Source organism: Anaeromassilibacillus sp. An172 (assembly GCF_002160515.1).
GTDB classification, from domain to species: Bacteria; Bacillota; Clostridia; order Oscillospirales; family Acutalibacteraceae; genus Limousia; species Limousia pullorum.
On the sequence record NZ_NFKS01000022.1, the window covers coordinates 1 to 52,501 of the forward strand.

Below are 52,501 nucleotides of genomic sequence, written 5' to 3' on the forward strand. Positions count from 1 at the left end.
TTGTATATAGAAAACCACTCGCTAGGCGAGTGGTTCAAAAGAAGGCGACAGCCGGTGATGTAGAAAATAAAACTCCTTTTGTTGTAAAATAAGCTTGCGGTCTGGCAGCTGCAAGGACAACAAAAGGAGGACATTCAAATGAATGACATGAACATTTTATCACATACGAAATGGAATTGCAAATATCATATAGTGTTTGCGCCGAAGTATAGAAGAAAAGTGTTCTATAAAGAAAAAAGAATAGAAGTAGGAAAAATATTAAGGCAATTATGTGAGTGGAAAAAAATAAAAATAATAGAAGCAGAAGTATGCCCAGATCATGTACATATGTTGGTAGAGATACCGCCGAAAGTATCAATATCAAGTTTTATGGGATACTTAAAGGGAAAAAGTAGTTTAATGATATACGAAAAGTTTCCGGAATTAAAGTACAAATACAGAAATAGAGAATTTTGGTGTAGAGGATATTATGTAGATACAGCTGGAAAAAATGCAAAGAAAATAGAGGAATATATAAAGCATCAGTTAGAAGAAGATAAGGCAGGAGAACAACTGACGATGCCTAATTTCTAAAACTCGTTTACGAGTAGCAAGTAACAAAATATGCAAATGTCAGATCGTACCAACGTGACGTGACACGTGGCTGGGAACAAAGGGTTATACCCGTCTATGAAATACCCCCGGCTTTGCCGGGGGATCATTATTTTATTAAATGTTTTGATAAGGTTTTCTTAACTCTGCGTTCTCTTTCTCCCAGCGGTTTACTATATCCATAAGCGGTTTATCAAGATAGGAGAGAGCTTTCTCTTTAATCCAATCCGGAATACCGTATGCGGCTTCTGCTATGCTTCCGGTTATAGCGGCAACTGTGTCGCTGTCGCCGCCTATAGATATGGCGTTTCTTATGGCGTCCTCAAAGTCACTGCTCTCCAGAAAAGCTATTATTGCCTGAGGAACGGAACCCTGACAGGTAACGTCAAAGTCGTAGCCCGGTCGGATTTCGTCGAGGGTCTGAGAAAGATTGTAGCCGTATTTTTTCTCGATATGCTCTTTGACAGCCTTTTTGCAGTCATCAATGGTATTTGCATCTTTCTTTCGGTAGTAACGGCAAAGGAAAATTGCGTCTGCGGTTGCCATTGCTCCCTTTATGCCCTCAGGATGATTGTGTGTCACTTCGGAGGAAAGCTTTGCAATATCTTCAACCTCCTCCGGAATTTTTCCGGTTTTATCATAATAATCACAGTCCGTTATCCAGCCGCAGGGTGAAACACGCATTGCGGAACCGTTGCCGAAGCTGTTGTAAGGCTCACGTGTATCGGAAATAAGCCATGAAGTGAATTTTCCGCCGTAGCCTGCGCCGGGATACATTCTGCCGTATTTTTTCATAGCGTCGATAAAGTTATCACGCTTGCCGCCCTCCATGATTGCCTCAGCCACAGCGCAGGTCATAACCGTATCGTCTGTGAAAAAGCAGTCATCCTGAAAAAGCGGAAAATCCTTTGTTTTGATATTGTCCCACTCATAGATTGAACCTACAATATCTCCAACGATTGCTCCTATCATCTGCCTTTACCTCTCTTTCTCATGTCTTTTCTTATTCTGTCTAAGTGGCTCTGGGAAACAACACCGCATACACGGTACTCTGATACGGTATTTGATATTGTCTCGTAATTAAGCCTTGTGCCCTGTTTGTCGGGAACATAGTCCACCGCACGGTCTGCGCTTATACCGAATCTTCCTGCTGTTTCCACTGCGTCGATGTTAGCTCCCAGGAATATAAACTCCCAGCCGTATTTCTCTTTTTGAAGATTTACCATCTCTTTAACCTGTGAGACGTTATAAAAACGGCTGGCGTTTTCCATACCGTCTGTGATAATCACAAACATAACCTTTTCCGCACGGTAATCCTCGGCTGTGTTTTTCTGTACAGCTGTGATTTTCTCAATGGTTTTTCCCATAGCGTCCAGCAATGCGGTACAGCCGCCCACTGTATATTCTTTTTCAGTGATTGGGCTTACTGCACGTATGTCTATGCGGTCGTGGAGAAGCTGGTAATATGTGTCGAAAAGCACTGTTGTGATAACACAGCTTCCGTCAATCTCTTTCTGCTTTTCCAGCATAGAGTTGAAACCGCCTATTGTATCGTTCTCAAGTCCGTGCATAGATCCGCTTTTATCAAGTATAAATACAAGTTCTGTCAAATTCTTTTTCATATTGAAGTCCCCCTTTGTTTTCTGTGTCTATATAATACAGGATAGGGACTTCCTTTTGGTCGCTTTCAAAGCGACATCATTTAGTTTCCGCCCAGAAGGGGCTGGTCGTATGTAAACAGAACCTGGTTTATCTCAAATATATCATATATTTTGTTGATAATAAAATATTCCACAATTACATCGAATTTCTGACTGTGGGAAAGGGCATAGCCGGCTCTCTCCAGCAGGTCGTCGGTTTCTCTCAGTGAAAGCTCCAAGGCTATAGCCAAAGCTAAAATTGTGCGCTTGCTGGGCATATATCCGTTTCCTGTGCGAATTTTTGAAAAGAGCTTGCGGGAAATATTGGCTTTTTTGTAGACCTCAGCGTCGGTCTTTCCTTTTTTGTCAATAAGACTTAGCAAAGTGATATTGAAAGGTACGTCCATTTCCATAAGCATATCGTCCAGTCTTTTTGGGGCGGCAGCAGGCATAAGAGCGGAAAATGTCGGTGGGTTTTGCTCTCTGTATATAGCTTTGCTCTCTGTATCCAGCAGTCTTCTTCGCTCTTGATGATGTGCATCAGCATATTTTTGGTCGATATAGCTTTTAACATCACCTAAAAGCTTTTTGCTCACATTGAAGGATGATTTGTCGAATACGGCAAGATAAACATCCATGTCGTGGTCATTGAGAAAATCTTTAATAGCCGATACAGCCACCTTTAAAGCCTCGTCCTTTGGATATCCGTAAATACCGCTTGAGATAAGGGGAAAGGCGATACTTTCACAGTTGTTTTCCAAAGCGAGTTTTAATGACTCAGTGTAAGCCGAACGGAGAAGCTCTTCGCTTTTCTTCTTGTGCCAGCGGCTGTATACAGGCCCTGCAGCGTGGATTATAAACTTGGCAGGAAGATTAAAACCGGGAGTGACAGCGGCTTTTCCTGTTTCTATAGGGGAAAGCTTATTACATGCCGCCTGAAGCTGAGCTGCACCGGCAGCATTAAAAATAGCTCCGCAAACTCCTCCGCCCATTAAAAGCTCTGTATTTGCGGCGTTGACAATAGCGTCAACCTGCATATGTGTTATATCCTGTCTGACAATAGTAAACGGCATACTTTAACCTCCCATAAATAATTGTAATTATTATACTTTATAGGTAATTTTAATTCTGCTTTAAATTTCCGGTAACGGATATAATGTTCATATATCTTCCGCTGTCAGCCTTTATCATATCTCTTTTTAAAGGAATGTCATTTGTTAACTCATCTAAAATTTTAAGAGAATTAGGACCCATCATGTTTTCAGAAATAAAGTTTTTGTCGTATTTGTTTGTTTTAATATATTCGTTCATTTTTATCACCATATAACTAAAAAACCTCAAAAGTGCTGCTTTTATTTTACACCACTTTTGAGTTTTATACAACTATTGAGTTTGAATTATGTGCCTGTAAAAATTATCGTATACAATCAGTTTAAAAATAGCTGTCGTCTTCCATGGGCATTATAGAAACGTATTCGCCGGTGTAGATATACGGATCTAAACCCCACTCCATCTTTAAAGACGGTGCCGCATCCAAAATAAAACCAATATCCTTTTTAATCAGCTTGACCTGTTTTCCTGAAACATCTACAACCAATCCGTCCGCCACAGCATAGCCTGTACCCTCGAAAATTATTGAAAGTTCTTGGTCGGACATATTTCTGAAAGTCTCCAGGCGTACTTTTACAGATTCGCTGTCATTTGCTTCAATGGTTATAATTCCGGCGTTCCAGTCATTTCCGTTGATATACTGACCTATATATTCTTCAGAATTTCCGGAGCTTTCTGTATCCCACTTTGTATCAATAGGTTTCCAGTCAAAGTCCTCAACTGCTTCCTGATTGTTTGACTTTTCCGCAAGAGCAGAATCTAAGTCGAAGGCTCCTTCGTATGTTTCTGACTCTACAGACAATGATACGCCGTCCTCTTTAATTTTATAAGTGTCAATTATATTAAGCTCGGCTCCTCCTGAACCAAATAGGAGCATGGTTCCGTCAGGGTAAATATATAACTGTGAGCGCTCGCCTAAGGAATATTCATCAATAAGCTTTTGTGGCTTGTTGTCTTTTGTGCCGTACACATCTACAACGTCTTTAAATTTAGAGCCGTAACCTATCAATAATTCGTCTGTTCCGTTTCCGTCTATATCGTAGTAATCGTAATAAAATCCTGTGAAATATGTTCCGTCATAACCGCCGTATTGATAATAATAATTCATCATAACATAGTTTATATTTGGAAATTCTGCGGTTTCATCATTAGGGTCAGCGCCCATTGCAAGGCTGTACTCATCAAGTATTGGTTTGTAAACCTCTTCCGGAGATAATTTTATTTCGTTTTCCGTTACTTCCTGAGTTTCCTGTGTAATCTGCTGAGTCTCCTGTGTGATTTGCTGTGTTTCCTGTTGTGGCTCTTCTTTCTGATTAAGCGCCACAATTCCTACAGTGGTTCCAATTATGACAGCGGTTGTAATACCGGCAATAATCTTTGCGGCGATACCTTTAGCGGCTGTTCCTCCCGCTGTTTTTACTGCGGGCTTGGTTGATGCTTTTAATACATTTTCTGTATTAGTTCCGCCGGCTCCTGAAACAGCAGTACACTCCTGCTGGATAGACTGCAAAACAGCAGTATTTGGGATTTCCATGGCTTGTGCATCCATATTTTTGAAGAGCAGCAGCAAGAATGGAAGCGGTGCAAGGCTGTAAAGTTTTGTACCTTTCTTTTCCAGCTCTTTTACCTGCATTTCTATTTTCTTTCTTCCGTAAGAAAGTCTGGATTTTACAGTGTTTTCGCTGATACAGAGTGTCTGAGCTATTTCCTTTACACTCATTTGTTCATAATAGAACATGCCGACTACAAGTCTCTGTTCATCGCTTAAAGAGTCGAGAATTTCTTTTACAAGTCTTGTTGTTTCTTTTTGGTCGATTACTACCTCAGGCAGATTTTCTGTTCTGTCATCTTCAAATTCTATAAAAGCGTCATCCTCTGTAGACATTGTTGAGAACATCACAGGTTTAGTTTTTCTGAGATAATCGACTGCACTGTTATGAGCTATTCGTTTTATCCAGGCTCTGAACTTGTCCGGGTCCTGTAATTGAGAAAGATTTTTAAAGCCCTTTACATAGGAATCCTGAACAATATCCAAAATAGTATCTTCCGATTTTATCAATGCTTTTACGGTGAAATAAACATTGTTATATGTACGGTTATATAATTCCGTAATGGCGTTCTGATTTCCATTTTTAGCATTTTCAATCAAATTCAATGAAAAGCCCTGTGGTTCTCCGCACTTTGGACAGAGTTTTGAATCTGCCTCAAGTTTGGCACCGCATTTAAAGCATTTCATATTTTCCCCTCCTGAATTTAATGATTAAGGATATTATACACCATAATCAGCGTTTATGTCAGCTTCCATTTTCGATTTATCCTCATAAATTCCGCCGACCTCAAAGTATACACTATTATCTACTAAATTACTGTTGGAATCGATTGTCAAATACTTTGCAACAATAAATCCGCTGGCACCTGTAAAAGTTTTTTCTGTTTGATTTTCAAAATATTCACGGCCCAACCAGTAATAAGAGCCTGTTGTGTCAACTGTAAAAGGAATGATTGTAAATTCTTTATTTGCGCTTTCATAAGTATCTTCTGATAAGGTGAAATTTGAAAAGGTTGTGCTGTCTGTGCTCATATCAAGCTCTGTTCCCTGACTGTCATGAAATCTTACACGTCTTTCTGTTTCTGCTGAAAATGCTTTTTCAAGTTTACTGATAAGCTCTGTTCTGTCCTCTTCATTGATTTGAGAAAGATTATCCACATAAGAGTTCAAACCTTCTACGGTAATTGTTTTCTCTGTTTCTTTTAAAATATAGCCCTCATCTGCTGCTTCTTTGGGAAGCTCTGCGATAATTTTAATCTGATCTCCGTTTTTTATATCGAACTCTTTGTCCGCACGGTAGGTTATCAATGAATAGGGTTCGCCGGTGCATTTGTTTTGTATTTTCAATGCTGCATATGGGGAAGTGCCGGAATACTCTAAAATAACGCCGTTTTTGGTGTTAAAAATATCTTCAGAAAAAGCATCCACTTCAATGGGTTCCTTTAAACCATCTACTTTGAATGTTTTCTGACTTTCGGATACTGTTACTTTATTTTCTTTTGCAAATTCTTCGTCACAGGTTACACTTACAGTAACCTCATCGCCGTTTGAAAGACAGGTTTCCTTGTCGAGCTGATAAGATATAGTTGTTTCAAACTGTGATATCCATCCTATTTTTTCAAATTCGTCCATTGAAATTTGTCCGTCCGTATCTCCGGCTAAATCCTGTTCAAGCTTTACAGTATCAACATTGTATACAGCCTTTCCCTGTCCGTCTACACCTGAAAATACAACTGTCACATAATCCATCAAATCAATTTTAGTGTTTCCGCATCCTGCCAATCCTAAAATCATAATAACTGCTGCTGTTAAAAATAATATTTTTGTCTTTTTCATTTTCTGTTCCTCCTGATTATTTAAAATAAGATTAAAATTTGCCGGCAATATTAAAAAGGTGTTTGTTAAATTTACAGCAACTGAAATCACGCTGTGTTAATGCTTACCGGACGTATTATTTTTTTCTTTTTTGGGCTTTTGATTTTCAGAATTCGTAAATAATATACTTAAAATTCTTTCCAAAAGCCATTTAGCCGTTATCGGGTCAAGCTGTTTTTCTTCTATAAAACCTTCAAATAGTCTGTAAAAATCATCTGTACCCACCTTTCATCACCTCTTTTTACTTCATAGACGTAAAAAATGTGGGTTAGGTTTTAAAAAATAAAAAAATTTAAAAAAGACAGATATATCAATTAGTTAATATAACTGATATATCTGTCTTAAAATGTTTTTTCTTTTATTGTTAATCTGATTAGCTCTGTTAACCAATATCCTTTGATTTTTCTTCCTCTTGCTTCATAATTGCGGAATAGCGCAAAAGCTGTTTCAGGGAATGTACGCCAAGCTTTGTGTAAATATTTCTGTTGTGAAAACGAACCGTGGATTCCTTTAGTCCTAACAAATCCACAATTTCCTTTACGGTTTTTCCGGAAATATAAAGATTTAATATCTCTTTTTCTCTTTCTGTAAGGAATTTAAGACCGTTCTTGAAATCCTCGTAATCGTACGGATCGACTTCGTTCTTTCTGGAATACGCCAGCCTCTCCACCTGCTGAACGGTTTCATTGTGTGCGTTCTGAATTTTTTCAAGAGAAGTCAGCATATCCGCCTTTTCTCTTTTTATTTCGTCAAGTGCAGCTTCATTGATACGATCCTGTTCGGCAAGAAAAGCGAACAGGTCATCTATTTCCAAAATGCCTGAATGTCTGTCGTATTCTTTTTGCTTGAGCTGTTCCAGACTCTTTTTAATAGGTGACAGGTACCTGCGTGTAAAGAAATAACTGCATCCAATCGTTGCTGAAAGAATAAGCAGAACAAGCAGTAAAATACGCAGGGTATCATCAAAAACCCATCTGTCAAAGTCTTGTTTGGGGATAAGAGTCGTCAGAAAAAAGCTGTCGCTGTTCCTGCATAGATTAACTTGCTTTATAACACCGATATAAGATGAAGTATCTCCCCGAAATAAAGTCAGCCCACTTCCGAAAGGAGAGGGAATGTATACTCCGTCAGGCGGTAAATAATATCCATCCGTTATACCGCAGCTGAAACTGTCTGCATAATTTATAATGCTTTCTCTGCCTTTGTTAATCGTAAATACAGCGTGATCCAGCTTGGATGGCTGACTGAATGTGTGCTTGAAATAACTCTCGCTGATCTCAAACCCGCACAGTCCGTATACTGTTTTGTCTTTGCCTGTAATCGGGATTGTCATTAACATAACTCTTTCCGATGTTCCCGTAAGAGTAAATATATCGGAGATGCGATATGCGCTGGTCAGGGGAAGTTGGGCACTGTCCGTCAGCTCGTTGTAGTTTGGAAATAAATCAGTATTAAACTCCAACCGCCATTTTCTGTGAGGCATAACGCCGTGTTCTTTTCCGAGCTGTGTGAGTCCCCGATAAAGCAAAATACCGGTATCCGAGTAATCTAAAGAACTGCGCTGCAAATACAAACCCGTGTGAGAGTTTTCGGCATTATCCGCATCCGCATTTACCGTTGCATTCAGAACAATAAAGGCTCCTGAACAGTTGGCTTCAAGAAGCTTTTGCCTGAGTATATCGAAAGTTGCTTCCTGAACAGCGGCAATGTTTTCCTCTGAATCATTGATATCTGAAAAATCAATATGATTTTCTGAAAGGTAATTTTCAATAGCATCGGCAGTATCGACAGACAATTGAATGCTCATAACAGCCAATCCTTCAAAATGTGATTCAATTTGTCTGTGAAAAACATCAGCTTGGAAATCCAAAGTTTCAAAAGTTGTTTGCTCTGCGCCTGTAAATTGTCCTAATAACAGCAGTCCGGAAAACAGCAATGTCAGGACAAGCGCCGCAAGAATAAACATATAGGCTAAGAGCTTTCGCTTCATGGACTGCTTTTTACCTGTAAAACCGGACAACAATTTCATTCCGCCACCGCCTTACTCTATCGAGCGAAACAATTCCCATGTTTCATCAGCCAGCTTTGCGGCGTCTTCGCCGTTTGCAAATCTTTCAGTAAGCTGTGGCTGCATCTCCCGAAGCTTGTCATACAAAGCGTAGACTCTTTCGTAATATCCGGCAAAGGAAGGTTCTCTGACAGCGGTTGCCGTTTCGTTCACCTCTAAAAGCGTTGTATAAAGGTTTTCATATGCTTTGCTTTCGAAATCGTAATCTTTGATTTTTTCAAAGGAACCTTTGTTGACAGGCATGTATCCCGTTGATGCTACAAATTCAAGATTCCGTTCTTCCTCCGTGATATAGCGTGCAAATTCAGCAGCAGCCTCTGCTTTCTGCTCGGTAGTCTTGTACGAACAAAGTCCCACGCCGGCAAGTGTTACAAGCAGATCTGAGCCTTTTGTTTTCGGAAGCGGTACAACCTGCAAATTCATCGGTTCAGTTGTGTTATCGGGATATGTAATGACATCGTTGTAATAAAGAATGGACGCACTCGAACCGATACCGGCAATAACCTCGCCCGTCATCACCATGGTATTGGAATAAAGGTCGGAAACAACAATGTGTCCTTTGGAGATTGCCTCGGCAAATTCCAGCCACGACTCTTTGAGGATAGGATTATCGAAGTCATACCAACCTTCCTCGGTGTAGAAGTTTTCAGCGCCTTTTGAAAGCGCATTCAGTTCAACACAGCGAATTGGATAATCCAATGCACAGAAAGGTTTGCCTCCCGACCATTCATAGTACTTTTCTGCAACGGCAAAGAAACCGTCCCAAGTGGATAGATCGTCATAGGATACGCTCATGTCCTTTGCAAAACAATCAAATTGTGTACCTGTAACATACAAAACATGGGTGGACTTAGAAACAGGAAATACCGCAAGGGTATCTCCTATTTTTCCGTCTTCCAAAAAGTCCGGCACATAATTGTTTAATTCTTCCTCGGTAAATATGTCATTCCAATTCAGTAAATTAGAAACGCCAAGTTCCTCTGCATTACTGCTGTGGCAGAAAAATAAATCCGGCATGGACGGAACACCCGGAACTTCGTTTTGAGCGTCCAGCAGCTTCTGTCCGATCTGAGAAGCGTTGGACATCATTGTGACATTTATGATTATGCCTTTATCCGCTCCCACTGTTTTGTTGAATTCTTCAATCAGCCGGTTCATGGGGGAGTCGGACTGTTCGCCGTAGACGTGCCACATGGTCAGCGTGACCGGATTATCGGGATCAAGTTTTGATTTTGAACTGCAGCCTGTCATGTTTAAACAAAAACCGGTAATGCTGAAAATCAGGAGCAGCCCTGCCAAAAAGAAAGATAGTGTTTTTTTCATGATTTCCTCCTCGTTGTAGATACTACAACAGACTTCCTATCTGGTTTCCTATCAAAATTACCTAAAATAAGTAAAAAACCAATATTTTTTTCAACTTAACCTATCAATTTTGAGGTTTTTGACGGGGTAAAAATAAGAATTCTTCTGTATAATTTATTTGCAAGAGTACTTAAGGAGGGTATACGGTCTTGCCGTTTTGTACGAAGATAAACTGGGGTACCCTTTTCTGAGATGATTTTTTCTCAGAAAGAACTCTGTCTGCGTGCCAACGAAGTGTAGAGTTCCGCCCTGACTATCATGTGATTTATTTATATTATTATATATTATATCATATAATATTGGCTCAATCAACGGTAAAACGTGATTTCTTTTTAGTGAACTGTAGCTCATATTTTTACTTAAAAAGGAGGGATAAAATGAGATGGAAGAAAGAAAAACGGCTACATATGAAATCACTTCAGAGGCTGGCGGAAACCGCTATCGTTTTTACTGTGATGTTTCAGGCGCACTGGTATGCATAACAAAGCCTTATCATGCGGATACACCTAAAGAGGAATTGATCCTGGCGTGGGAAAAGGAAGGTAGACAGCATTTTAACAAATGCCGAAAATGCGGCAAATGGATTATCGATGCGGTGTATAATCCGGTGGTTTTTGAGTGCACCGACTGCGCTCCCTTTGAGTATGAAACAAGGTACTGCAAGTCCTGCGGCGCAAAAATCAATGTTGATGCAGGTGAAAGGTTTTGCCCCGTGTGCAAAAAGAAATTACATTATGAAGGAGGTTGACACTCGTGGCAGAGAAAGAGGAATTAAACTGGCTGGAGGAATGTGGATTCGGCCCGAAAGTAATGAAGAGCATGAAAGTGTGTCCTCACTGCGGGACTGTGGTAGACAACGAGCACAGAGTATGTCCGGATTGCGGTATGAGACTGCTTACAAAAACATTGTACGACCGTTACCGTGAAAGACATCTCTGCTGCGACAAATGCGGCACGGTGCTCGCCGATGATTCGAGATACTGTCCCCATTGCGGAAATTCTTTGTATCTGAAAGTGTCAGGCGGTTAAGCTGTTCGGTGGTTGTTCATTGTCAGCACAAAGAGAAATTTAAACATAAAATAGTCATACTTCTTTCTATTTGGGTTATGCATTTAAGGGTGCGAAAGCAGTAACAGCCGACGCACCCTGTACCCGAAAAGATTTGTATACCGTGCATTCCGATATGAATATTAAAATAAACACAAGGAGGAAAACCGTATGAAAAGAATTCTTTTCCTGTTTTGTACAGCGATACTGGTTATCTTTTTATTGAGTGGATGTGTGGTATTGCCGGGCATCAACATGCCTGATTCCGGCGAAAAAGAAACCATAGACGGTAATTCTGTGACTGAGCCGGAAAATACTGAAACTGAGAACGACGATTTGAAATCACTGCAAGAGGAAATCCGTCAAAGGGGATGTACAGTCGGTGTGGCTTTTATTGGATATGTAGACAGCGAAATTAACGAAGCCGATTTGTCTGCTTATATTGAACTCAGTGAAGCCGGTCAAACATATCCCTTCCTCCTTTATGAATCGCTTTTTATGACCGAGGGACAGGAGCTGTATGCCATAATTCCGGCTAATGAAAAAGGCAGAATAACTCTGTACCCGTCTGCTATGACGGAATACGGCGAATATGCAGATGACAAAAGCAATCCTCTTTATGAGGGAAAGCCCGGAGAGATTATTCTTCTTAGGTGTAATCTAAGCGAGATTTATTCAAATGTGCTTATCACCGCCGACGACGGCGTAAATTCTGTTGAATTTCGTCCTGAGCTCTCCATGGAAAACGGCAGGTTGGCAAAAATCTCCGGAGTGTACGATTTTTCGGTATACGAGGAATTTCCCGACGACAATTCGATACACGCTGCAATGGAAATTCTAATGGAAACCGACGAGGTAAAGTCTTACATGGAGCAGGGAATGTACCTTATGTATACCGGAGATATGCAGGTGATAAATGACCGTGCCTGTCTGCTTTTTACTCTGGGAACGGATAATGAAGAACAATTTGTCGGAGAGCACTATTACGGCGTATGTGACAATTTTATATATGTCTATGATGAAATGGACGGTACATGGACGACTATGGGAGCCGGATAAACCGAAAGGATGATATAAATGCGCAATACAAAACGAAGCGGCGGTTTTTTCCTCTGTTTGATTCTCAATATGTTGATAAGTATTTTGGGAATTATTCCGGCGGCTGTTTTGCTGGTTCTGCATTTTTGGCTGAAAATATCGCTGTGGTGGTCGGCAATAGCATTTGCCATATGGGTTTTGTGTGTTGTTCTGTGGACAGCCGTTATGTACCTTGCAAACAGATACGGAGCGGTAGAGGATGTCCCAAAGGAAAATAAAAATCCGTATTCTGTGGGAAATGAAAAAAATAAGCTGTAATTAAAAAGTACATGCCAAAATGCAGTTAAATCATTTTTATAAAATTAGAAAGGAGTAAATATAATGGGACTTATTAAAGCGGGGCTTGGTGCAATAGGAGGTACGCTTGCTGACCAATGGAAGGAATTTTTCTACTGCGAGTCTATGCCGAAGGATGTGCTTGTCACAAAGGGACAAAAGTGCATCACAGGCCGTTCCTCCAACACAAAAGGAAACGACAACATTATTTCCAACGGTTCCGGCATTGCCGTAGCCGACGGTCAATGTATGATTATAGTAGAACAGGGCAAGGTTGTGGAGGTATGTGCAGAGCCCGGTGAGTTTACATACGATACATCCACCGAGCCGTCAATCTTTGCCGGAAGTCTTGGAGAAAGCATAAAGCAAACCTTTAAAATCGTGGGAAAACGCTTTGCCTACGGCGGAGACACGGGCAAGGACCAGCGTATTTACTATTTCAACACAAAGGAGCTTATCGACAACAAATTCGGTACTCCTAATCCCATACCTTTCCGTGTGGTTGACTCAAAAATCGGACTGGATTTGGATGTGTCTTTGCGCTGTTCCGGCGTATATTCCTATAAAATTGCAGACCCGCTGTTGTTTTACACCAATGTATGCGGAAATGTGGAGAGGGAATATTCCCGTGATGAGCTGGACGGCCAGCTTAAAGCGGAGTTTATCAGCGCTTTGCAGCCGGCATTTGGCAGATTGTCAGACCTGGAGCTTCGTCCAAATCAGATAGTCACCCACAATACCGACCTTGAAAATGCTATGAACACGGCGCTGTCCGAAAAATGGGGTGCACTTCGTGGTCTTAAGGTTGTAAGCATTGCCCTTGGTTCTGTCACCCTGCCGGAGGAAGACGCCGAGATGATTAAGCAGGCTCAGCGTACAGCGATTATGCGTGACCCTACAATGGCGGCGGCTACTCTTGTTGGCGCTCAGGCAGACGCAATGAAAACAGCGGCAGGCAACACTGCCGGAGCTATGACAGGCTTTATGGGTATGGGCATGGCGATGAACTCAGGCGGCGGAATGAATGCGCAGAACCTGTACGCCATGGGACAACAGCAGGAACAGGCCAAAGCTTCTCAGCAGATTCCACAGGAGAGTGGAACGGAAACCTGGAAATGCTCCTGCGGTACATTGGCAGGCGGAAGATTTTGCCCCAACTGCGGCTCTAAAAAGCCTGAGCCTCAGCCTGCGGCAGGCTCATGGAAATGCAAGTGCGGCAACACGGCTACCGGTAAATTCTGCCCGGAGTGCGGTTCTCCAAAGCCTGCGGACACAGAGGGCTGGACCTGCGTATGCGGTACTGTAAATAAAGGAAATTTCTGCCGCAACTGCGGTACAAAGAGACCGGTAGGTACACCGGTTTACCGATGTGACAAGTGCGGCTGGGAGCCGGAAGACCCAAAGAATCCACCGAAGTTCTGCCCGGAATGCGGTGACATTTTTAACGATAATGACAGGCAATAACGATTCAATTGCTGATATCCGCAATTGAATAAATATACGGCAAAAAGAAGGAGGGTCATAGCATGGGACTGTTTGATAAAAAATACTGTGATGTCTGCGGAGAAAAGATAGGTTTTTTAGGCAACCGTAAGCTGGAAAACGGAAATTTGTGCAAGGACTGTGCCAAAAAGCTTTCTCCGTTTTTTAGCGGCCGCCGCCGTTCTACGGTGGAGGATATAAAGCGCCAGCTTGCCTACCGTGAGGAAAATAAGACAAAGCTTCAGAATTTTAAGAGTGACTATACTTTCGGAGCCGGAAAAAAGATTTGTTTTGATTTTGACAACAAGCAGTTTATTGTTACCGGGCTTTCAGATTGGCGCAGCGGCAATCCGGATATCATATCACTTTCTCAGGTAACCAATGTTATTACCGACGTCAGAGAAAATAAGGAAGAAATTTTTTATGAGGATTCCGAGGGGAATGAGAGGAGCTATACTCCTCCCCGCTACGAATATGATTACGAATTCAATATGACAATTATGGTGGATTCACCTTGGTTCGACGAGATAGAATTTGAGATGAGCGAAGGACACCGCCCCGACAGCCCCGGTTCTAAGCTTTACAGGATATATAAAGACGATATGGAGTATATAACGGATTTGCTGATGCAGCGAATTGAAGGGAAAAATATTATAATTACGGACGATACCTGTGTTCGGGCGGTATGTCCGGATAATCCTGAAATCGCAGCACCCGCTGCTGCCGAAACAAGCCTATGGATATGCTCGTCCTGCGGAACACAGAACAGCGGAAAATTCTGCGAAAACTGCGGAGAACAAAAGCCTGTTTCAAATACAATCGGCTGTGCCTCCTGCGGAAGAACTGTGGAATACCAGAGTAAACCTCCGAAGTTTTGTCCGGAGTGCGGCAGCCTCATTAAATGAAAAGCTTTTATATTTCAGTACGCTTGAGTTTTGACGAAGATATTTCGCATTGTAAAAATATCAGTTTATTATCAGAAAGGATGAGGTGTTTTTCATGAAAACCTTGCAGGAATACAAATGTCCCTGCTGCGGCGGCGCCATAGCCTTTGACAGTACGCTTAAGAAGATGAAGTGTCCGTACTGTGACACCGAGTTCGAAATGGACTCGCTGAAAGGATATGACGATGCGCTGCAGGGAGAACAATCGGACAGAATGGAATGGGAAACATCAGCCGGCGGAAGCTGGCAGGAGGGAGAGACTGACGGTCTGCGCTCCTATGTGTGCAAATCCTGCGGCGGTGAAATTGTAGGCGACGCCAACATGGCAGCCACATCCTGTCCTTTCTGCGGCAACCCCGTGGTGATGATGGGTCAGTTTTCAGGGGATTTAAAGCCCGATCTTGTGATACCGTTTAAGCTTGACAAAAAGGCGGCAAAGGCAGGGCTTATGAATCACCTGGCAGGCAAGCGTTTCCTGCCGAAGATTTTCAAGAGTCAAAACCACATTGATGAAATCAAGGGAATATATGTGCCTTTCTGGCTGTTTGATACTGATGTTGACGCACGAATACGCTACCGTGCCACCAAAGTCCGTAAATGGAGCGACAGCGACTATAACTACACCGAAACAAGCTACTTTATGGTTCACAGAGCCGGCAGCGTCGGCTTTGAGCATGTTCCCGTTGACGGCTCATCCAAAATGGCAGACGATTTGATGGAATCCATCGAGCCTTTTAAATTTTCTGAGGCAGTGGATTTTCAGACGGCTTATCTTGCCGGATATCTGGCGGACAAATATGATGTGACAGCTGAGGAAAGCATTGACCGTGCTAATCAGCGTATCAAGCGTTCAGCGGAGGAGGCTTTTGCCAAAACGGTTAAGGGATATACAAGTGTTATACCGGAAAACACCAGTGTGCAGCTTCACGGCGGAAAAGCACGCTATGCTCTTTATCCTGTTTGGCTTCTCAATACCACATGGAAAGGCAATAAATACACCTTTGCTATGAACGGACAGACCGGAAAGTTCGTTGGAGATTTGCCTGTTGATAAGGGCGCTGTAACCAGATGGACGATTATGTTGGCGTCAATTTTTTCGGCGGCAGTCTACGGCGGCGCATGGCTGTTATACTTAATCGGACTGCTGTAAGGAGGGAAAGGAAATGAAAAAGAAAATACTTGTTATTATGATTTCCTTTGTTCTCTGCCTTTGCGGTACGGTTTCTGCTTTTGCCGAAGACGAGGGGTTTGCGGATGAATACGAGCGTGTTCAGGATTTGGCAGAGCTTCTTTCCGACAGCGAGGAAGAAGCGCTTATCGACAAGCTTGATGAAATAAGCGAGCGTCAGAAAATGGATATCATTGTACTGACCACAGATACGCTGGAGGGGTCTACACCCCGTGACTTTGCCGACGATATATACGATTACGCAAATTTCGGATACGGTGCAAACAGAGACGGACTGCTCCTTTTAATAAGCACGGAGGACAATGACTGGTACATATCCACCTGCGGTTATGGAATTACGGCGTTTACCGACGCAGGAATCGAATATATCGGAGAACAAATGAAAGAGGATTTATCAGGCGGTAATTTTGCAGAAGCCTTTAACACCTATGCACAGCTTTGCGATGATTTTATAACCCAGGCAAGAACCGGTGCACCCTATGATATCGGTAATCTGCCACGTGAGCCTCTTCCGCTGATTTGGATTCCCATTTCCCTGGCAATCGGCATATGTCTGTCCTTTCTCATAATCGGAACAATGAAAGCAAAGCTCAAAACGGTGCGCTTTCAAGCGGCAGCAAGAAATTATATAAAGAACGGAAGTCTGAATATTACGGAAAGCCGTGACCTGTTCCTGTACAACACCGTCACCCGAACTGAAAGACCGAAAAATAACAGCTCCGGAGGAAGCAGTACCCATACATCTTCCTCAGGCTCGACACACGGCGGCGGAGGAGGTAAATTCTAAGGGTACGAAAATTATACAGCTATAAAATTTATATCAGAGGAGGTTGAAACTATGGGTATATTTGACAAACTTAAAAACACAGCCATGCATACGGTAAACACCGCTGCTCAGTCCATCGGAAACAAGAGGGAAACGTTTACGTTTTCTTCCCTGCCGGAGAGTCTTGCAGAAATGCAGGCGCTTCCGGAGGCAAGCCTCGATACACCTTTTAAAACGGCGGCACTCACTGTCCTTGCTCTCTGTGCCTACGCTGCGGACAAAAACATAGGTGCGGAAATGCTGAACTGGCTTAGAGGCCCACGTCCTCTGAACGGACAGGATATTTCTTTTCTCAACGACCGCTTTCGTGACGGCAAAACCTATCTGCCCTTTACCTATTTTGCAGGCTCAAAGCCCGACAACAACTACACTCCGTCAATACCGTATACTATCGTTATAGAAAGTAATCACGTATCCGGTGAGGAACAGGGATATATGAAGCTGTTTATACCCTGCGGAGGAGCAGACTCACCTCGCCCTATCAAAATGCGCCAGCGTGGGTCTGACGGTAAGTGGTTTTTATGGGAGCAGTATCTGCTGACAGGAGTGAGAACACCGAAAGCTGCCGACCCATGGGCTTAAGTTAAAATGGATTAAAGCGGTAACTTGTCCGCTTTAGATAAAAATTATTTAGGAGGATTTAATAATGGAAAAAACAAAAGGATCAGGTTTTTTGAAAGTGACAGGTATTTTGATGATCATAGGCGGAGGAATTTCTATCATTCTTAGTATTATTGCAGTACTTGGAGTTGCCGCCCTTGTTTATATCAGTGACGGAGAAGCTTCTTCAGCAATGCTTTATGCATCCGTTGCATTGATGGTTGTCAGTGCAGTTGCACAGCTGGTTGCCGGAATTATCGGCGTAGTAAACTGTAAGAAACCGGAAAAAGCCGGAGTATGTATGGCGTGGGGCATTATTGTAGCAGTGCTTTGTATTGCAGGAACAATACTGAACTCAGCAGGCGGAGGTTCCTTCAGCATACTTTCTTTGGTGTTAGGTCTTGTTCTTCCGATTCTTTACATAATCGGCGCTGTGTTCAACAAGAAATAAGTACATTGTATAATCATCCATACCCCGGAAAAAGGCTTGTTACGGCAAGCCTTTTCCAAAATAAACCTAATTTTAATGAGGAGAAAACAATATGGATATCCGTGGAATTTGGAAAATAAAAGAACTTCGTATGCCGACACCGGAAGGTGAGAAGGTTTTTACGCCGGACAATATACCTGATAAGGAAGAATTTGATGATATTGCTCGAATGATGCAGTGTACTACTGAATTTGCCGAGGACGGCGTGCTGAACACACTCCTATTTGTTCCGGAGGAAATGAGAGAACAAGCAAAAGCTCAGGGAGCTGTTATCCGTGATGACGGTTATGCCGTTGTTGACAGCACAAAGTGGAAAGAAGAAAATGGAAAGTTCTATTACGATACAAAGACAGAGGGAGAAGTTTTCGGAGAAAAAATAGATCCGTTTGCGGAGATTTCAGTGACAACGGATGGATACCTTGTTTACGGTTACGGAACAATTCTTCTGGAAAGAGCCTGAATCTGTTTATGTGTATATACAGAGTAAACAGCGTTATTTAAAGGAAGCTTGTCTCTTATTCGGCTGTAAAAAGATAACAGACAACGAAACAATTGAGAGGAGAATAGGTATGAAAAAAATCATTTCCGTTTTTATTCTTGTAGTGACTCTTGCTTGTTTTTCTGTCGTCGCAGTCTGTGCAGCAGGCGTGGAAAAGCCGGTGATAGAGACAGAAATGCCGGATTGCTACATGGAAATTGGCGGTGGAAGTATTGTTCTGTATGCCAACGCAACTGTGCCTGACGGAGGTACACTGAGGTATCAGTGGTACGTTGCCGATACGGAAAATATGGCAATGCTCCGTGCTGTTTTTGGTGCGGAAGGTGACAGCTATCAGGTGCCGGAGGAAATCGGCGTTAAATGGTACTGTTATGCTGCGTGGAATGTATCAGGAGGAGCCGAAAGCGAACCGGTATACAGCCGCCTTATCCGTGTAGAATATTACGAAAGGGTCACTGTCCATACCCACAGCTTCGGTGATTGGATGGTAATAACGGAGCCAACCTGCACAGAGATTGGAATAAAGGCACGGGAGTGTGACTGCGGTGTTACGGAACGTGCGGAAGTTTCTGCTACAGGACATAATTGGGATTCAGGAAAAATAATCCAAAAACCTACTGTACAATCGGATGGGGAAAAAGTCTACACCTGCCTTAACTGTAAAGCAACCAGGACTGAACCGGTAAAATACAGCCCGGAGTTTCAGGAGAGTACAACTGCCCATACCCATAATTTCGGAGAGTGGGAGGTAATAACCGAACCAACCTGCACAGAGAGTGGCATAACGGTACGGGAATGTGACTGCGGTGTTACGGAACGTGCGGAAGTCCCTTCTGCAGGACATAATTGGGACTCAGGGAAAATAACCAAAAAACCTACTGCACAAGCTGACGGCGAAAAGGTTTATACCTGCCTTAACTGTAAAGCAATAAAGGTAAAGAACATAAAATATAACGGCATTACCCAGGAAAGCGATACAACAAATAATACCGCTGAACAGGATAATAACAGCGAAAGCATTATGAAGCCGACTCATCTCGGCAATGATGAGAAAACAGATTTCCCGTGGTGGCTCGCAGCCGTTATTGCTGTTCCGGTAATAGGATGCATTGCCGTAGTAGTTATTTTACTTGTGATAAAAAAGCGAAAAAATGTTAGATAATAACAGTAAGATAAAACGGTAACGGCGGTATTGTCTGCTGTATGACTATGAAATGGTTCTTTTGAAAAAATATGATCCTTTGACAAAACACGGGATTTTACCTATTGGAAAGTAAGAATTGAGCAAAACAAATAGTAACGAAATAGGAGGAATTACTATGAAGAAAAATATTGTATTTATACTTGTAGCTGCAATATTAACAGCGTTTTTTGCCGGTTGTTCCGGTGACCCTGCTGTAAAGGAACCTGCGGAAATTAAAGGTGAAACCTTTGACGGCGGAAATATCAGTGCGCTTGTTCCTGAAGGCTGGATGGGTTTTCACGGCACGGATTACTTTGATGAGTATGAAGAAGGCTATGATCCTAATGTGATTCAAATTGCTAAAGGTGCGGAAAGTGATTGGGATCTTTTCACAACACCTTATGTTATGATAAGCTATTTTGGATCTGATAATCCTATGATGGAGCCTATGAAAGAGCTGTATGAAGAAACCGCCGACATTGAGCCTGTTACTATCGGTGACTATACCTGGAAAGGATTCACAGGAAAGAGTATAGGTACACCTATCGCAGTCCTTTGGACAGGAGAAGAAGAATCAGATCAGATACAGGTTACGATATGCCTTGAAAACGGGGATAAGATAAGCCTTGAAGACGCAGATGTTCAGGCTATAATAGCCAGCATTAAAATATCCAAATAAATGAAATAGTCTGTGCTTGCATACTGATTATGAAAAATTGATTAAGAAACCGCTTCATGCTCCGTTGATATTGCATAAGTGAGTGTGGTTTGGATTACATTGCAAATAAAAGCACCGTTATCATCTCTTTTGAACAACACCCCATTTGTTAGACAGTTACTATCTAACAGGTGGGGTGCTTCATTGTCCGCAGAATAGGCATGACAAAACCGCCGTTTCAACTGGCGGTGGATAATAAAATTCTTATAGAGCTGATTCATAAGGCGAACAATAAGAAAAACTTCTATTTGGTTGCCGATGAAATTTCACGGCTTAGGGAACTGAAACAGTAAACCGCTATGGACACCTGGGGCAAGCAATTCACTGTCTACGATGACCATTTCATAGTGGAACTTAAGTCGGGACTCAATGTTAAAATTGAAAGATAAAGTCTCATAAACGCACGAACCCCCTCTCAACCGTGATGGTTAAGAGGGGGGTTAATCTTATTCAACTGCTCGAAACCCCGAGTAATCGGGATAGGAAGTTACAATTAACTAAAGAGCTCAACAATAATATAATAAAAGATAAAACCGTTAAGATATTACTAATCATAGACATCCCTCCTCTAAAGAATACTACATTCTTTAATCTTGCATTTTTGAAGGATGTTCTTTGCATAGTGAGTCAAAGTGAAAAATATAGGTTTTCCCATCTTTGCTCTAATAGAGTTTTTGGTAAACATATGCTTTATCATTCTTGCTACTCTTTTTTTCTTTGCACGCCCCAAAGGTATTCCCTACTTTCTCAACATCTATCACATTGCCCAGACACCACTCTGACCGTCGAGTGGACTAAACTGCTGTTAAGGCAAAACATCTAATCCACTCATTGGTGGGTCGTGACAGGGATTTAGATAACATAAGCTTTCCTTTGATATATTCCCCTCAACAGAAATAGTCAGGTGAGGGGGATTGCTGTCGGTTCTGTAATGTGCCGGAAAACGTTGTAAATCAGGCTTTATTTTTCGGTTTTTGACATCAAAACTACCGTCTCCACATGGCACGAGAGGCTCTGATTGATGTCGTGGATTTACGGTTTCGGCAATCATTTTCAGGACGTTCTTGGAAACATATCTAAACCGAAATAAATCTATTATCTATTTTACTGCATAAATCTCTCTTGTCAATGGGAACAAGTCAATATCGCAAGGCGACTATTATATAATGTCAACACACGGTGCTCAAAAAAATATCGATTGTTTTGACCTTAATTCATCTTTTATGTGAATTGCTCAACCTTGACTTATCTCCAGACAAAACTCCATGCACTCAAGGTAAAGAATTATGTACCGAAAAGCCACCAGTGCTATATGCACTATCTATGTTCCTGCCGTATTGGATACAAAGAAAAAGCCCTTCTCCAGCACAGAAATACCGAAAAATGGCATAAAACAAGGGCTTTCGAGGTCAATCTCTGACGTCGGAAGCCCTTATTTGCTTTATGAAATTGTAATCTATTGGTCGGTTGCACGATGCAATATCAGGCTTGCGGTGTATAAGTAGAGGTAATCGTTAAAAAGTGCAGAAAAATTAAAAGGTGCATCGGCACGATATGGTCTTTATTCAGGTTGATTTTAGACTAAATTTGTGCTACAATTAGGGCAAATAAAGGAGGGCGCATTATGTCTGGTTCAGAAATTTACCTTGACACCTATGTATTGCAGCAGGATATGCGCATAAGAATGCCCAAGTCTGTGCTATCCAATTTGAACATAGAAAAAGGAAAAACAAAGTTTGATATATACTTGGATTCAGAGTGCAAAGCGTTAGTTCTTCGAATCCATGAAGAATGTGAGGAGAACTAATTATGCCGCAAAGATATACTGCTGTTTCACTATTTACCGGAGCCGGCGGAATGGATATAGGATTTGAAAACGCCGGAATTAGAGCTGTTTTTGCCAATGAGCTTGTTAAAGAAGCCGCAGAGACTTATAACGCTAACCATCCGGCAGGAGTAATGGTCAATGCAGATATAAATTCTATCATGGATACTCTTGGCCAGTTTGAAGGTGTAGACTTTGTGTTTGGAGGGCCCCCATGTCAAGGATTCTCTGTCGCAGGAAAGATGGACCCAGATGATGAGCGAAGCAAGTTAATTTTCACTTTCCTTGATGTTGTAGAAAAAGTGCAGCCCAAGGTTTTTGTTATGGAGAATGTGAAAGCCCTGGGTGCGTTGGAAAAATGGGAGCCTGTGCGCAAAAAATATCTGGAAAGAGCATCACAGCTGGGGTATACTTGTTCTCCTTTTATACTCAACGCAACAGAATATGGAGTCCCTCAAAAAAGAGAAAGAGTATTTTTTATTGGAATAAAAGATTGCCACGATCCTTTCTTTGAGTATCACATGACAGATTTGCTTGAGCAAGAGAAAAGTCCTGCACCTTTTATTAGAGATCTTCTTAAAGATTTAGGTCGTGCTGGAACCAAGCATAATCCTAATACCTGTACAGCAAAAATCACGTTTGCCACCCATCCAATAATGCGTAAATCCCCCTATGCAGGAATGTACTTCAATGGGCAAGGTAGACCGATGGATGTTGATGGTTATTCTAACACTCTCCCTGCATCGATGGGAGGTAACAAAACACCCTTTGTGGATGAAGAATACTTGTATGGCGATGCTACTAGTGATTGGGTGGTTGATTACCACAAAGGGCTTATGGATGGCAGTATAATCCCAGAATTCACAGAAGCCCCTTCTCGCCTCCGCAGAATCACAATTAAAGAAGCCGCCCGTATCCAGACATTTCCTGATGAATACATCTTTTGCGGAAACAAAGGAAGGATATATACACAGATTGGAAATGCAGTACCCTGCAAATTAGCTGAGTCTGTGGCAAGAGCTGTTATAGCATATATTGAGCATTTCTAAAAAAACAACTGCAGTTGGTCACTCGAACCGACTGCAGTTGTTTTTGTTTATTCACGGGTTAACCCCAAAATTTCTTTTGCAAGATTATCGAGGTAAGTAATCACTTCTAATTTGAATTTGGTTTCCTGTGCCACAACAATTATATAGCGTATAAATTCGTGGACATCAATATTGTGCAAAGCCCCAATAAGCGAAATGAAAAATTCGTGACAGGGTATAACCCTGAGCAAGAAGTTCCTTTCGGCATATTCACGCTCAATATCAGGCACAAAATTTCCGAGGGCCGTTCCGTGCGGTCCAACAATAAAAAGCATTTTAGTGCCACCCGCATTTAGGACTTTATCAGCTGCATGACGAATATCAGTTTCTACATATGCCTTGTCCTTAAGTTCATTAGAAGAAACCCACATCTCATCAAGATAGATATCAAGATCACTCACTTCACGACCAGATGCACCACTCTGGTTAACAGGATGCACCTCAACTCTTGCATTTGGTTTGTTGTACATAAGGTGGTATATCCCCGCAATAAGAAGAGTGAGCGTCTCGCCCTCATAACTCTGCTCTAGAGCTTTGTCAATATACTCCATTAAGCGGATAGGCAAATTGATAGATTCATCAACTGAAAAAATAGCCATCCGTGCTTTCGAATCACGCATCCGGATCAATTTCCCTAATAGATACACCAGTCCCGAATACGCAACATCTGATGTTTTGATTAAAGGAAGGTTATCACATAAGGACACCAAAATGTCATGGTCATTTCCTCTGCGCACAGCATTGTTCTTAGACAATTCAGGAAATCTTGCAGGTTTATTGAGAAAAGGCTCATTTGATCCGCCCAGGGCTTTCTCCAGCGTTTCCATTTCAAATGGAACGATCACTTTGTGACAAACTGTTCTGGCATCATACGCCCCTGGAAGTTGAGACTTTTTCTGGAGGCATAATGGATTAATAGACTCATCTGTTGCTTTTGCTAACAAAGCAGTGAACAATACATATTTATAGGTCAAATGTGTATTATCAATAACATAGTCAATAAAGTCCGCATATTCGCACGGAGGATATTCCCCTGCAACTGCTTCCTCGTACGCTTTTTGCAACATTAGTGCAGCATCTTCTTTAATTCCCATCGCAATTTACTCCTTTTTGCTTAAATAGGTGAAACTCAGTTTTGGTTAGCCCCGCATCTAATGCTCGGTACATATATCGCGCAGCTATCGAAGAATATGGTTTCCACTTCTTACACTTAGCCATAACTGATGCGGGGCTGAAATCGCTAGTTTTATATACCCAAGCATATCCCTGCAGAAAGGCGACATCTTCATATGGCAAGACATCAGGTCTGTTGAGTACAAAAATTAGATACATTTTAGCTGTCCAGTTTCCAATTCCACGAAACCTTGTCAGTTGTTTGATAACTGTGTCATCATCTAATTCTTCGAGTTTAGCAAAATCAAGTTGCCCTGTCATTACGGCGGTAGTTATACCTTTTATATACATGGCTTTTGCGTTTGATGTTCCGATGGATCTTAACTGTTCAACTGTGAGTGCTGCAATACTCTCTGGTGTGATAGTCCCTCTACAAATATTATTTAATCGGTCAAAAATTTTTGCACCAGCTTTAACAGAAAGCATTTGTTCAATAATCTCATGTATCAAAAATGAATAAGGCTGATCAATGTGTGGTTGATATGAAATTGGACCAACCATTTCTATTACCTTTGCAAGTCTTTTGTCCTTTTTGCAGAGGTATTGAATCTCGGGCGAAGATTGGTCAAAAATAAGTTGTTCTTTCATTTCATCACCTCCGCCTTGTGATGCTGAGCATAATAAAAAGCATACTGTTGCATAATTCCTGCGTTGTTACCATACGAAGCAAATGGATTAATGCCCATATACTTGTCTTCAATAATTCTCTTAATCCAAGTGTCAACTGGAACACTAGATGTTCTTCCATAAGCAAACAACATTACACAATTAGCAACCTTGTTTCCTACGCCCTTAATTTGCTTTAGTTCGTTCTGCATGAGTAAGTCATTTTTTTCAGATAACCCCACTAAATCAATTTTGCCGTCACAAACCTTTCGCGCTGCATCTTGTATGTATGGGATACGGTACCCTAATCCACACTGGCAAAGACTCGCATCGCTTGCCACAAGTAATTCTTCAGGTGTCGGAAATGAAAATACTATTTCGCAGTTCGTTTGTAGCGGTTTCCCATAAAAGTTGGAAATGGTTTCGACCGATTTTTTTATAGCCGGAATACTCTTTCTCTGTGAGATAATAAACGAAATTAATACTTCCCAAGGGTCTTGTTTTAGGATTCGAATTCCACGGCCACTTGCTGCAGCAGCAAGCAAGAATTCATCGTTGCTAATGCTCTGGCGAATAATTGAATAATTTCTTTGAAAATCAAAATATGGCTTCCACACATCATTCCAATCTTTTTCTGAGCAACTTATATCAAAAAGGTTCTCTGAAACAGGCTTAATATACAGAATCTTACTACCTGTAATAAATCTATACCACCCATTGATTTTGGCACATCGAAAACATTGCCCACTCTCCCCAATTTTATTGACATCAAAATCGTCCAAAACCTGAACAAGCATATTTACTCCTCGTTTGCATAGAAATATGCAATTGGCTACTGTAACCGTTGACTGGCTACATTATTTTAGTCATCAACTGTTTCGAGAATATCTTCAATACGACAATGGAGTGTTTCACAAATTTTCAGCAGAACATCCGTCGTGATATTTCCGCCCTTACCAAGTTTTGCGATGGAGGCTGCACTAACTTTCGCAGCCTCTTTTAATTCCATCTTGGTCATATTTTTATCGATAAGCATTTTCCACAGTTTGTTGTAGCTGATTCGCATGGGTCTCTCCTCCATATGCTTTATTTGACATCGTTCAAGAAACCGTACCGGCCGCTTTCCAACCCTTTGGTAAAAGTAATTACATGAGCGCCAGCGGCTTTGTAATCGAGTTTCGGAATATGGCGGATATTTTCCAGAATGATTATTTGTCCGTCATGTTGATGAGAAATAAAGTACTTAAATAAGGCTGTACGCATACTCTCCGGCGCAGAATCGTTTACTCCTTGGTCAAGACCAAGAAGCGGTGTGTCGATTACTACAAATCCTGGATCATAAGTAGCGTGAGCGTTCATATAACTACGGAATACCATTGCCACAATACTGTTCAAGAAAGAGCAATACCCTTGCCCGTGAATATCTGCTTTTTTATGCCCATTGATTTCGATGTCGAAATCTTTCATATTGAAACGAGCTGTAGTCAAATTGTCATAAGCACACTCAATAAGCGCTTCTTTCAGCATTTGGTCAATGTGTTCTTGAAAATCATCCCCGAAGTACTCCTTGGGGTGATATTCGAGTTGAGCATCATCCTCACTCGGCAATTCTCTAAGGTCAGTTTCCCAACTTGAAGCGAAGTCATCAATCACTTGCAACTCGCGTTTAATCTGAATGTAGGCACGATAGCTGTTAAGGGATTCACGCAAAGCATCTGCTTTAGGTTGCAATTCTTTTTCAATCATTGCTTCGATGGCATCTCGTTTTTCCTGCAATTCCCGTAGATTTGCCTCTATTTCGCTCTGTTCCGTTTGGAGATCAAGTTCCGTTTCGGATAAGCCATCCATTTGTGCTGTGATTCTGCTCAATTCTGCCTGTGCTGAATTAATATACGATTTTTTATCACGCACCGGGAGTTTCCCCTCACAGAAGGGACACACTTGATTTTTTGGAACAAAGCCGATCTCAGCTTCGCCATTTACAATAAATGACAACCTTTTAATATCAGAAATATATTGGCTTTTCAAAGAACTATAACGGGACTTAAGCAATTCGCACTCAGCAGCTCTGCTTTGTAAGCGCAGAATCTGACTAAGTAACTCCCGGCTATGATCGACCGCATTAGAAATTTCGGTTTCAGTATTCTGCAGGCTATCAATAATATCCTGCATTGCTTTTTCGACATCAACGCCATCAAATACTTCCAATGTTTCCAGTAGACCTTTACGTTTATCAGCGGCAGATTGTATTTTTTTATTGACATACTCCTCGACCGCTTTTTTACGAGCAACACGAATTTCCTTTTTCGTCTGAGCATCAGCTTCGGCAAAGTCTCGTCCAAACAATAAAAAGAGAAGTGCGGAAAGTAATGCCGTTTTCTCGGTGGCCTGCTCTGGTTCTATAATCGAGGATTCCTTGGCTATATCATTTACATGAAAGAGCAGAACATGAAGGAATGTGCGCCATGTCAATCTCTTTTTCTCAAAATTTTTATTCTTTATTACAAAATGCTCACCCTCGATGCCTATCGAGCTTAAAAGTAGATCGCTTAAAATAGGGAGAGGCTCTTTTTTGTTTGTAGGATTAAGATCATATTTCCCATTTTCAAAACCTGGAACATTGGTGACAACATCTACTTGGTTCTTACCGAAAGTTCGAGTAATGGAAATATCACCTTTGCCAGTGTGTATTGATAGTTCGATGGTATCATATCCCAAGCATTCGTCAAAGGGCTTTGCCTTGCTGCCAAAGCAAAAATCAATACACTTAATAATACAGGTCTTGCCCGTGTTAGAGCGTCCCTGGATTATATTCAATCCGGGATGAAAGTCAATTATAGAATCGGATTTTCCGTTTCCTTTGGCAGTGACCCGCATGATATAAAAATCGCTCATTGTTACCTCCTTAATGATTGAACTGCTTTAGCACTAATTGCCTTTAATATTGCAGTGTCAGATTGCCGGGAATACTTTTTATGTACTTTTTTCGCTATTTGTAAATACTGCAGTTTGTAATCCGAATTAAGCGTACTGACGTATTTTCGTCCGGCAGATGTCAACATATATAGGAAGCCAGCTTGAGTTCGATTTATCGCTATCAAACCATCTAATACAAACATTTTTATGCCATCCGCGCAAATCTCCCTCTTAGATGATAACTCGCTAAAGCTAAGACTGTTATCACCGTGCAGGTTTTTTTCAGACACATCGAAATCCTTACCATAAATCGTCATGAAATCATACGCAGTGATCCGGTCAATTGTCATGCTCTTTGGACTCACAACTGAGAGTAGAAGCATTACACGCAATCCTGTTTCAAAGGGCGTATTAAACAAGTTACTCATCAATGTTTACCCACGACTTGATTACGTCGTCATTCACCAAAATGTGGCAGATGCCCTTCTTCTCAAGATTTCCAATTAAGCCAGCAATATTTATCAAGGTCGATTTTGAAAGGGTGGTACTAGTAATTTTGTCCAAAACAGCTCGAAGCCGATCATATCCGGATGCATGGCGATCATCATAATAAGTGTCAGATATTCCGTCAAATGCATCTTGCTTTAATGCCTTGAACTGTTGCTCGCCATCGGCAAAAACCTCACGCACGGAACGCTGAACACTCTCTGCACTATAATAGGCCATGCGTTGATTAGCAAAATCCTTTCGATAACGGGATGGCAACGAATTAATCGTATCAGCTGTAACTATGTTATTGATTTTTTCAGCATAGACCTCACAGAGTGCGTTAATATACGGCAGCTCACCTGTTTTGAGAGCGCTTTGTGGAATCAACTGTACAGGAAGCGTTATCTCTTCATTTCCAAGATAAATAACCCGAGTAGTCGGATCATATCTCGTAGGAGTTAAGGGTGTATATGGGGTTCCATTTTCGTCAACTGATGGCGAACCTTGATTTTCAAAAACATTGATGCTTAGATTTTCCACATGATTCGCATGAACAGATCTATCCCCGTATTGATTTACTTGGGTAAGCGGTGCACTGGCAGACGGCACCTGCGCAGATTCATTTTTCTGAATTTCGCTTGCCATACACTTTACCTCCATTATAATTTGAGATTCTCCACATGATTAATATGAATAGGGTGATCACCATATTGATTTACAACTGTTTGGTGTATTATCTTTTCTTCAGATGGTTCTGCGGCACCTGATGGCTGTTTGTCATCCACGACCTCCGCATCCGCACTCTCAGGCTCATCTTCGGGTGGGTCTGTTTTTTTATTATCTTGCCTTATTTGCTCTGCAATTTGATGCGTTGCTCGTTCAAAAGAGTCAGCAAATATAGATAATGTCCGTCCCATAGAATCTGTAATTGTCCTTGAATCTGATTGTATTTTTGAGAGTGGGTTCTCTTCTAAAGTGGAATCTTGCTGAGATATAACAGTTACATCATATAAAGTTACCGTAATAGGCTGCGTCAGTGATTCACCCGCGGTTCCTGTATACCTTCGTTCCTTGCGTGGCTTTTTAGTACCAAGCGCCTCCAGTGTATCTTTTCCAAATCGATTTTGCTCACGGCGTTTTACTAGAATAAAGTGCAAAACTCCAAGGAGAAAAGGCTGAAAGGAAAATTCAGTTGTCATTCTCATCTCATGCTTGGATATAGGGGTACCTTTAGCTTTAATATAAAAAGTTTCATCTTCCGGTATTGTATCATCGTTTTCAATAATCTCGAGAAGAGCTTTTACAAGCCAGTCTTTCATCTCCATGTTCAGATGCCAATTTACAAACTCCGACATTCTCTTAAGAGGGTCGGGGCTTTTACTTTTTACTGCACTATCAAAAGCTGTGCTAACAGCAATGTCATTAAACGGAACATTGATGCTACCCTCAATTTCACATTCTCGATATTGCGATGTGTCTTTTGCAGCCCCGTAATTTCGTGAGCCAGTAAATGTATAAATCAGATCTTGCATGAGGATGGGTGCTGCATGACTGTCCTTTTTTCCAGCTTTATGATCACGGGCTTTTTCACCAGGAAGAGTTGCCTGAATAAGCAAGAAAAAGAAGACGCCTCCGCATAAAAATGGCTGTTTTTCAATTTGCATTTTCACTCCTCCTCAAAAAATAACTCAAGTAACTGAAGTAATGCGTTGAGGACCTCTGTGCCTATTGACATCGACTGAAGTAACAATAGGTTAGATTTAGAAGGTCGGACAAGCCATACTTGCACAAACACACAATAGATTAATTTTGATTATATCACATATTCTCGAAAATTACTATCCTGTTTGTGCAAATTTGTTCTGCAAACGCAGAAATATGTCAGCAATAAGGGAATTGATCTTCAGCAATATATAGCAAGGAGGTGAACGACATGGCAAGCAACAAGAAGCAGACTTCCAAGGCAGTAGCTACCAAGGCAAGTCAGATTCTCAAAGACGGTCGCTACAGTAGTAAGTCAAAGTCTGTCGCAGGCAGCGCTTTGGCGCAAACCAGATCTGGAAAGAAAAAATAAGGTCTGAAACCGATGGGTAGTGACGTATTAGCCAATACGCCTGCCCATCCCCTTCGGGGGATTATTAAGTTTTTAATTCGTGTTTCTATCCTGAGCATGGCAAAGAGCCGCTCACCGCCCAACACCGCATCACCTGATCACTGATGGCTCAACGGCATCCGGCGGTACAACTGAATACTGTGGCTGCCTTTTGAGCGGGTTAGCTGCAATCCGAAACGGAGAGATTCGTTTGGACTGCGGTTGGTCTTTTGCACCCATTTTGCGGCTATCTTCAATTCCTCCGTTCCGAGAAATCGACAAACGGAGGAATTTTTATGCCAAATCAAGATAAGCAGTACACCATTTATCTTCGGTCAGCCAACCTGAGAGTCCCTTGTACCAAACAGCAGTTTGACGATTATTACCGCGATATCAACGCCTATCGCCGCACCCAGATGAATCACGGGCGTTGCGTATGCCCACCGTCCAAGTGGCTTCATTGCGATATGGACTGCTGTACCTGTCCTCATCGCACCAGCGGCGACATCAGCTACCTCGATGACAGCCGTGTGGATGACGAAGGTAATGAAATGACCTGGCTGGATCATCTGCAGGAAAAGATGCCGGATCTCCAGAGTCCGTCCTTCGATGATACATACGCAGAACAGTCCGAGATGCAGACAATCATCGCTCGGCTCAATGAAATCATGCCCCAAGCCATTATAATTGGTCAGCTTCGGGAGCAAGGACTTAGTGACACAGCCATTTCAAAAGAAATCGGTGTGCCGAGAAAGACTTTTACCGATCGGCTCAAGAAAGCCAGAGACCGTTTGAAAAAAGAATTCCCGGAACTTTTTTGAGAATTTTTCGATTTGCCCGCCAAAACGCCATTCTCGTTTCCATTGGGTTGTGTAAGGAGCAACACAGACACCGCTCCTTCCAGGGAGGTGAATGAGAATGTACGAGTCCGAAAACACGATGATGACTCAGGAAGATGAACTGGTTGATATCCTCTTGGACTTCATCATCGTATCCGCAAATCTGGCGAAGAAAATCAACCAGGCAGTCAAACAGAAGCAAATCAAGGAAGGAGACACCGTCAATGGGCAAAATCAGCGAACTGGACATGGCAATCAGCGACCTTCGCAAAGCTGCTGCCACTATTAACAATGTAGCGGACACCCTGGCTGAGATGTTCAGCGGTGCCGCCACCGAGGAAACTCCCGTCAATGAACCTCCTCTCACGCTGGAACAGGTCAGAGCTGTTCTCGCCGAAAAGTCCCGCAACGGTCACACCGCTGAGATTCGTACTCTGCTCCGGAAGTATGGTGCCGCCAAACTCTCGCTGGTAGACCCCGCCCACTATAAGAATCTGCTTCGTGACGCGGAGGTGTTGCCGGATGCCACCTAAAGCACACGCCACTCTCTCCGCATCCTCATCGGAACGCTGGCTTAACTGCCCACCTTCCGCAAGGCTCTGCGAGAACTATGAAGACCGTGGCAGCGACTATGCCGCCGAAGGCACCGATGCTCACACTCTTTGTGAGTTCCGGCTGAAGCAGGCTCTGGGGATGCTCGCCGAAGACCCCATCGGAAACCTCTCCTGGTATAACACCGAGATGGAAGAATGCGCCCAGGGGTATGCCGCCTATGTGGTAGAACTTCTGGAAACGGCAAAGCAGACGTGTTCCGACCCAGTGGTCATGATTGAGCAGCGAGTGGACTTCTCCCGCTGGGTTCAGGATGGTTTCGGAACAGCCGACTGTATCGTGATCGCCGATGGTGTTATGAGTATCTGCGATTACAAACACGGCAAAGGGGTCGAGGTTTCCGCTGTGGGCAATCCCCAGATGCGGCTCTACGCTCTGGGCGCTCTGGAAATTTTCGATGGTATTTACGACATCGACCAGGTCTGCATGACCATCTTCCAGCCTCGCAAGGGCAATGTCAGCACTGATGTCATTGACAAGGAAGCCTTGCTCGAATGGGCAAACGGCGACCTCGCCGAAAAGGCAAAGCTGGCCTACGAAGGGCGGGGCGACTTCCACTGCGGCGAATGGTGCCGTTTCTGCAAGGCGAAGGCCGAGTGCAGAGAACGTGCCGCCGCCAATCTGGAACTTGCTCGTTACGAGTTTGAAGCTCCGGTACTCCTGGAGAACCATGAGATCGCTGATATCCTGGGCAAGATCGATGCACTGACCGCCTGGGCCAACGATGTCAAGGAATATGCTCTCCAACAGGCAATCAACGGAAAGGAATGGCCCGGCTGGAAGCTGGTCGAGGGTCGCTCCAACCGTAAGTACACCAGCGAAGCCGTTGTTGCCGCCACCGTTGAGCGTGCAGGCTTCGACCCCTATGAGAAAAAGATCCTCGGTGTGACCGCCATGCAGAAGCTGCTTGGCAAATCCCGCTTTGAGGAACTTCTCGCCCCTTATATTGAAAAACCGCAAGGCAAACCCACGCTTGTGCCGGACAGTGATAAACGACCGGCAATGAACACTGCAAAAAATGATTTTATGGAGGAATTTTGATATGTCTAACAACACAACCAGAGTCAACAACCCTATGAAGGTTATCACCGGTCCCGACACCCGTTGGTCTTACGCCAATGTCTGGGAACCCAAGTCCATCAACGGCGGCACGCCGAAATATTCGGTTTCCCTGATCATTCCCAAATCCGACACGCGGACGGTCGCTAAGATCAAGGCGGCTATCGAAGCTGCCTACCAGGAGGGTCAGTCCAAGCTCAAGGGCAATAGCAAGAGTGTGCCTCCGCTGGCTGCTATCAAGACCCCTCTGCGCGATGGTGATGTTGAGAGACCCGATGACCCCGCATACGCCAATGCCTACTTCATCAACGCCAATTCCGCAACTGCTCCTGGCATCGTGGATGCTGACCGCAACCCTGTGCTGACCCGCTCCGAGGTTTATTCCGGCGTGTACGGTCGTGCCAGCATCAACCTCTACGCCTTCAACAGCAACGGCAACAAGGGCATCGCCTGTGGACTGAACAATCTCCAGCTTATCCGCGCTGGTGAACCTCTCGGCGGCAAGGCAAGCGCCGAGTCTGATTTCGCTACCGATGCGGATGATGACTTCCTTGCTTAATGGAGGTGGCGAAGATGGATATTGCAACCGTTCTCTGCATCCTGCTCCTCAGCCTTTACATTCTCCTGGCGCTGTTCTGGATCGTCCGCTCCGTCATCGACACCATTGATGACCGCAAGCGTGACAAAAGGAACGCCACCTGGGAAGCCGAAAGGCAGCAGTTTGAAAAAGACCGCGCCCTTCGTGAAGTCGAATACCACGAGGCTCGTATGAAAAACCTCGAAGGTAAGTAATTTCGGAATCTGGGTGGCGGGAGCAATCCTGCCACCCTTATGTCCTATGGAAAGGGCGTGAACACATGAAAACTCTGTCAATCGATATTGAGACCTATAGCGACCAGAACCTTGCGAAATGCGGGGTTTATCGCTATGTGGAGTCTCCGGTTTTTGAAATACTGCTGTTTTCATACAGCGTGGACGGACAGCCAGTTCAGATCGTTGACCTGGCCTGCGGTGAGAAAATCCCAGACGAGGTTATCGCTGCGTTGGAAGACGAGGCCGTCACGAAGTGGGCGTTCAATGCCAACTTTGAACGCATCTGCCTGTCCCGTTTCCTCGGTTCTCCCACCGGAGATTATCTCAACCCCGAAAGCTGGCGCTGCTCTATGATTTGGGCGGCTACGATGGGGCTGCCTCTCTCGCTGGAGGGTGTCGGTGCTGTACTCGGTCTGGAAAAGCAAAAGCTGACCGAGGGTAAAGATCTCATCAAGTATTTCTGCCAGCCTTGCGCTCCCACCAAATCTAATGGGCAGCGCACTCGAAATCTGCCGTGCCATGCCCCGGATAAGTGGCTGGCTTTCAAAAAGTACAACATCCGAGATGTAGAAACCGAGATGTCCATTCAGACTCGGTTGGCAAAATACCCTGTGCTGGAATCGGTATGGGATCAATACCACATGGACCAGGAGATCAACGACCGTGGTGTGGCTCTGGATATGGAGTTGGTACGGCAGGCTATTCAGATGGACGGTCGCTCCCGCTCGGAATTGACCCAGGCAATGAAGGAACTGACCGAACTGGAGAATCCCAACTCCGTACAGCAGATGAAGCTGTGGCTTGCCGATAACGGCTTGGAAACGGACACCCTCGGCAAAAAAGCTGTGGCTGAAATGCTCAAAACAGCCCCTCCGCAGCTGCAAACGGTTTTGTCCCTTCGGCAGCAGCTTGCCAAGTCCTCAGTGAAAAAATACCAGGCGATGGAAACGGCGGTCTGTTCGGACGGTCGCGCCAGAGGAATGTTTCAGTTTTACGGTGCCAACCGCACAGGGCGATGGGCAGGCAGAATGATTCAGATGCAAAATCTGCCTCAGAACCATCTGGAAGATCTGGCCGAGGCCCGCTCCCTTGTCCGCTGCGGCAACTTTGAAGCTGTGGAAATGCTTTACGAGGATGTGCCGGACACACTGTCCCAACTCATCCGCACAGCCTTTATCCCCAGAGCCGATGCCAAGTTTATCGTAGCCGACTTCTCAGCAATTGAGGCTCGTGTGATTGCTTGGCTTGCCGGAGAGAAATGGCGGCAGAAGGTTTTTGCAGAGGGCAAGGACATCTACTGTGCCTCTGCTTCCCAGATGTTTGGAGTTCCGGTGGAAAAGCACGGTGTCAACGGACACCTCCGTCAGAAAGGCAAAATTGCAGAATTGGCATTGGGTTATGGCGGATCGGTCGGTGCATTGAAAGCAATGGGTGCTTTGGAGATGGGGCTGACCGAAGAGGAACTGTCGCCCCTGGTGGATGCCTGGAGACAAGCTAACCCCAACATCACAAAGCTATGGTGGGACGTTGACCGTGCCGCCATGGAGGCTGTCCGCTTCAAGCACACCAATGAGACCTACGGTATCACCTTCTGCTACAAAAGTGGGATGCTATTCATAACACTCCCATCCGGCAGACAGCTTGCCTATGTGAAGCCTAAGATTGGTACCAATAAATTTGGCGGTGACTGTATTACCTATGAAGGTGTCGGAGGCACAAAAAAGTGGGAGCGGCTTGACAGCTACGGACCCAAGTTTGTGGAAAATATTGTCCAAGCAACGGCAAGGGACATCCTCTGCTATGCCATGACTACACTTCGCTGCTGTTCCATCGTAATGCACATCCACGATGAAGTGGTCATTGAAGCCGACCGCCGGATGTCTTTGCAGGCAGTTTGCGACCAGATGGGCAGAACCCCGCCTTGGGCGAAAGGCTTGCAGCTTCGTGCCGATGGCTATGAGACTGATTTCTACAAGAAAGATTAACGAGGTAAATTCCATGAGTATCAATAAATTTAACAGCGAAGGGTATTATGACCCCACCGCTTATGAGGCAATGACTGCCATAGAGAAGGAAGAACAGGCGCTCCGCGCCTTCCGTCCTATCGTGTATATCTGTTCTCCCTATGCCGGAGATGTGGAAAAGAATGTGGCTGCGGCACAGATTTACAGCCGATTCGCTGTAGACCAAGGCTACATACCCATCGCACCACATCTGCTGTTCCCACAGTTTCTCAACGACCGCAATCCCAGAGAGCGTCAGCTGGGGCTGTACTTTGGCAACGCACTGATGAGCAAATGCAGTGAGGTTTGGGTTTTTGGTGACCACATCTCACCCGGCATGGAAGCTGAAATTCGCAGGGCCAAGTGGAAGAACTACCGCTTGCGTTACTTCACCAATCATTGCGAGGAGGTATAAATCATGTTTACCCTTTACAGTGCCGATTTTATCAATGCTCCTGGCAACTGTTCCTATCCGCATAAAACAACGGTAATGGACACAGCAGATTTTGCTTTCGCTGTCAGCCGCGACTATGTTTGTGCGGAATATCAGAACAATTATCGCAGCGGGGACAATTTTCTGGGTTCAGACTGTTTGCCTATGGACTGTGACAATGATCACTCCGAAAATCCTGATGATTGGGTCACTCCAACGGATGTCCAGTCTGCGTTTCCCGGCATTACCTTTGCCGTACACTACAGCCGTTTTCATATGCGTGAGAAGAACGGCAAACCCGCTCGCCCTAAATTCCATGTGCTGTTTCCCATTGAGTACATGACCGATACTGCGGCATACAGCGAAATGAAAAAGCTGGTCAATACCATCTTTCCGTATTTCGACACTAAGGCTTTGGATGCTGCCCGGTTTTTCTTCGGCACATCGAACCCCCAGGTTGAAATCTTCCATGGTGAGATGACCTTAAGCGAATATCTGTCCGCAGAAGACTTTGATGAAGATATGAGTGCCGGTTCGCACGGCGGAAACCATGTAATTCCCCAAGGCAGCCGCAATGCGACGATGTCCCGCTTTGCCGGTCGCGTCATCAAAAAGTACGGGGACAATGACACTGCCTTCCAGTGCTTCATGGAAGAGGCAGACAAATGCACTCCACCTCTGGAACAACAGGAACTCATGACTATCTGGCACAGCGCCCAGAGATTCTATGCCAAAGTTCAGCAGCAGGACGGCTATATCCCCCCAGAAGTGTATAACGATGGCAACTCTTATAAACCGGACGATTTCTCCGATGTGGGACAGGCTGAAGTTCTGGCAAAGCACTTCTCCGGGGAACTGCGCTACTCTCCGGCTACACACTACATCCGTTACAACGGTCGGTACTGGCAGGAAACCGAACCAGGCTCACAGGCTGTCGCACATGAACTGACTCGCCGACAGATGAGAGAGGCGTCTAAGGATATGACAGCCGCCCTTGCCGCCCTCAAGACTTGCGGTGCCAAGGACATTCTCGACAGCAACAGTAAGGCCAAAGCCGAAGGTATGATGAACGAGGAGCAGCTGGAGGCATATCAAGCATTCCTTGCCGCCAAGGCATACCAGTCCTATGTGATTCAGCGCCGCGCATCCAAGAACATTACCGCCACTCTAAAGGAATCCCGGCCGATGCTGGAAATCACGCCCCAGGATCTGGACGCTAACCCGTACTTGCTCTGCACCCCAGATGCCACCTATGATCTCCGCTTAGGGTTAGCAGGTGCCAGGGAGCATTCACCGGAGGACTTTATCACCAAGACTACCACTGTATCACCCGGAGATCGTGGGAAGCAGATCTGGATCGACTGCCTAGATACCCTTTTCTGTGGTGACCAGGAACTCATCGACTATGTACAGATGATCTGCGGTCTTGCTGCTGTCGGTAAGGTGGAGGTGGAGGCCCTCATCATTGCATATGGCTGTGGACGAAACGGTAAGTCCACCTTCTGGAACTCCGTGTCCCGTGTCCTGGGTCTGTACAGCGGCAATATCTCTGCAGATACCCTCACCTTTGGATGTCGCCGCAATGTGAAGCCGGAAATGGCCGAGGTCAAAGGCAAGCGTCTGCTCATTGCCGCCGAGATGCAGGAAGGCGCTCGTTTGAACGACTCCACAGTCAAGCAGCTTTGCTCCGTGGATGATATTTTTGCGGAGAAGAAGTACAAAGACCCCTTCAGCTTCTCTCCAAGTCACAGCTTGGTGCTGTATACCAATCATCTGCCGAAAGTCAGTGCCTCTGATGACGGTACTTGGCGCCGCCTTATCGTAATTCCGTTCAATGCCAAGATCGAAGGAAAAAGCGATATCAAAAACTACGGGGACTACCTGTATCAAAACGCTGGTGAGAGCATTCTGGCCTGGGTCATTGAAGGTGCCAAAAAGGTTATCGACCTGGAGTATAAATTTCCCATTCCAGCTGTAGTTCAGAAAGCCATCGATGATTACCGCAGCCAGAATGACTGGTTCGGCAACTTTCTCGATGAGAAATGTGAGGTTGGAAACGCCTATCGTGAAAGTTCCAGCGCCCTATACCAGGCATACCGCAACCACTGCGTGGACACCAACGAGTATGTCCGCAGCACGGCAGATTTCTATACCGCAATGGACGGTGCGGGGTTCAGACGCATTTCCGCAAAGGGCAAGCGTTACTTTGCAGGATTGAGGCTAAAGCCTGACACCGATGCAGACGAGGATTTTCTGTCCTAAACCACTCCTGGGTAGACCTCTATTAAGGTCATTTACAAAAAGTCCTCTTAGGGGAAATTTTCATAAAAAATCCATAAGGAAAAGTCTTGTAAATGACATTCAACGAGGTCTACCCAGACCATAAATCACTACAGGAGAAAGCATTATGAGAGAAAAAACGATTGAGCGTAAATTAACGCTGATGGTAAAAAAGCATGGCGGCATCTGTCCGAAGTTCGTATCTCCCGGATATGATGGGATGCCCGACCGAATTGTTCTCCTGCCTGGTTGCCATTTTGCCTTTGTGGAAGTCAAGGCATACGGAGAAAAGCCCCGCCCGCTCCAACTTTCACGGCACAAATTACTACGCAGACTCGGTTTCCCGGTTTATGTCCTGGATGCCGAAGAACAGATTGGAGGTATCCTTGATGAGATACAAACCTCATGACTACCAGGCTTTTGCCATCGACTACATCGAGACACATTCCATCGCATCTGTATTTCTAGATATGGGTCTTGGTAAAACAAGCATTACCCTCACAGCCATCAATGACCTTCTGTTTGACAGCTTTGAGGTTCATCGGGTTCTGGTTATTGCACCGCTGCGTGTGGCACGGGATACTTGGACTGCCGAAGCAGATAAGTGGGATCACCTTCAGAACCTCATCTGCTCTGTGGCTGTTGGCACAGAGGCAGAACGCAAAGCCGCCCTCATACAGCCGGCTGACATTTACATCATTAACCGAGAAAATGTCCAGTGGCTTGTGGAGGACAGCGGTATCCCGTTTAGCTTCGATATGATCGTGATTGACGAACTTTCCTCCTTCAAAAATCACAACACAAAGAGGTTCAAATCTCTGCTGAAGGTCAGGTCCAAGGTGGCTCGCATCGTTGGACTGACGGGCACCCCCGCTTCCAACGGCCTTATGGATTTGTGGGCACAGTTCCGTATCCTGGACATGGGACAGCGGCTTGGCAGGTTCATCACCAAGTACCGCACCGACTACTTTCAACCGGACAAGCGCAACGGACAAATCATCTACTCCTACAAACCGCTGCCATATGCAGAGGATGCCATATACCGACAGATCTCCGACATCACCATTTCCATGAAAGCCACTGACCATCTTCAGATGCCGGAGTTGGTGTCCAGCGAGTATGTGGTGCAGCTTTCTGACACCGAAGCGGACGATTATGAAGAACTGAAGCGTGAACTGGTGCTATCACTCCCAGATGGAGAAGTCACCGCCGCCAATGCCGCATCCCTCTCCGGCAAACTGAGCCAGATGGCGAATGGTGCCATTTACGATGACTCCGGCGATATGGTTCATATCCATGACCGCAAGCTGGATGCTCTTGAGGATTTGATTGAGGCGGCAAACGGAAAACCGGTTCTGGTGGCGTACTGGTTCAAACATGACCTTACCAGAATCACAGAGCGACTGAAAAAGCTGCACATCCCTTTTTCCCGCTTGGACAATTCCACCAGCATTCGCAGATGGAACAACGGCGAAATTCCTGTCGCGCTGATTCACCCCGCTTCAGCCGGACATGGCCTGAATCTTCAGTCCGGCGGTTCGACCCTTATCTGGTTTGGCCTTACCTGGAGTTTGGAACTCTACCAGCAGACCATAGCCCGACTGTGGCGGCAGGGGCAGACATCTCAAACCGTGGTGGTTCAGCACATCCTTACAAAGGGCACCATCGACAACCGCATCATGAAAGCCCTCTCCCAAAAGGAGCATACACAGACGGCCCTGATTGATGCCGTCAAAGCGGACTTGAAAATCTGAGACAATCTAAGACAATCCGTGCCAATCCGAGGATTACAAAAATTCGGAGGTATTGGTATGACCGCAAAAGAATATTTAATGCAAGCGAAGTTCCTGGATATGCGCATCAGCTCCAAAATCCAACAAATAGAAGCCCTTAACGACCTCGCGACCAGAGCCACATCGGTACTGACCGGTATGCCCCACAGCCCCAATAAAGCAACTTCAAAAATGGCTGATGCTGTGGCTAAAATTGTGGATCTGCAAGCAGAAATCAACCATGATATTGATATGTTGGTGGATTTGAAAAGAGAAATTTCTTCCACCATAAAAGCCGTTCCTAGTTCCGAATTGCAAACCTTATTGGAAAAGCGCTACCTTTGTTTCCAGTCTTGGGAGCAGATTGCAGTGGATATGGGGTATAGTATGCATCATCTGTATAAACTTCATAATCAGGCTCTTAGCATTTGCGACGGTCTTTTGAAACAGGATACCTAAAAGCATAGAATGATACCTGATTCCTATGATAGTATTATGATAGCGAAAGTGAAAATACAGATCGGCCTCATGGGAGTAATCCTGTGGGGCTTTCCTTATGCCCCAAGGAGGTGAAACAGTGCCGAAGAAACCAAGGCGGCCGTGTTCTTATCCCGGCTGTCCCAATCTTACCGACAAACAGTACTGTCCCGAGCATGAGGCTCTTGCAAGACAGAACTACAACAAGTATGAGAGGTCACCTGAGGTGAACAAGACCTATGGTCGTGCATGGAAGCGTATCCGTGACAGGTATGTGGCAGCCCACCCGCTGTGTGAGATGTGTCAGAAAGAGGGACGGCTTGTCCCTGCTGAAGAGGTACATCACAAGCAGCCTATAAGCAAAGGCGGCACACACTCACAAGATAACCTCATGAGCCTGTGCCGCAGTTGTCACAATAAGATTCACATTGAACTGGGAGACCGATAATTACTGAAGTTCGTAGAGATAATCGAGGACAGAAACGCCCCTTTCATTTCGCAATCGGAACAACAGCATATCGACCTTTTTGGTGTACGGGACAATTTTGTAAACAGGAGACAGAGCATCGAACCGGGCAATTGCTTTTTGCATGAACGGCTCGTTTTCGTATTTGCTGTATTCCGATACCACAGCATCGAAAACCGAACAGTAATAAGCAATCCGTTTTGAGGCATCGGCATCCTTTTTTCTCTGGAAGGCCGGATCGTCAGCCTTTATGTATTGACCGTCCATTCGCTGGAAACCAAGCACCCTCAACACATGCCGGTCAAGAACCGGGCTGTCGGGGTCGAGAGTGTGCAGTAATTTGCTTGCAAATGAGTAATGGACATCACCTGTATGCGTGTAGATGTGCTGAAGAACTTCACCAAACGACGGATGGCTGCTCCGGCATTCCTGCATGTATTTGAAGTAGAAGTCCTTGAAACTCTGCTTTACCTGTGCAGGAAAATAGTATCCTGAGTACGCCCTTTGAAAGTCTTGATTGGTCGAGACATCAACGCTGGGGTTCGAGATAAGATTCATAATCAAGAGATACTTGTCGTGACCTTTAATGACTTCATTGTCGATGATGAACTCCATACTTGTCCCTCCAGCTAGTTTCTACCCACAGTTTAGCACGAAATGAGAACAAAATCTACCCAAGGGGGCGGTCAAATCTCTACGGCCTTGACATTAGGACAGCGGCCTGGGGCTTCGTGTTCAAAAACAGCGAAATCAAAAGGGTAATTGACCCCGGCATAGAAAGGACGGTGAAAGCGTGCCCACAAAATCCAATAACATCGGCGGGCGTGGCGGAGCAAGACCTGGTGCAGGTCGCAAAAAGAAAGCCCTTTCAGAAAAAGTTGAGACTGGCAATCCAGGTGGAAAAACACTCAAAGTTCTGGATATTCCGGATGTAAAAGGTGTAGATATGCCAAAGCCTCATGACTTCCTGTCCGCTACCCAGCGTGACGGCGGTCAGCTGCAGGCAAAGGAAATCTATGAGGAAACCTGGGAATGGCTCAAATCCATCGGCTGTACAGCTGTGGTGTCTCCGCAGCTTTTGGAGCGTTACGCCATGTGCGCCGCTCGATGGATACAGTGTGAAGAGATGACTTCCTCGCTGGGCTATCTTTCCAAGCACCCAACAACGGGCAAGCCGATCCCGTCTCCGTTTATCAATATCGGCATCAACTACATGAACCAGGCCAATCGGCTCTGGAATGAAATTTACCAGATTGTCAAGGAGAATTGCTCCACGGAATATTCAGGAGCAAGTCCCCAGGATGATCTGATGGAGCGCCTACTGAGGGCGCGGAAAGGATAAGCGTATGATTGAAAAAGTGAATCCTTCGCACCCGGACAAGGTAGCTGACCGTATTGCCGGTGCGATTGTTGACCTGGCATATGCAACAGAGGATAATCCCAAAATCGCAGTGGAAGTTCTGATTGGACACGGCGTTTGCCATGCGATCATTGAAACGACTACTGCCCTCGACAAAGAAGAAATCGCTGAAGCCATCGTGCGAATCGCCGGTATGGTTTTGACAGACATCTATATCGTCAAGCAGGACGCACATCTTTCGGAAAATCAAAAGCACGGCTTTCGCTGCGGTGACAACGGCATCTTCAAGGGAATGCCCCTCACCCAGGAGCAAAAGGAGCTGTCTGCAATTGCTCATCGGATCTATGGTCAGTACCTCTCCGATGGAAAATACATCATGGATGGCATCCGGCTGATCATCTGCCAGAGCAATGCCCCCAGACATGAACTGGAAGCACAGTACCCCGGCGCGGAGATCAATCCTCTGGGAGATTGGACCGGCGGAACCGATGTAGATACGGGAGCAACCAACCGCAAACTTGGCTCCGATATGGCTAACTCGGTAACTGGCGGCGGACTTCATGGGAAAGACCTCTCCAAGGCGGATGTATCCGTCAATATCTATGCCTTCCTCAAAGCCCAGGAAACCGGAAACCCAGTGGAACTTTGCTGTGCCATCGGTGATGAAATGGTGGACGGTATTCCATACACCCAGATCGTAGAAATTGCCCGTAACTATATCCGCTCTGTGGGCGGCTTTGAGAAGTTCGCAGAATGGGGGTTGTTCTGATGAGCAAGACAACCAGTGAAATGCAGCTTGTGCCTGTCACCAAGCTGGTTCCGTATCAGAACAATGCCCGGACCCACTCCAAGGAGCAGATCAATAAGCTGCGATCCTCCATTCGGGAGTTTGGATTTGTCAATCCCGTCATCATTGACCGTGAGTACAATGTCATTGCAGGACACGGTAGAATTGCTGCCGCCTGTGAGGAAGGCATCACCGAAGTACCGTGTGTTTTTGTCGACCACCTTACTGAAGCCCAGAAGAAAGCCTACATCCTGGCAGACAATCGCATGGCACTGGATGCCGGTTGGGATGAAGATATGCTCCGTGTGGAGTTGGAGGCTTTGGAGGAAATGGGCTATGACCTGGGTCTGACCGGTTTTGATGACAAGGAACTGGCAGCACTTTTTCCTGTGGAGGAAGCCAAGGAAGATGATTTCGATGTGGATGCCGAACTACAAAAGCCCACCTTTACCAAGGCTGGCGATGTATGGACTCTGGGCAGACACAGGTTAGTATGCGGTGACTCCACTGACCCTGCGGTCTATGAAGTGCTCATGGACGGCGTGAAGGCCAACCTGGTCATCACCGACCCACCTTACAATGTGAACTACGAAGGCTCCGCTGGCAAAATCAAAAACGACAATATGGCGGGTGAAAAATTTTACGAGTTTCTCCTTGCCGCATTCAAAAACATGGAATCGGTGATGGCACCGGACGCATCCATCTATGTGTTCCACGCTGACACCGAGGGTCTCAATTTCCGCAGGGCGTTTGCCGATGCGGGTTTTTATTTGTCCGGATGCTGTATCTGGAAGAAACAGTCCCTTGTGCTGGGGCGCTCTCCTTATCAGTGGCAGCACGAACCAGTGCTATACGGTTGGAAGAAAAACGGTAAGCATCAATGGTACACCGGCAGGAAGGAAACCACCATCTGGGAATTTGACAAGCCCAAGAAGAACGGTGATCATCCGACTATGAAGCCGATCCCGCTGCTGGCCTATCCCATCGGGAATTCCAGCATGACCAATTCCATCATCCTTGACCCCTTCGGCGGCTCCGGCAGTACCCTGATTACCTGTGAGCAGACCGATCGTATTTGCCGCACCATTGAACTGGACGAAAAGTTCTGCGATGTAATCGTGAACCGATACATCGAACAGGTCGGTTCTACGGAAGGTGTGTCTGTGGTGCGTGACGGCAAGGCCTGCAAATATGAGGAGGTCGCAAATGGAAGTGAATAAGTCCCTGACCCTCGGTAGCCTGTTTGATGGCTCCGGGGGTTTTCCTTTGGGCGGCTTGCTTGCAGGAGTAACTCCAATCTGGGCTTCGGAGATCGAACCGTTTCCCATTCGCGTAACCACCAAGCGTCTGCCATTTATGAAGCATTACGGAGACGTTTCTCAAATGCACGGCAGTGAGATTGAACCGGTGGATATCATCACGTTCGGTTCGCCTTGCCAGGATATGAGTATCGCAGGAAAACGTGCGGGATTGGATGGCTCCCGCTCCAATCTTTTCTATGAAGCCATCCGAATTGTAAAAGAAATGAGGTGTGCAACAGGTGGTGCAAAACCAAGATACATCATCTGGGAGAATGTCCCCGGTGCCTTTTCCTCAAACAAAGGACAGGACTTCCGCTCCGTCCTCGAAGCGGTCTGCTCGGTCAAAGATACAGACCCGATTATTCCTGAACCTCCGAAAGGCAAATGGGAATACGCAGGAAGCATCGTGGGAGATAATTACTCAGTTGCCTGGAGAGTCCTCGACGCTCAATTTTGGGGAGTTCCCCAGAGAAGGCGCAGAATCTTCCTTATCGCAGATTTTGCAGGTGGGAGTGCCGAGCAAATACTATTTGAGTCCGAAAGCCTGTCAGGGTATTCTCCGAAGGGCTTCTGCTCGTGGCAAGGAACTGCCCGAGGTTTTGAAACTGGCACTGATGCGGCAAGCTTCGATGGATACAACGGAAGTGTAGCGGATAAGGCATCCACTCTCGGTGTAAACTGTGGAATATCTACTGGTCGAAATGGCGTGGTGCTCAATGACCAAGGCGGCAGCCGAATGGATGTCACTGAAGATGTTACCTGTACTCTTCGTGCTGAAGCACACCATCCTCCCTGTGTAATGGAGTCGGCTGGTTTCTGCACAGAGCATTCCGCTCAAGCCAGATCCATCGGTTATGAGCAGGAGCGTTCTCCCACTTTAAGGGCAGGTGTTGTACCTGCTGCTATTGCTTTAGAAAACCATCCGACAGACAGCCGGATTAAACTCTCTGAAGACGGAACGGTGCAGACTCTAACCTCTCGCATGGGAACCGGTGGAAACAATGTGCCGCTCCTCATGAAAATCCGCTCCGGTTGTGAAGGCGGCGGCAAAGGTCCTCTTATCCAAGAGGATAAATCCGCAACTTTATCCTGTAACAATGACCAGACGCTTTTTGCCCCGGTTGCTTACGGTGTCTGCTCTAAGGATTCCAATTCTATGAAATCCAACAATCCCAACAGCGGTTTTTATAAAGCAGATACATCCAGAACCCTTGACGGAAACGGCGGAAATCCATCTTGCAGCCAAGGCGGCATTGCCGTTGTTGAATCCATTCCCTTTACCCAAAAACAGCAGGACGAGGTTCGAATGCTGGGCAGCAAAAGCGGCACATTGTGTAAAGCTGCCACCAAGCAACAGACCTATATTCTACAAGGTTCCATGATTGGCAGAGAGGCAAAAAATGGTCCCCAGGGTGACGGCATCAACGAGGATGTTTCCTTTACCCTTAATACCATTGACCGTCATGCAGTCTATGCTATGACCACAGGCAGCTTTGCCAATATCGGCGAAGACACTGCACCTACCATTTTGGCAAGGGATTATAAAGATCATACAGCAGTGGCATATGGTATTGACCGTGCAGCGAACCATGATAAAAATGCGAAATTCAATCCTGTAGCAGCTGAGAAATTGCAGCAGACCCTGGCGGCAAAAGATCCCGGTGCTGTCGCCAAGGGCGGACCGGAATACACGGTACGCAGATTGACCCCCACTGAATGTGCGAGACTGCAAGGGTTTCCCGATTGGTGGTGTGACGGCTTGGGAATCGACACCCCAACATATGGGGAAATTGATTTCTGGTGCGAGGTGTTTGAAACGCATCGTAAAGTCATTGGCACATCCACAAAGCCAAAGACCGAGACTCAAATCATAAAGTGGCTGAAAAACCCGTATTCTGATGCCGCTGAGTATAAGATGTGGGGAAACGGTGTTGCGTTACCGTGCGTTGCTTTCGTGTTGTCCGGGATTGTTTGGTCATCAAAAAATGAGGAAGCATACCTCTCTGCTTCCTCATAAATCTTTATTTTAAAACATACCGCTGAATCACTCACTGTCTACCGGAATTTTCCCGTTTTCCTTTTCGTATTCAGCTACACGTTTTTTCAGAAATTGTTCTATTTCTTTATTTGCAGAACGTCCCTCTGACTCCGCTATATATCTGAATTTCTTAAACAGCAGTCTGTCAACTCTCAATGTGTATCTTAAAAGCTTTTCATCCATAATGGTTCCTCCATTCGGCTGAGTTTATTTCTTTCTGGTAGGCTTTACATTGTCTGCCGGATTTAGGGAACCGTCTATTTCTCCGTGCTCCTGTTCGTAGGATTTTATGTTTTCTCTAATCAAAACAAGTATGTGGCTGTTTACGGAACGCCCCTCATAATCCGCTATAAAACCCAGCTTTTCCAGCATTTCTTCCTCTATTCGTATCGACACACTTTTTATAGCCATATAATTACCTCCACACAGATATATTGTATGTTTATTTTATAGCTATCGTATGCTATAATGTGATTTTAGATATACAGTATATCTAAATATTTTTAGGAGTGATTGATTATATGAAAGTCGCAGTTGTCGGTTCAAGAAAGCTCTATGTCAACGATTTAGGAAAATATCTCCCCGAAAATGTCACCGAAATAATTTCCGGCGGCGCCAAAGGCGTTGATACTTCAGCAAGGGACTACGCTATTTTAAACAGTATTAAGCTTACGGAGTTTTTGCCGGAGTACAGCAAGTACGGGCGAAGCGCTCCTCTAAAAAGAAACATAACCATAATTGAAAACGCAGACCTTGTGCTTGCTTTTTGGGACGGAACCTCTAAAGGAACAAAGTATGTTATCGACCAGTGCAGAAAGCGAAACATTCCCATAAAGGTTTTCAAGTCTATTTGTCAATAACGGAGAATTTCTCTTATGCCCTTGATTTTTGCCTTTCTTAGAGTGATATATGTTACTGCCTAAACATGAAGGGTGGTATTTAAAATGGATAAGGAAATGGAAAAAGACCTTGATGAATTTATTGTTTCCAGAATAAATTATCACGGCAGTAACGAAAGCGAGGGTGTTGAAGATGCTTATCTAAGCTTTAGTGATGCGGTTCAAAAGCTCAGGGACACGCTGACTCCGGAACAGGAATTTCTTTTCAAAAAATGTGAAAACTCATACGGCGTTCTTGAAGGAGAAACTATCAATTTTTATTATCAGTCGGGTTTTTCTGACGCTGTGAATTTTTTTAAACGGTGGCTCAGATAAACAAATGTGTGTCTGTAATGTCAAAAATACACAAATACAGACACACAACATCGTATAGTATATTATCGAAAAAACACTGGATATAGTATGCTTTTAGAGTTAATATTTGTGTACCGAAAGGGAAAGAAAAAGAAAGAAAAAACGGAGGACACAGAAATGAACGAAAAGCTTATGAACCAGGTTAACGAAATGAAAAAACAGACCATCGGCGTTGAAATAGAGATGAACAGCATTACAAGAGAAAAAGCCGCAAAGATTGCCGCCGAATTCTTCAACACAAACAGATACAAGGACACAGCAAGAAGAAACGGCTATCAGACCTTTTCAGCATGGGACGGACAAGGCAGAGAATGGAAGTTCCAGAAGGATGTAAGCATTGCGGGTCCCAACAATGAAAAATGCGAGCTTGTGACACCGATTTTAAACTACGAGGACATGGAAACACTGCAGGAGCTTGTAAGACTTCTCCGCAAAGCCGGAGCAAAGAGCGACGCCACAAGAGGCTGTGGAGTTCACGTACACATTGGAGCAAAGGGACACACACCGAAGACCCTGAGAAACCTTGCAAACATAATGGCAAGCCATGAAAGCCTGCTGGCAGAAGCACTGCAAATCGACAAAGGCAGAATGAACCGCTACTGCAAAACGGTAAATCCTGAATTTTTGCATGAAGTAAACGCAAAGAAGCCTAACACAATGGCAGAGCTTGCGGACATTTGGTACGGAAGCCACAGGGCAAACATCGGAAGAGATCATCATTACAACGACAGCCGCTACCATATGCTCAACCTCCACGCAACCTTTACAAAGGGGACAATCGAATTTAGACTGTTCCAATTCGACGCACCGGAAAACGGCAGACAAAACGGACTTCACGCAGGACAGCTTAAAAGCTACATTCAGCTTTGCCTGGCATTGAGCCAAATGGCAAAGACAGTAAGAACCGCAAGCCCGAAGCCACAGCAGAACGAAAATCCAAAGTATGCAATGAGAACATGGCTTTTAAGACTTGGATTTATCGGCGAGGAATTTGCCACAGCAAGAGATATTCTCACAAGAAAGCTTTCCGGAGATTCAGCCTTCAGAAACGGCAGAGTTGCTTGAACGCAATAAAAGACCGCATGACCGCTTCGGCGGTCTTAAGGCGGTGATAAGACTTTGAAAGGATTGAATATTATGGAAAAACGTTACTATGGAGCATATGGAAGCAATCTCAATATCAGGCAGATGAAAATACGCTGTCCGCAGGCGAGAATCATTGGAACATCGGTGATTGAAGGAAGTCAGCTTCTTTTCAAAGGAAGCCGAACCGGCTATTACCTGACGGTGGAGCCTAAAGAAAATTGCAGGGTTCCAATCGCTGTCTGGGAAGCGACACAGAGCGATGAACTTTCCCTTGACAGATACGAGGGGTTCCCGAGCTTTTACTATAAAAAGGATATGGTACTTCCCGTCAAAGGAATAAAAACCGGAAAAGTTAGAAAAAGAGAGGTTTTCCTCTATATAATGCATGAGCACAGACCAACCGGAAAGCCTTCATCTTTGTACCTTAGAACCTGCTTTGAGGGTTACAGAAATTTCGGTTTTGACAACTCACCATTGATAAAAGCCTGCTTAAACTGCGGAGGAAGTATATGAAAAACGAAAATTTTACAGAAGAAAAAATCTGCCCGTTCTGCGGACAGATATACACAGCCCGACCCGCTGTTTCAAGAAAAGACGGAGAAACTCTTATCTGCCCTGACTGCGGTATAAGAGAAGCCCTCACGGGACTTGGGATAGACTGGGAGGAACAGGAAAAGATTTTGGAAACGATCCATAAAAGTATATGATAACATTTATAGAATATTTTTTAAGGAACATGCCAAAACGGTATGTTCCTTTTTATGGTTATCGGGAGGTGGTCATATATCAGAAAGCTGAGAGGTTACAAGCCCACAAAGTTCATGTCAAAAAGTTCTCACTACGACAAATCGGCGGCGGATTATGCTGTAAACTTTATTCAATGCCTTTGTCATACAAAAGGCACTTGGGCAGGCAAGCCCTTTGACCTTATCGACTGGCAGGAACGTATTATCCGTGATGTGTTCGGAATCATCAAGAAAAACGGATACCGGCAGTTCAACACGGCTTACATAGAAATACCCAAAAAGCAGGGAAAGTCTGAACTTGCGGCGGCTGTGGCTTTGCTTCTCACCTGCGGAGACGGTGAGGAGCGTGCAGAGGTTTACGGATGCGCCGCCGACCGCAATCAGGCAAAAATAGTTTTTGATGTGGCGGTTGACATGGTAAGGCTTTGTCCGGCTCTTGCCAAACGGGTGAAGATACAGGAGTCCCAAAAGAGGCTTACATATCTTCCCACAAACAGCTTTTATCAGGTGCTTTCGGCTGATGTTGCCAACAAACACGGCTTTAATACCCACGGGGTTATCTTTGACGAGCTTCACACTCAGCCCAACAGAAAGCTATTTGACGTTATGACAAAAGGCTCCGGTGACGCACGAATGCAGCCGCTGTATTTTCTCATAACTACAGCCGGAACAGACACTCAATCCATATGCTATGAAACTCATCAAAAGGCGCTTGACATTATTGAGGGCAGAAAGCATGACCCCACTTTCTATCCCGTTATCTACGGAGCCGCTGAGGATGAGGACTGGACAGACCCAAAGGTATGGAAAAAAGCCAATCCCTCCCTGGGCATTACGGTTGATATTGAGAAGGTAAAAGCCGCCTGTGAGTCAGCAAAGCAAAACCCGGGCGAGGAAAACGCTTTCAGACAGCTAAGGCTTAATCAATGGGTAAAACAAGCGGTTCGCTGGATGCCTATGGATAAATGGGACACCTGCAGCTTTCCGGTTGATATGGACAGCTTAGAAGGACGTGTCTGTTACGGAGGTCTTGACCTTTCATCCACAACGGATATAACGGCTTTTGTGCTGGTTTTTCCTCCGGAATATGAGGGTGACAAGTATGTTATACTGCCCTTTTTCTGGATACCGGAGGACAACATAGACCTGCGTGTCCGGCGTGACCATGTTATGTATGACCTTTGGGAACGTCAGGGCTTTTTGCAGACTACCGAGGGAAACGTGGTGCATTACGGATATATCGAAAAGTTTATTGAAGACTTAGGGAAGCGTTTTAATATCCGTGAAATAGCCTTCGACCGCTGGGGAGCCGTTCAGATGGTGCAGAACCTTGAGGGCGAGGGATTTACCGTCGTTCCTTTCGGTCAGGGCTTTAAAGATATGAGTCCTCCCACCAAAGAGCTTATGAAGCTGGTATTGGAACAGAAAGTTGCCCATGGAGGACATCCGGTTCTGCGCTGGATGATGGACAACATCTTCATCCGTACCGACCCTGCCGGCAACATAAAGGCGGACAAGTCGAAATCAACTGAAAAAATAGACGGCGCTATTGCCACAATCATGGCTTTAGACAGAGCAATCAGGTGCGGTAATACAAATACTGAAAGCGTTTATGATAACCGTGGTATTTTATTTATATAAGGACAAGGAGGATATTTTATGAGCATACTTTCGGGCTTATTTCATTCCCGTGATAAGCCAAAGAATCAGACTGCCGGAAGCAGGTATACGTTTTTTATGGGCGGTTCTTCGTCGGGCAAGGCTGTTACAGAGCGTTCCGCTATGCAGATGACGGCGGTTTATTCCTGCGTCAGAATTTTGTCGGAGGCTGTGGCGGGTTTGCCTCTTCATTTTTACCGATATACCGATGACGGCGGCAAGGAAAAAGCCATAGACCACCCGCTTTACAGCTTACTTCACGATGAGCCTAATCCGGAGATGACCTCTTTCATCTTTCGTGAAACCTTAATGACTCATCTTCTGCTATGGGGAAACGCTTACGCACAGATAATCAGAAACGGCAAAAATGAAGTTGTTGCGTTGTATCCCCTTATGCCAAACAAAATGGAGGTGAGCAGGGACAAAAGCGGACAGCTTTACTACACGTATGTTACTCAGCCGGAGGAAGTCCGAACAATGAAAGGTACAGTTGTATATCTGAGACCCTCGGAGGTTCTTCACATTCCCGGTCTTGGCTTTGACGGTCTTGTGGGTTATTCGCCTATAGCTATGGCGAAAAACGCCATCGGCATGGCTATAGCCTGTGAGGAATACGGAGCTAAGTTTTTTGCAAACGGAGCTGCTCCCGGCGGTGTGTTGGAACATCCCGGAACTATCAAAGACCCACAGAGAGTACGTGAAAGCTGGCAGTCCACTTTTGGCGGAAGCGGCAACAGCAATAAGGTAGCTGTTCTGGAGGAAGGAATGAAATACACACCAA

The 52,501-nt window shown here is 44.8% G+C and carries 61 protein-coding genes; 41 read left to right on the forward strand and 20 right to left on the reverse strand.

The features are described 5' to 3' along the window. Positions 1-138: 138 nt before the first annotated feature. The gene (tnpA, locus tag B5F08_RS09855) at positions 139-573 is read left to right on the forward strand and encodes an IS200/IS605 family transposase (protein WP_087378795.1); all 435 of its coding nucleotides are present in this window, start codon (positions 139-141) and stop codon (positions 571-573) included. A gap of 135 nt (positions 574-708) precedes the next feature. Here tnpA and B5F08_RS09860 read toward each other — a convergent pair whose 3' ends face one another. The 9 genes from B5F08_RS09860 to B5F08_RS09895 form a co-directional block, all read right to left on the reverse strand. After that, on the reverse strand, positions 709-1,563 hold the full coding sequence (locus tag B5F08_RS09860) for an ADP-ribosylglycohydrolase family protein (protein WP_087378797.1): 855 nt from the start codon (positions 1,561-1,563) through the stop codon (positions 709-711). Continuing rightward, positions 1,560-2,213: a vWA domain-containing protein gene (locus B5F08_RS09865; protein ID WP_087378799.1), complete on the reverse strand. Its 654-nt coding sequence runs from the start codon at positions 2,211-2,213 to the stop codon at positions 1,560-1,562. The genes B5F08_RS09860 and B5F08_RS09865 overlap by 4 nt, the downstream gene beginning before the upstream one ends. Positions 2,214-2,293: 80 nt before the next feature. Then, positions 2,294-3,304: a macro domain-containing protein gene (locus B5F08_RS09870; protein ID WP_087378801.1), complete on the reverse strand. Its 1,011-nt coding sequence runs from the start codon at positions 3,302-3,304 to the stop codon at positions 2,294-2,296. 49 nt (positions 3,305-3,353) lie between these two features. Then, positions 3,354-3,542 (reverse strand): hypothetical protein, encoded by a 189-nt coding sequence (locus B5F08_RS13390; RefSeq protein WP_087378803.1) that lies wholly within the window; start codon positions 3,540-3,542, stop codon positions 3,354-3,356. Positions 3,543-3,663: 121 nt separating this feature from the next. Further along, the gene (locus B5F08_RS09880) at positions 3,664-5,577 is read right to left on the reverse strand and encodes a sigma-70 family RNA polymerase sigma factor (protein ID WP_087378805.1); all 1,914 of its coding nucleotides are present in this window, start codon (positions 5,575-5,577) and stop codon (positions 3,664-3,666) included. Positions 5,578-5,610: 33 nt separating this feature from the next. Beyond that, positions 5,611-6,726, reverse strand: coding sequence for a hypothetical protein (locus B5F08_RS09885; protein ID WP_087378807.1), 1,116 nt, complete (start codon positions 6,724-6,726; stop codon positions 5,611-5,613). 96 nt (positions 6,727-6,822) lie between these two features. Then, a complete protein-coding gene (locus B5F08_RS13285) occupies positions 6,823-6,990 on the reverse strand; it encodes a hypothetical protein (RefSeq protein WP_158096278.1) in 168 nt (55 codons plus the stop codon). Positions 6,991-7,147: 157 nt separating this feature from the next. Beyond that, complete coding sequence (locus B5F08_RS13395) at positions 7,148-8,794, reverse strand: LuxR C-terminal-related transcriptional regulator (RefSeq protein WP_204245186.1); 1,647 nt, start codon at positions 8,792-8,794, stop codon at positions 7,148-7,150. 12 nt (positions 8,795-8,806) lie between these two features. After that, positions 8,807-10,156 carry an ABC transporter substrate-binding protein gene (locus B5F08_RS09895; RefSeq protein WP_087378809.1) on the reverse strand — a complete coding sequence of 450 codons (1,350 nt, stop codon included), beginning with the start codon at positions 10,154-10,156 and terminating at the stop codon, positions 8,807-8,809. A gap of 421 nt (positions 10,157-10,577) precedes the next feature. On the opposite strand from B5F08_RS09895, the gene B5F08_RS09900 reads away from it, so the two are divergent. From B5F08_RS09900 to B5F08_RS09975, 15 genes are all read left to right on the forward strand, one after another. Next, the gene (locus B5F08_RS09900; RefSeq protein ID WP_087378811.1) at positions 10,578-10,943 is read left to right on the forward strand and encodes a hypothetical protein; all 366 of its coding nucleotides are present in this window, start codon (positions 10,578-10,580) and stop codon (positions 10,941-10,943) included. Positions 10,944-10,948: 5 nt separating this feature from the next. Continuing rightward, positions 10,949-11,224: a zinc ribbon domain-containing protein gene (locus B5F08_RS09905; RefSeq protein ID WP_087378813.1), complete on the forward strand. Its 276-nt coding sequence runs from the start codon at positions 10,949-10,951 to the stop codon at positions 11,222-11,224. A 189-nt stretch (positions 11,225-11,413) separates the two neighbouring features. Next, the gene (locus B5F08_RS09910) at positions 11,414-12,301 is read left to right on the forward strand and encodes a hypothetical protein (protein WP_087378815.1); all 888 of its coding nucleotides are present in this window, start codon (positions 11,414-11,416) and stop codon (positions 12,299-12,301) included. A gap of 18 nt (positions 12,302-12,319) precedes the next feature. Further along, complete coding sequence (locus B5F08_RS09915) at positions 12,320-12,598, forward strand: hypothetical protein (protein ID WP_087378817.1); 279 nt, start codon at positions 12,320-12,322, stop codon at positions 12,596-12,598. Between the two features lie 63 nt (positions 12,599-12,661). After that, entirely contained in the window at positions 12,662-14,080 is a 1,419-nt protein-coding gene (locus B5F08_RS09920) for an SPFH domain-containing protein (protein ID WP_087378819.1), read from the forward strand. A 62-nt stretch (positions 14,081-14,142) separates the two neighbouring features. Further along, on the forward strand, positions 14,143-15,003 hold the full coding sequence (locus B5F08_RS09925; protein ID WP_087378821.1) for a DUF4428 domain-containing protein: 861 nt from the start codon (positions 14,143-14,145) through the stop codon (positions 15,001-15,003). A gap of 94 nt (positions 15,004-15,097) precedes the next feature. After that, positions 15,098-16,192 carry a hypothetical protein gene (locus B5F08_RS09930; RefSeq protein ID WP_087378823.1) on the forward strand — a complete coding sequence of 365 codons (1,095 nt, stop codon included), beginning with the start codon at positions 15,098-15,100 and terminating at the stop codon, positions 16,190-16,192. A gap of 13 nt (positions 16,193-16,205) precedes the next feature. Further along, on the forward strand, positions 16,206-17,018 hold the full coding sequence (locus tag B5F08_RS09935) for a TPM domain-containing protein (protein WP_087378825.1): 813 nt from the start codon (positions 16,206-16,208) through the stop codon (positions 17,016-17,018). A gap of 51 nt (positions 17,019-17,069) precedes the next feature. Next, complete coding sequence (locus tag B5F08_RS09940) at positions 17,070-17,639, forward strand: DUF6935 domain-containing protein (protein WP_087378827.1); 570 nt, start codon at positions 17,070-17,072, stop codon at positions 17,637-17,639. Positions 17,640-17,703: 64 nt separating this feature from the next. Continuing rightward, on the forward strand, positions 17,704-18,108 hold the full coding sequence (locus B5F08_RS09945) for a hypothetical protein (protein ID WP_087378828.1): 405 nt from the start codon (positions 17,704-17,706) through the stop codon (positions 18,106-18,108). 91 nt (positions 18,109-18,199) lie between these two features. Further along, on the forward strand, positions 18,200-18,607 hold the full coding sequence (locus tag B5F08_RS09950) for a hypothetical protein (protein ID WP_087378830.1): 408 nt from the start codon (positions 18,200-18,202) through the stop codon (positions 18,605-18,607). A 109-nt stretch (positions 18,608-18,716) separates the two neighbouring features. Next, positions 18,717-19,808, forward strand: a complete 1,092-nt coding sequence (locus tag B5F08_RS09955; protein WP_087378832.1) for a hypothetical protein — start codon at positions 18,717-18,719, stop codon at positions 19,806-19,808. A 157-nt stretch (positions 19,809-19,965) separates the two neighbouring features. Then, positions 19,966-20,508 carry a hypothetical protein gene (locus B5F08_RS09960; protein WP_087378834.1) on the forward strand — a complete coding sequence of 181 codons (543 nt, stop codon included), beginning with the start codon at positions 19,966-19,968 and terminating at the stop codon, positions 20,506-20,508. Between the two features lie 1,663 nt (positions 20,509-22,171). Further along, entirely contained in the window at positions 22,172-22,354 is a 183-nt protein-coding gene (locus B5F08_RS09970; RefSeq protein WP_087378838.1) for a sucrose-6-phosphate hydrolase, read from the forward strand. Between the two features lie 2 nt (positions 22,355-22,356). Continuing rightward, on the forward strand, positions 22,357-23,421 hold the full coding sequence (locus tag B5F08_RS09975; protein ID WP_087378840.1) for a DNA cytosine methyltransferase: 1,065 nt from the start codon (positions 22,357-22,359) through the stop codon (positions 23,419-23,421). Positions 23,422-23,468: 47 nt separating this feature from the next. On the opposite strand, the gene B5F08_RS09980 is transcribed toward B5F08_RS09975, so the two are convergent. The 8 genes from B5F08_RS09980 to B5F08_RS10015 all read right to left on the reverse strand — a co-directional run bounded on the left by B5F08_RS09980 (position 23,469) and on the right by B5F08_RS10015 (position 30,308). Further along, positions 23,469-24,554: a restriction endonuclease, SacI family gene (locus B5F08_RS09980; RefSeq protein ID WP_087378842.1), complete on the reverse strand. Its 1,086-nt coding sequence runs from the start codon at positions 24,552-24,554 to the stop codon at positions 23,469-23,471. Then, positions 24,544-25,221 carry a DNA-3-methyladenine glycosylase family protein gene (locus B5F08_RS09985; protein WP_087378844.1) on the reverse strand — a complete coding sequence of 226 codons (678 nt, stop codon included), beginning with the start codon at positions 25,219-25,221 and terminating at the stop codon, positions 24,544-24,546. The genes B5F08_RS09980 and B5F08_RS09985 overlap by 11 nt, the downstream gene beginning before the upstream one ends. After that, entirely contained in the window at positions 25,218-26,036 is an 819-nt protein-coding gene (locus tag B5F08_RS09990) for a DNA-3-methyladenine glycosylase family protein (RefSeq protein ID WP_087378846.1), read from the reverse strand. The genes B5F08_RS09985 and B5F08_RS09990 overlap by 4 nt, the downstream gene beginning before the upstream one ends. 65 nt (positions 26,037-26,101) lie before the next feature. Then, positions 26,102-26,305, reverse strand: a complete 204-nt coding sequence (locus B5F08_RS09995; protein WP_087378848.1) for a helix-turn-helix domain-containing protein — start codon at positions 26,303-26,305, stop codon at positions 26,102-26,104. A 20-nt stretch (positions 26,306-26,325) separates the two neighbouring features. Next, positions 26,326-28,134, reverse strand: coding sequence for an AAA family ATPase (locus B5F08_RS10000; RefSeq protein ID WP_087378850.1), 1,809 nt, complete (start codon positions 28,132-28,134; stop codon positions 26,326-26,328). Between the two features lie 2 nt (positions 28,135-28,136). Then, positions 28,137-28,583 carry an ABC-three component system middle component 2 gene (locus B5F08_RS10005; RefSeq protein WP_158096279.1) on the reverse strand — a complete coding sequence of 149 codons (447 nt, stop codon included), beginning with the start codon at positions 28,581-28,583 and terminating at the stop codon, positions 28,137-28,139. Then, positions 28,576-29,289 carry an ABC-three component system protein gene (locus B5F08_RS10010; protein WP_087378854.1) on the reverse strand — a complete coding sequence of 238 codons (714 nt, stop codon included), beginning with the start codon at positions 29,287-29,289 and terminating at the stop codon, positions 28,576-28,578. Before B5F08_RS10010 ends, B5F08_RS10005 begins: the two co-directional genes overlap by 8 nt. Positions 29,290-29,303: 14 nt before the next feature. After that, positions 29,304-30,308, reverse strand: a complete 1,005-nt coding sequence (locus B5F08_RS10015) for a hypothetical protein (RefSeq protein WP_087378856.1) — start codon at positions 30,306-30,308, stop codon at positions 29,304-29,306. 269 nt (positions 30,309-30,577) lie between these two features. On the opposite strand from B5F08_RS10015, the gene B5F08_RS13400 reads away from it, so the two are divergent. The 14 genes from B5F08_RS13400 (at position 30,578) to B5F08_RS10075 (ending at position 41,472) form a co-directional block, all read left to right on the forward strand. Next, positions 30,578-30,718, forward strand: coding sequence for a hypothetical protein (locus tag B5F08_RS13400; protein WP_204245187.1), 141 nt, complete (start codon positions 30,578-30,580; stop codon positions 30,716-30,718). 434 nt (positions 30,719-31,152) lie between these two features. Beyond that, the gene (locus B5F08_RS10020) at positions 31,153-31,557 is read left to right on the forward strand and encodes a bacterio-opsin activator (protein ID WP_143256391.1); all 405 of its coding nucleotides are present in this window, start codon (positions 31,153-31,155) and stop codon (positions 31,555-31,557) included. A gap of 97 nt (positions 31,558-31,654) precedes the next feature. Next, positions 31,655-31,864, forward strand: a complete 210-nt coding sequence (locus B5F08_RS13155) for a hypothetical protein (RefSeq protein ID WP_143256392.1) — start codon at positions 31,655-31,657, stop codon at positions 31,862-31,864. Continuing rightward, on the forward strand, positions 31,800-32,108 hold the full coding sequence (locus B5F08_RS10025; RefSeq protein ID WP_087378860.1) for a DNA ligase: 309 nt from the start codon (positions 31,800-31,802) through the stop codon (positions 32,106-32,108). The genes B5F08_RS13155 and B5F08_RS10025 overlap by 65 nt, the downstream gene beginning before the upstream one ends. Further along, complete coding sequence (locus B5F08_RS10030) at positions 32,098-33,228, forward strand: DUF2800 domain-containing protein (RefSeq protein WP_087378862.1); 1,131 nt, start codon at positions 32,098-32,100, stop codon at positions 33,226-33,228. Before B5F08_RS10025 ends, B5F08_RS10030 begins: the two co-directional genes overlap by 11 nt. Before the next feature lies 1 nt (position 33,229). Next, positions 33,230-33,805: a DUF2815 family protein gene (locus B5F08_RS10035; protein WP_087378864.1), complete on the forward strand. Its 576-nt coding sequence runs from the start codon at positions 33,230-33,232 to the stop codon at positions 33,803-33,805. Positions 33,806-33,819: 14 nt separating this feature from the next. Beyond that, positions 33,820-34,038 (forward strand): hypothetical protein, encoded by a 219-nt coding sequence (locus tag B5F08_RS10040; protein ID WP_087378866.1) that lies wholly within the window; start codon positions 33,820-33,822, stop codon positions 34,036-34,038. 65 nt (positions 34,039-34,103) lie between these two features. Next, entirely contained in the window at positions 34,104-36,044 is a 1,941-nt protein-coding gene (locus B5F08_RS10045) for a DNA polymerase (protein ID WP_087378868.1), read from the forward strand. A 13-nt stretch (positions 36,045-36,057) separates the two neighbouring features. Then, the gene (locus B5F08_RS10050) at positions 36,058-36,477 is read left to right on the forward strand and encodes a DUF7768 domain-containing protein (RefSeq protein WP_087378905.1); all 420 of its coding nucleotides are present in this window, start codon (positions 36,058-36,060) and stop codon (positions 36,475-36,477) included. A gap of 3 nt (positions 36,478-36,480) precedes the next feature. Continuing rightward, positions 36,481-38,757, forward strand: coding sequence for a phage/plasmid primase, P4 family (locus B5F08_RS10055; RefSeq protein WP_087378870.1), 2,277 nt, complete (start codon positions 36,481-36,483; stop codon positions 38,755-38,757). Between the two features lie 145 nt (positions 38,758-38,902). Further along, complete coding sequence (locus B5F08_RS10060) at positions 38,903-39,184, forward strand: VRR-NUC domain-containing protein (RefSeq protein ID WP_087378872.1); 282 nt, start codon at positions 38,903-38,905, stop codon at positions 39,182-39,184. After that, positions 39,165-40,529 carry a DEAD/DEAH box helicase gene (locus B5F08_RS10065; protein WP_087378874.1) on the forward strand — a complete coding sequence of 455 codons (1,365 nt, stop codon included), beginning with the start codon at positions 39,165-39,167 and terminating at the stop codon, positions 40,527-40,529. Before B5F08_RS10060 ends, B5F08_RS10065 begins: the two co-directional genes overlap by 20 nt. A 57-nt stretch (positions 40,530-40,586) precedes the next feature. Continuing rightward, positions 40,587-41,006, forward strand: a complete 420-nt coding sequence (locus tag B5F08_RS10070; RefSeq protein WP_087378876.1) for a hypothetical protein — start codon at positions 40,587-40,589, stop codon at positions 41,004-41,006. Between the two features lie 118 nt (positions 41,007-41,124). Continuing rightward, entirely contained in the window at positions 41,125-41,472 is a 348-nt protein-coding gene (locus B5F08_RS10075) for an HNH endonuclease (RefSeq protein WP_087378878.1), read from the forward strand. Here the strand turns inward: B5F08_RS10075 and B5F08_RS10080 are convergent, their stop codons facing one another. Then, positions 41,473-42,105: a hypothetical protein gene (locus B5F08_RS10080; RefSeq protein WP_087378880.1), complete on the reverse strand. Its 633-nt coding sequence runs from the start codon at positions 42,103-42,105 to the stop codon at positions 41,473-41,475. A gap of 178 nt (positions 42,106-42,283) precedes the next feature. On the opposite strand from B5F08_RS10080, the gene B5F08_RS10085 reads away from it, so the two are divergent. Genes B5F08_RS10085 through B5F08_RS10100 form a run of 4 tightly spaced genes read left to right on the forward strand, consistent with a single transcriptional unit; the run spans position 42,284 to position 46,955 of the window. Next, positions 42,284-42,832 (forward strand): P27 family phage terminase small subunit, encoded by a 549-nt coding sequence (locus B5F08_RS10085; protein ID WP_087378882.1) that lies wholly within the window; start codon positions 42,284-42,286, stop codon positions 42,830-42,832. Between the two features lie 4 nt (positions 42,833-42,836). Then, positions 42,837-43,619: an S-adenosylmethionine synthetase N-terminal domain-containing protein gene (locus B5F08_RS10090; protein WP_087378884.1), complete on the forward strand. Its 783-nt coding sequence runs from the start codon at positions 42,837-42,839 to the stop codon at positions 43,617-43,619. Beyond that, positions 43,619-44,857 (forward strand): site-specific DNA-methyltransferase, encoded by a 1,239-nt coding sequence (locus B5F08_RS10095; protein ID WP_087378886.1) that lies wholly within the window; start codon positions 43,619-43,621, stop codon positions 44,855-44,857. The genes B5F08_RS10090 and B5F08_RS10095 overlap by 1 nt, the downstream gene beginning before the upstream one ends. Then, positions 44,844-46,955 carry a DNA cytosine methyltransferase gene (locus B5F08_RS10100; RefSeq protein WP_087378888.1) on the forward strand — a complete coding sequence of 704 codons (2,112 nt, stop codon included), beginning with the start codon at positions 44,844-44,846 and terminating at the stop codon, positions 46,953-46,955. The genes B5F08_RS10095 and B5F08_RS10100 overlap by 14 nt, the downstream gene beginning before the upstream one ends. A gap of 27 nt (positions 46,956-46,982) precedes the next feature. Here B5F08_RS10100 and B5F08_RS10105 read toward each other — a convergent pair whose 3' ends face one another. Both B5F08_RS10105 and B5F08_RS10110 read right to left on the reverse strand, forming a co-directional pair. Beyond that, the gene (locus B5F08_RS10105; protein ID WP_087378890.1) at positions 46,983-47,159 is read right to left on the reverse strand and encodes a TraY domain-containing protein; all 177 of its coding nucleotides are present in this window, start codon (positions 47,157-47,159) and stop codon (positions 46,983-46,985) included. A 24-nt stretch (positions 47,160-47,183) separates the two neighbouring features. Then, a complete protein-coding gene (locus B5F08_RS10110) occupies positions 47,184-47,387 on the reverse strand; it encodes an Arc family DNA-binding protein (protein ID WP_087378892.1) in 204 nt (67 codons plus the stop codon). A gap of 110 nt (positions 47,388-47,497) precedes the next feature. Here B5F08_RS10110 and B5F08_RS10115 point away from each other — a divergent pair, with 110 nt between their 5' ends. From B5F08_RS10115 to B5F08_RS10145, 7 genes are all read left to right on the forward strand, one after another. Continuing rightward, positions 47,498-47,836, forward strand: coding sequence for a hypothetical protein (locus B5F08_RS10115; RefSeq protein WP_087378894.1), 339 nt, complete (start codon positions 47,498-47,500; stop codon positions 47,834-47,836). Between the two features lie 84 nt (positions 47,837-47,920). Continuing rightward, positions 47,921-48,190, forward strand: a complete 270-nt coding sequence (locus tag B5F08_RS10120; RefSeq protein ID WP_087378896.1) for a hypothetical protein — start codon at positions 47,921-47,923, stop codon at positions 48,188-48,190. Positions 48,191-48,346: 156 nt separating this feature from the next. Continuing rightward, positions 48,347-49,294, forward strand: coding sequence for an amidoligase family protein (locus B5F08_RS10125; RefSeq protein ID WP_087378907.1), 948 nt, complete (start codon positions 48,347-48,349; stop codon positions 49,292-49,294). Positions 49,295-49,363: 69 nt separating this feature from the next. Then, positions 49,364-49,828, forward strand: a complete 465-nt coding sequence (locus B5F08_RS10130) for a gamma-glutamylcyclotransferase family protein (protein WP_442856072.1) — start codon at positions 49,364-49,366, stop codon at positions 49,826-49,828. Beyond that, a complete protein-coding gene (locus B5F08_RS10135) occupies positions 49,825-50,022 on the forward strand; it encodes a hypothetical protein (RefSeq protein WP_087378898.1) in 198 nt (65 codons plus the stop codon). The genes B5F08_RS10130 and B5F08_RS10135 overlap by 4 nt, the downstream gene beginning before the upstream one ends. A 78-nt stretch (positions 50,023-50,100) precedes the next feature. After that, a complete protein-coding gene (locus B5F08_RS10140) occupies positions 50,101-51,702 on the forward strand; it encodes a terminase large subunit (RefSeq protein ID WP_087378911.1) in 1,602 nt (533 codons plus the stop codon). 18 nt (positions 51,703-51,720) lie between these two features. After that, a partial coding sequence (locus tag B5F08_RS10145) for a phage portal protein (RefSeq protein ID WP_087378900.1) occupies positions 51,721-52,501 on the forward strand: 781 nt, incomplete at its 3' end.

Bases quoted from the DNA above. Each gene is read 5' to 3' on its own strand.
- B5F08_RS09930 (WP_087378823.1), top strand. From the start codon at position 15,098: ATGAAAACCTTGCAGGAATACAAATGTCCCTGCTGCGGCGGCGCCATA.
- B5F08_RS10135 (WP_087378898.1), top strand. From the start codon at position 49,825: ATGAAAAACGAAAATTTTACAGAAGAAAAAATCTGCCCGTTCTGCGGA.
- B5F08_RS10005 (WP_158096279.1), bottom strand. From the start codon at position 28,583: ATGAGTAACTTGTTTAATACGCCCTTTGAAACAGGATTGCGTGTAATG.
- B5F08_RS10080 (WP_087378880.1), bottom strand. From the start codon at position 42,105: ATGGAGTTCATCATCGACAATGAAGTCATTAAAGGTCACGACAAGTAT.
- B5F08_RS10040 (WP_087378866.1), top strand. From the start codon at position 33,820: ATGGATATTGCAACCGTTCTCTGCATCCTGCTCCTCAGCCTTTACATT.
- B5F08_RS09985 (WP_087378844.1), bottom strand. From the start codon at position 25,221: ATGAAAGAACAACTTATTTTTGACCAATCTTCGCCCGAGATTCAATAC.
- B5F08_RS09990 (WP_087378846.1), bottom strand. From the start codon at position 26,036: ATGCTTGTTCAGGTTTTGGACGATTTTGATGTCAATAAAATTGGGGAG.
- B5F08_RS09970 (WP_087378838.1), top strand. From the start codon at position 22,172: ATGTCTGGTTCAGAAATTTACCTTGACACCTATGTATTGCAGCAGGAT.
- B5F08_RS10055 (WP_087378870.1), top strand. From the start codon at position 36,481: ATGTTTACCCTTTACAGTGCCGATTTTATCAATGCTCCTGGCAACTGT.
- B5F08_RS09880 (WP_087378805.1), bottom strand. From the start codon at position 5,577: ATGAAATGCTTTAAATGCGGTGCCAAACTTGAGGCAGATTCAAAACTC.
- B5F08_RS10070 (WP_087378876.1), top strand. From the start codon at position 40,587: ATGACCGCAAAAGAATATTTAATGCAAGCGAAGTTCCTGGATATGCGC.
- B5F08_RS09910 (WP_087378815.1), top strand. From the start codon at position 11,414: ATGAAAAGAATTCTTTTCCTGTTTTGTACAGCGATACTGGTTATCTTT.
- B5F08_RS10125 (WP_087378907.1), top strand. From the start codon at position 48,347: ATGAACGAAAAGCTTATGAACCAGGTTAACGAAATGAAAAAACAGACC.
- B5F08_RS09935 (WP_087378825.1), top strand. From the start codon at position 16,206: ATGAAAAAGAAAATACTTGTTATTATGATTTCCTTTGTTCTCTGCCTT.
- B5F08_RS10060 (WP_087378872.1), top strand. From the start codon at position 38,903: ATGAGAGAAAAAACGATTGAGCGTAAATTAACGCTGATGGTAAAAAAG.
- B5F08_RS10020 (WP_143256391.1), top strand. From the start codon at position 31,153: ATGAATCACGGGCGTTGCGTATGCCCACCGTCCAAGTGGCTTCATTGC.
- B5F08_RS10090 (WP_087378884.1), top strand. From the start codon at position 42,837: ATGATTGAAAAAGTGAATCCTTCGCACCCGGACAAGGTAGCTGACCGT.
- B5F08_RS09920 (WP_087378819.1), top strand. From the start codon at position 12,662: ATGGGACTTATTAAAGCGGGGCTTGGTGCAATAGGAGGTACGCTTGCT.
- B5F08_RS09860 (WP_087378797.1), bottom strand. From the start codon at position 1,563: ATGATAGGAGCAATCGTTGGAGATATTGTAGGTTCAATCTATGAGTGG.
- tnpA (WP_087378795.1), top strand. From the start codon at position 139: ATGAATGACATGAACATTTTATCACATACGAAATGGAATTGCAAATAT.
- B5F08_RS13395 (WP_204245186.1), bottom strand. From the start codon at position 8,794: ATGAAATTGTTGTCCGGTTTTACAGGTAAAAAGCAGTCCATGAAGCGA.
- B5F08_RS09950 (WP_087378830.1), top strand. From the start codon at position 18,200: ATGGATATCCGTGGAATTTGGAAAATAAAAGAACTTCGTATGCCGACA.
- B5F08_RS10065 (WP_087378874.1), top strand. From the start codon at position 39,165: ATGAGATACAAACCTCATGACTACCAGGCTTTTGCCATCGACTACATC.
- B5F08_RS09975 (WP_087378840.1), top strand. From the start codon at position 22,357: ATGCCGCAAAGATATACTGCTGTTTCACTATTTACCGGAGCCGGCGGA.
- B5F08_RS10115 (WP_087378894.1), top strand. From the start codon at position 47,498: ATGAAAGTCGCAGTTGTCGGTTCAAGAAAGCTCTATGTCAACGATTTA.
- B5F08_RS10045 (WP_087378868.1), top strand. From the start codon at position 34,104: ATGAAAACTCTGTCAATCGATATTGAGACCTATAGCGACCAGAACCTT.
- B5F08_RS13390 (WP_087378803.1), bottom strand. From the start codon at position 3,542: ATGAACGAATATATTAAAACAAACAAATACGACAAAAACTTTATTTCT.
- B5F08_RS09925 (WP_087378821.1), top strand. From the start codon at position 14,143: ATGGGACTGTTTGATAAAAAATACTGTGATGTCTGCGGAGAAAAGATA.
- B5F08_RS09940 (WP_087378827.1), top strand. From the start codon at position 17,070: ATGGGTATATTTGACAAACTTAAAAACACAGCCATGCATACGGTAAAC.
- B5F08_RS10105 (WP_087378890.1), bottom strand. From the start codon at position 47,159: ATGGATGAAAAGCTTTTAAGATACACATTGAGAGTTGACAGACTGCTG.
- B5F08_RS09895 (WP_087378809.1), bottom strand. From the start codon at position 10,156: ATGAAAAAAACACTATCTTTCTTTTTGGCAGGGCTGCTCCTGATTTTC.
- B5F08_RS09995 (WP_087378848.1), bottom strand. From the start codon at position 26,305: ATGCGAATCAGCTACAACAAACTGTGGAAAATGCTTATCGATAAAAAT.
- B5F08_RS09980 (WP_087378842.1), bottom strand. From the start codon at position 24,554: ATGGGAATTAAAGAAGATGCTGCACTAATGTTGCAAAAAGCGTACGAG.
- B5F08_RS10095 (WP_087378886.1), top strand. From the start codon at position 43,619: ATGAGCAAGACAACCAGTGAAATGCAGCTTGTGCCTGTCACCAAGCTG.
- B5F08_RS10015 (WP_087378856.1), bottom strand. From the start codon at position 30,308: ATGCAAATTGAAAAACAGCCATTTTTATGCGGAGGCGTCTTCTTTTTC.
- B5F08_RS10030 (WP_087378862.1), top strand. From the start codon at position 32,098: ATGCCACCTAAAGCACACGCCACTCTCTCCGCATCCTCATCGGAACGC.
- B5F08_RS09865 (WP_087378799.1), bottom strand. From the start codon at position 2,213: ATGAAAAAGAATTTGACAGAACTTGTATTTATACTTGATAAAAGCGGA.
- B5F08_RS13155 (WP_143256392.1), top strand. From the start codon at position 31,655: ATGTACGAGTCCGAAAACACGATGATGACTCAGGAAGATGAACTGGTT.
- B5F08_RS09915 (WP_087378817.1), top strand. From the start codon at position 12,320: ATGCGCAATACAAAACGAAGCGGCGGTTTTTTCCTCTGTTTGATTCTC.
- B5F08_RS10110 (WP_087378892.1), bottom strand. From the start codon at position 47,387: ATGGCTATAAAAAGTGTGTCGATACGAATAGAGGAAGAAATGCTGGAA.
- B5F08_RS09870 (WP_087378801.1), bottom strand. From the start codon at position 3,304: ATGCCGTTTACTATTGTCAGACAGGATATAACACATATGCAGGTTGAC.
- B5F08_RS10100 (WP_087378888.1), top strand. From the start codon at position 44,844: ATGGAAGTGAATAAGTCCCTGACCCTCGGTAGCCTGTTTGATGGCTCC.
- B5F08_RS09900 (WP_087378811.1), top strand. From the start codon at position 10,578: ATGGAAGAAAGAAAAACGGCTACATATGAAATCACTTCAGAGGCTGGC.
- B5F08_RS10035 (WP_087378864.1), top strand. From the start codon at position 33,230: ATGTCTAACAACACAACCAGAGTCAACAACCCTATGAAGGTTATCACC.
- B5F08_RS10120 (WP_087378896.1), top strand. From the start codon at position 47,921: ATGGATAAGGAAATGGAAAAAGACCTTGATGAATTTATTGTTTCCAGA.
- B5F08_RS09960 (WP_087378834.1), top strand. From the start codon at position 19,966: ATGAAGAAAAATATTGTATTTATACTTGTAGCTGCAATATTAACAGCG.
- B5F08_RS09945 (WP_087378828.1), top strand. From the start codon at position 17,704: ATGGAAAAAACAAAAGGATCAGGTTTTTTGAAAGTGACAGGTATTTTG.
- B5F08_RS09885 (WP_087378807.1), bottom strand. From the start codon at position 6,726: ATGAAAAAGACAAAAATATTATTTTTAACAGCAGCAGTTATTATGATT.
- B5F08_RS10025 (WP_087378860.1), top strand. From the start codon at position 31,800: ATGGGCAAAATCAGCGAACTGGACATGGCAATCAGCGACCTTCGCAAA.
- B5F08_RS13400 (WP_204245187.1), top strand. From the start codon at position 30,578: ATGGCAAGCAACAAGAAGCAGACTTCCAAGGCAGTAGCTACCAAGGCA.
- B5F08_RS10050 (WP_087378905.1), top strand. From the start codon at position 36,058: ATGAGTATCAATAAATTTAACAGCGAAGGGTATTATGACCCCACCGCT.
- B5F08_RS10000 (WP_087378850.1), bottom strand. From the start codon at position 28,134: ATGAGCGATTTTTATATCATGCGGGTCACTGCCAAAGGAAACGGAAAA.
- B5F08_RS10010 (WP_087378854.1), bottom strand. From the start codon at position 29,289: ATGGCAAGCGAAATTCAGAAAAATGAATCTGCGCAGGTGCCGTCTGCC.
- B5F08_RS09955 (WP_087378832.1), top strand. From the start codon at position 18,717: ATGAAAAAAATCATTTCCGTTTTTATTCTTGTAGTGACTCTTGCTTGT.